General features: G+C 56.4%; 35 protein-coding genes (1 of these 35 cut by a window edge). 19 read left to right on the top strand and 16 right to left on the bottom strand.

The window, feature by feature from the left end; all coding sequences use genetic code 11:
- Window positions 1–76: 76 nt before the first annotated feature.
- Window positions 77–922 carry a sugar phosphate isomerase/epimerase family protein gene (locus tag J2I48_RS10640; RefSeq protein ID WP_207335409.1) on the bottom strand — a complete coding sequence of 282 codons (846 nt, stop codon included), beginning with the start codon at window positions 920–922 and terminating at the stop codon, window positions 77–79.
- A gap of 205 nt (window positions 923–1,127) precedes the next feature.
- Here J2I48_RS10640 and J2I48_RS10635 point away from each other — a divergent pair, with 205 nt between their 5' ends.
- The 6 genes from J2I48_RS10635 to J2I48_RS10610 all read left to right on the top strand — a co-directional run bounded on the left by J2I48_RS10635 (window position 1,128) and on the right by J2I48_RS10610 (window position 10,261).
- Window positions 1,128–1,742 (top strand): RNA polymerase sigma factor, encoded by a 615-nt coding sequence (locus tag J2I48_RS10635; protein ID WP_207335408.1) that lies wholly within the window; start codon window positions 1,128–1,130, stop codon window positions 1,740–1,742.
- A 39-nt stretch (window positions 1,743–1,781) separates the two neighbouring features.
- Window positions 1,782–2,897, top strand: coding sequence for a FecR family protein (locus J2I48_RS10630; RefSeq protein ID WP_207335407.1), 1,116 nt, complete (start codon window positions 1,782–1,784; stop codon window positions 2,895–2,897).
- 69 nt (window positions 2,898–2,966) lie between these two features.
- Window positions 2,967–6,401 (top strand): SusC/RagA family TonB-linked outer membrane protein, encoded by a 3,435-nt coding sequence (locus J2I48_RS10625; protein WP_207335406.1) that lies wholly within the window; start codon window positions 2,967–2,969, stop codon window positions 6,399–6,401.
- Window positions 6,402–6,424: 23 nt separating this feature from the next.
- A complete protein-coding gene (locus J2I48_RS10620; protein WP_207335405.1) occupies window positions 6,425–7,948 on the top strand; it encodes a RagB/SusD family nutrient uptake outer membrane protein in 1,524 nt (507 codons plus the stop codon).
- A gap of 118 nt (window positions 7,949–8,066) precedes the next feature.
- On the top strand, window positions 8,067–9,125 hold the full coding sequence (locus J2I48_RS10615) for a glycoside hydrolase family 43 protein (protein WP_207335404.1): 1,059 nt from the start codon (window positions 8,067–8,069) through the stop codon (window positions 9,123–9,125).
- Window positions 9,126–9,199: 74 nt separating this feature from the next.
- A complete protein-coding gene (locus J2I48_RS10610; RefSeq protein ID WP_207335403.1) occupies window positions 9,200–10,261 on the top strand; it encodes an acyltransferase family protein in 1,062 nt (353 codons plus the stop codon).
- 6 nt (window positions 10,262–10,267) lie between these two features.
- On the opposite strand, the gene J2I48_RS10605 is transcribed toward J2I48_RS10610, so the two are convergent.
- Together J2I48_RS10605 and J2I48_RS10600 are read right to left on the bottom strand one after the other, a co-directional pair.
- A complete protein-coding gene (locus J2I48_RS10605) occupies window positions 10,268–11,176 on the bottom strand; it encodes a cation diffusion facilitator family transporter (RefSeq protein ID WP_207335402.1) in 909 nt (302 codons plus the stop codon).
- 64 nt (window positions 11,177–11,240) lie between these two features.
- The gene (locus J2I48_RS10600; RefSeq protein ID WP_207335401.1) at window positions 11,241–11,960 is read right to left on the bottom strand and encodes a YqjF family protein; all 720 of its coding nucleotides are present in this window, start codon (window positions 11,958–11,960) and stop codon (window positions 11,241–11,243) included.
- 279 nt (window positions 11,961–12,239) lie between these two features.
- On the opposite strand from J2I48_RS10600, the gene J2I48_RS10595 reads away from it, so the two are divergent.
- From J2I48_RS10595 to J2I48_RS10585, 3 genes are all read left to right on the top strand, one after another.
- On the top strand, window positions 12,240–14,024 hold the full coding sequence (locus tag J2I48_RS10595) for a phosphate ABC transporter substrate-binding/OmpA family protein (protein ID WP_207335400.1): 1,785 nt from the start codon (window positions 12,240–12,242) through the stop codon (window positions 14,022–14,024).
- Window positions 14,021–14,800, top strand: a complete 780-nt coding sequence (locus tag J2I48_RS10590; RefSeq protein ID WP_207335399.1) for an ABC transporter permease — start codon at window positions 14,021–14,023, stop codon at window positions 14,798–14,800. Before J2I48_RS10595 ends, J2I48_RS10590 begins: the two co-directional genes overlap by 4 nt.
- 128 nt (window positions 14,801–14,928) lie before the next feature.
- A complete protein-coding gene (locus tag J2I48_RS10585; protein ID WP_207335398.1) occupies window positions 14,929–15,747 on the top strand; it encodes an ATP-binding cassette domain-containing protein in 819 nt (272 codons plus the stop codon).
- A 20-nt stretch (window positions 15,748–15,767) separates the two neighbouring features.
- Here the strand turns inward: J2I48_RS10585 and J2I48_RS10580 are convergent, their stop codons facing one another.
- Entirely contained in the window at window positions 15,768–16,856 is a 1,089-nt protein-coding gene (locus J2I48_RS10580; RefSeq protein ID WP_207335397.1) for an endonuclease/exonuclease/phosphatase family protein, read from the bottom strand.
- A 27-nt stretch (window positions 16,857–16,883) separates the two neighbouring features.
- Complete coding sequence (locus J2I48_RS10575; RefSeq protein WP_207335396.1) at window positions 16,884–17,567, bottom strand: hypothetical protein; 684 nt, start codon at window positions 17,565–17,567, stop codon at window positions 16,884–16,886.
- Window positions 17,568–18,256: 689 nt separating this feature from the next.
- Between J2I48_RS10575 and purE the strand changes: the two genes are divergently transcribed.
- Together purE and J2I48_RS10565 are read left to right on the top strand one after the other, a co-directional pair.
- Window positions 18,257–18,733 (top strand): 5-(carboxyamino)imidazole ribonucleotide mutase, encoded by a 477-nt coding sequence (purE, locus tag J2I48_RS10570; RefSeq protein ID WP_229376087.1) that lies wholly within the window; start codon window positions 18,257–18,259, stop codon window positions 18,731–18,733.
- Between the two features lie 133 nt (window positions 18,734–18,866).
- Complete coding sequence (locus tag J2I48_RS10565) at window positions 18,867–19,601, top strand: LysM peptidoglycan-binding domain-containing protein (protein WP_207335395.1); 735 nt, start codon at window positions 18,867–18,869, stop codon at window positions 19,599–19,601.
- Window positions 19,602–19,713: 112 nt separating this feature from the next.
- Here J2I48_RS10565 and tamL read toward each other — a convergent pair whose 3' ends face one another.
- A complete protein-coding gene (gene tamL, locus J2I48_RS10560) occupies window positions 19,714–22,350 on the bottom strand; it encodes a translocation and assembly module lipoprotein TamL (RefSeq protein WP_207335394.1) in 2,637 nt (878 codons plus the stop codon).
- Window positions 22,351–22,483: 133 nt separating this feature from the next.
- Window positions 22,484–22,816, bottom strand: coding sequence for a hypothetical protein (locus J2I48_RS10555; RefSeq protein WP_207335393.1), 333 nt, complete (start codon window positions 22,814–22,816; stop codon window positions 22,484–22,486).
- A gap of 228 nt (window positions 22,817–23,044) precedes the next feature.
- Here J2I48_RS10555 and J2I48_RS10550 point away from each other — a divergent pair, with 228 nt between their 5' ends.
- The gene (locus J2I48_RS10550; RefSeq protein ID WP_207335392.1) at window positions 23,045–23,842 is read left to right on the top strand and encodes a TrmH family RNA methyltransferase; all 798 of its coding nucleotides are present in this window, start codon (window positions 23,045–23,047) and stop codon (window positions 23,840–23,842) included.
- Here J2I48_RS10550 and J2I48_RS10545 read toward each other — a convergent pair.
- Complete coding sequence (locus J2I48_RS10545; RefSeq protein WP_207335391.1) at window positions 23,835–24,626, bottom strand: queuosine precursor transporter; 792 nt, start codon at window positions 24,624–24,626, stop codon at window positions 23,835–23,837. The two genes, J2I48_RS10550 and J2I48_RS10545, sit on opposite strands and share 8 nt — an antisense overlap.
- A gap of 94 nt (window positions 24,627–24,720) precedes the next feature.
- Between J2I48_RS10545 and J2I48_RS10540 the strand changes: the two genes are divergently transcribed.
- Both J2I48_RS10540 and J2I48_RS10535 read left to right on the top strand, forming a co-directional pair.
- Window positions 24,721–25,281: a Crp/Fnr family transcriptional regulator gene (locus tag J2I48_RS10540; RefSeq protein WP_207335390.1), complete on the top strand. Its 561-nt coding sequence runs from the start codon at window positions 24,721–24,723 to the stop codon at window positions 25,279–25,281.
- Between the two features lie 209 nt (window positions 25,282–25,490).
- Window positions 25,491–26,894, top strand: a complete 1,404-nt coding sequence (locus J2I48_RS10535; protein WP_207335389.1) for a DJ-1/PfpI family protein — start codon at window positions 25,491–25,493, stop codon at window positions 26,892–26,894.
- Between the two features lie 84 nt (window positions 26,895–26,978).
- On the opposite strand, the gene J2I48_RS10530 is transcribed toward J2I48_RS10535, so the two are convergent.
- From J2I48_RS10530 to J2I48_RS10520, 3 genes are read right to left on the bottom strand one after another with little or no spacing between them, the layout of a single operon-like run.
- Window positions 26,979–27,320, bottom strand: coding sequence for a XisI protein (locus tag J2I48_RS10530; RefSeq protein ID WP_207335388.1), 342 nt, complete (start codon window positions 27,318–27,320; stop codon window positions 26,979–26,981).
- Window positions 27,308–27,724 carry an element excision factor XisH family protein gene (locus J2I48_RS10525; protein ID WP_207335387.1) on the bottom strand — a complete coding sequence of 139 codons (417 nt, stop codon included), beginning with the start codon at window positions 27,722–27,724 and terminating at the stop codon, window positions 27,308–27,310. Before J2I48_RS10525 ends, J2I48_RS10530 begins: the two co-directional genes overlap by 13 nt.
- A 40-nt stretch (window positions 27,725–27,764) precedes the next feature.
- On the bottom strand, window positions 27,765–30,278 hold the full coding sequence (locus J2I48_RS10520) for an ABC transporter permease (RefSeq protein ID WP_229376085.1): 2,514 nt from the start codon (window positions 30,276–30,278) through the stop codon (window positions 27,765–27,767).
- 353 nt (window positions 30,279–30,631) lie between these two features.
- On the opposite strand from J2I48_RS10520, the gene J2I48_RS10515 reads away from it, so the two are divergent.
- The 5 genes from J2I48_RS10515 to J2I48_RS10495 all read left to right on the top strand — a co-directional run bounded on the left by J2I48_RS10515 (window position 30,632) and on the right by J2I48_RS10495 (window position 39,208).
- Window positions 30,632–31,279 carry a response regulator transcription factor gene (locus J2I48_RS10515; RefSeq protein WP_207335386.1) on the top strand — a complete coding sequence of 216 codons (648 nt, stop codon included), beginning with the start codon at window positions 30,632–30,634 and terminating at the stop codon, window positions 31,277–31,279.
- A gap of 11 nt (window positions 31,280–31,290) precedes the next feature.
- Window positions 31,291–33,054 (top strand): sensor histidine kinase, encoded by a 1,764-nt coding sequence (locus J2I48_RS10510; RefSeq protein WP_229376083.1) that lies wholly within the window; start codon window positions 31,291–31,293, stop codon window positions 33,052–33,054.
- Window positions 33,055–33,146: 92 nt separating this feature from the next.
- The gene (locus J2I48_RS10505) at window positions 33,147–36,371 is read left to right on the top strand and encodes a SusC/RagA family TonB-linked outer membrane protein (RefSeq protein ID WP_207335384.1); all 3,225 of its coding nucleotides are present in this window, start codon (window positions 33,147–33,149) and stop codon (window positions 36,369–36,371) included.
- A gap of 144 nt (window positions 36,372–36,515) precedes the next feature.
- The gene (locus J2I48_RS10500) at window positions 36,516–38,090 is read left to right on the top strand and encodes a RagB/SusD family nutrient uptake outer membrane protein (RefSeq protein ID WP_207335383.1); all 1,575 of its coding nucleotides are present in this window, start codon (window positions 36,516–36,518) and stop codon (window positions 38,088–38,090) included.
- Window positions 38,091–38,119: 29 nt separating this feature from the next.
- On the top strand, window positions 38,120–39,208 hold the full coding sequence (locus J2I48_RS10495) for an IPT/TIG domain-containing protein (RefSeq protein WP_207335382.1): 1,089 nt from the start codon (window positions 38,120–38,122) through the stop codon (window positions 39,206–39,208).
- Window positions 39,209–39,292: 84 nt separating this feature from the next.
- On the opposite strand, the gene J2I48_RS10490 is transcribed toward J2I48_RS10495, so the two are convergent.
- The 5 genes from J2I48_RS10490 to J2I48_RS10470 all read right to left on the bottom strand — a co-directional run.
- Window positions 39,293–40,456, bottom strand: a complete 1,164-nt coding sequence (locus J2I48_RS10490) for a glycoside hydrolase family 26 protein (RefSeq protein ID WP_207335381.1) — start codon at window positions 40,454–40,456, stop codon at window positions 39,293–39,295.
- A 70-nt stretch (window positions 40,457–40,526) separates the two neighbouring features.
- The gene (locus J2I48_RS10485) at window positions 40,527–43,757 is read right to left on the bottom strand and encodes a PQQ-dependent sugar dehydrogenase (RefSeq protein WP_207335380.1); all 3,231 of its coding nucleotides are present in this window, start codon (window positions 43,755–43,757) and stop codon (window positions 40,527–40,529) included.
- Window positions 43,758–43,777: 20 nt separating this feature from the next.
- Window positions 43,778–45,727, bottom strand: coding sequence for a sialate O-acetylesterase (locus tag J2I48_RS10480; RefSeq protein ID WP_229376081.1), 1,950 nt, complete (start codon window positions 45,725–45,727; stop codon window positions 43,778–43,780).
- 18 nt (window positions 45,728–45,745) lie between these two features.
- Window positions 45,746–47,572: a glycoside hydrolase family 9 protein gene (locus tag J2I48_RS10475; protein ID WP_207335379.1), complete on the bottom strand. Its 1,827-nt coding sequence runs from the start codon at window positions 47,570–47,572 to the stop codon at window positions 45,746–45,748.
- Window positions 47,573–47,658: 86 nt separating this feature from the next.
- On the bottom strand, window positions 47,659–47,915 hold the end of the coding sequence (locus tag J2I48_RS10470; RefSeq protein WP_207335378.1) for an ABC transporter ATP-binding protein. Its footprint extends 430 nt past the window's final position; only the last 257 of its 687 coding nucleotides appear in the window; its start codon lies beyond the right edge, outside the window — the gene reads right to left on this strand; its stop codon occupies window positions 47,659–47,661.

The raw sequence follows: 47,915 nt of genomic DNA, 5'->3' as shown, positions 1-47,915 counted from the left end.
AGGCACCCTTTAGGGCGGGGGGCTACGCCAGCGTCAGCAAAAATCGTAACCGCAGCGGCGGACCGCTCGTAAATCATTACAGTCCCTTCAAATACGCGATGCTCTGCGGCACTTGCTCGGTGGCGGCCTGGCTTTCGTCTTCGATGTAGAGGTGCGTGATGCTCGATTGATTGACGGCCTTCAGGATGGTGGGCCAGTCGAGCTGGCCGGTGCCGAGGATTACTGAATTTTCGTTGGCGAGCTTGCCTTGATCGTTGCCAGGAACGCCCTTGCGAATGTCTTTGAGGTGCATGAGGCGGAACCGCTTGGGGTACTTGGCCAGGAGCGTGGCAGGGTTTTGGCCGGGCAAAAACGTCCAGGCAATATCCATCTCGAAGGAAACGTAGTCGGGGTTGGTCAGGCGCATCAACTCATCGTAAATGGTGCCCTGGCCGTAGGGCGCAAACTCGTAGCCGTGGTTGTGGTAGCAGAACGTAATGCCCTGCTGCCGGGCGAGTTGGCCAAAGGTGTTGAAGACCGCCGCCGCTTTGCGCACCATCGTAGTGTCAAACGCGCCTTCGTGCGGAATCCAGGCCACGCGCACAAACTGCACACCCAGCGTCTTGGCGTTTTGCAGCACCTCGGCGGGTTTTTTCTGAATATCGTCGTAGCTCACCCCGTAGCTGCTGCATTGGATACCCCGCTCGTTGAGCCAGGTGCGGAACTCCGCTGCGGTTTTGCCAAACAGGTTCGATAATTCAAGATCGGTGATGCCCAACTGCCTGATATGGTCAAGGGTGGCGGGTACGTCTTTGGCAAACTCATCGCGGAAGGTATACGACACAATGCCCGGATGCCGACGAACCAGCTTGCCAACCGGTTGGGCCGAGACGGTAAATGCATATGTCAGCAAGAGCGATAACAGAAGTACAAAGCGAACCATAGTGGGGTGATTGTTTCACCTAAAAGAACGGTAGACTACGTACATACCCACTACTTAGAATTTGTACTATAACTGATTGTCTGACAGCTGGTTGTGGTTAGAAAACGACAAAGGCCACTATTTCCATTCATAAGTATTCGTAGTCTGAATTGACTATTTCAAAGCAGAATCAGTTATATTCAGTATACATTTGCTCAACACCTCTATGCTACTTTCCGGCGTGTACAACTACTCTACCGACGCCCTACTGTGGGATGATTTTCTGGCTGGAAATCAGGACGCGTATGCCTGTATGTATGAACGCTACGCCAAGGTGCTCTACAACTATGGCTACAAAATTGCGCAGAACCGGCAGCTTACCGAAGATTGTTTGCAGGACCTGTTTCTAAGCATTCTGGAAACCCGTAATCGCCTGGGTCGCACCGACTCCATCAAGTTTTACCTCATGCGGTCGCTCCGCCGCGAACTGGTCCGCCGCTTGCAGACCGAATCCCGCTTCGACGCCGACCCCGACGCTATCGAGTTCCGGGTCGAATTTCAGTATGAACCAACCTGGCTTGATGCCCAAATCTCGGCCGATCAGTCGGCGGCCTTATTGCGCGAGTTGAACCACCTGCCGCCCCGCCAGAAAGAAGCCCTCTTTCTGAAATATTTCGACAACCTGACCTACGAAGAAATTGCCGGGGTGATGGGTATCGAACAGTCGTCGGCCTATAAGGTGATCTACAAAGCCATCGCCGCCCTCCAAAAACGCGTCGACACGGGTGTGTTGGTGCTGTTACTGATAATGGGGGAAAAAACTTGCATTTGCGGGGGATAAAATTGAACGGCGGTTTCTTCTGTGGGAAAGCACGCCGTTATGCCCCACGATCTACCCACCAACTATGCGCAGTTTACCACCCGCGATTTCGTGCTCGATGAGTCGTTTCGGCGGTGGGTACTTCAGCCCGACGAGGCTACTATGTCGTTTTGGCATACGTATATGCTCCGGTACCCGGCGCAACAGGCCTATATAGATGAGGCTGCTACCCTGTTGCTCCACCTGCGCACCAACTACGACGACCTCACCGAGGCCAGCTACGAGCGCATCTGGACCCTGCTGGAACAGGCCCATACTACCTACTTTGCGACCCCATCGGCTACGCCCGTTAGGGCACTCGACAGTCGCCGTGCCTGGCCCAACTGGCTGACCGGCTGGCGCGTGGCTGCCTCGACGGTAGGCCTGCTGGGCGTATTCACCACCGGTTGGTACTGGCGCGAACAACAGCACAAACATGTAGCCCACACCAACTTCGGCGAAACAACGACCGTTGCCCTGCCCGACGGATCGACCGTGCAACTCAACGGTAATTCCACGCTGACCTACCGCGACGACTGGGCCGACGGACAAGCCCGCGAGGTGTGGCTGGAGGGAGAAGGTTTTTTCACTGTCACAAAAAAGACCATGGCGGCTCAGGAGCAGGCAGATTTACCCTTGAACGCTATACCCTTGAACGCCGTGCCGGTCAAGTTTACGACCCATACCCCCGGCCTCGACGTGCAGGTGTTGGGGACGCAGTTTAACGTGAACACCCGCCGCGGGCAGACCGACGTGACGCTGGTAGAGGGAAAGGTGAAGCTCATCCGGCCCGACAATGCGCAGGCTAAGGTGCTGGAAATGAGGCCCGGACAGGTAGCCACCGCCCGGCCCGGCATTGAGGCTGTAGCCCTTCAGAAAGAGGATCCCCAGCCCCGCACTGCCTGGACACAGCAGCAGTACATCTTTGAGAAAACCCCCCTGCGCGACATTGCCCAGCAGCTGAGCGATGCCCAGGGACTGACGCTTGTTTTTGGCGACGATGCCCTGGCCGACCGCCGGTTTACGGGCAACCTGTCGAGCGAAAACCTGGAAACGCTCCTGACCACCCTGGCCGCCACGTTCGACCTGACGGTTGAGCGGGATAGCAACACCGTGTATTTGAGAAAAAGTAAGTAAAGCGTGCCCCTGCCAGGCAGTTAGCCCGGCGCAGTAAACCCAATACAAACGTTATTAACAACCAAAACCATGAAGAATCAGTACATAGCTGTTTCGGCGGTGGTCATCGGCCTGAGCCTGTATTCGTTGCCCCAGCTGGCGGCGGCGCAGTTGCTCTCCTGGGCCGAAACCCCCGTCCGTCACGAGATGCAGGCGTATGACACCCGCCCCACCAAAACACGGTCGCTGAAAAAGGCCCTGGCGGAAGTGGAGAAAAAATATCGCGTCAATTTTGCTTACGACGACCAACTGATTGAAGGGCGCACGGCTACGCTCGAATTAACCGGCAACGCTCTGGAACAAACGCTTGAGAACCTACTAGGTAGCCAGGGACTGCGCTTTCAGAAAATCAAAGACAACCTGATCGTGATTTCGGCAGCGCAGCCTGCCAAAGCCGCCTCGGCCCCTTTAGCCAACCCCGCCACGAGCCGTTCCGGACGCGGGACCGCCGACGTGGCGGCGCAAGCACAGGAGGCCGTCGTGAAGCGCATAACGGGACAGGTCACTGACGAGAACAACCAGGCCCTGCCTGGGGTAAACGTCATTGAAAAAGGAACGAATACCGGTGCCACCACCGACGGCAGCGGCAACTACCAGATCAACATCAGCGACGCCGCTACCGTGCTGACATTCAGTAGCGTGGGCTATGTAAAGCAGGAAGTAATCATTGGTAGTCAGAGCGTGGTAAACGTGAAAATGGCCGTCGATGACCGCACCCTGAACGAGGTGGTAGTAATTGGCTATCAGACCGTGCGCAAGAAAGATTTGACTGGTGCTACCGACCTCATCAGCCCGGCGCAGTCCAACCGGGTAACGGCCAACTCCCTGGCCGAGTCTATTCAGGGGCTGTCGCCGGGGGTGACGGTGCGCAATTCGGGTTTGCCGGGGCAGGCGGCTTCCATCCAGATTCGGGGGGTGGCCAGCTTCCTCAGCACCGACCCGCTCTATATCATCGACGGCATGATTGCCGATGCCAACCCCACGATCAACACCAACGATATCGAGTCGATTCAGGTGCTGAAAGATGCGTCGGCGGCGGCTATTTATGGGTCGCGGGCGGCCAACGGGGTTGTGATCATTACCACCAAGCAGGGTAAAGAAGGCCCGGTTCGGGTGTCGTTTTCGGCCAAATACGGGGCGCAGAGCCTTTATCGCCGCTGGGATGTGATGGATGCCCCGGCCTTTGCGGCCCTGCAACGGCAGCAGTACCAAAACGCAGGCGTACCCGTACCGGCCAGTGTGGCGGGCAACCCCACGGTAAACACCAACTGGCAGGACGAAGTGCTCCAGACGGGCAGCCTGCAAGACTATAATGTGACGCTGTCTGGCGGCACCACGGCCAGTTCATACCTGATTTCGGGCAGCTTTTTCAACAACACCGGCTACGTAAAAGGCACGGGTTTCGACCGGGCCAGTTTGCGGATCAACACGCGGAACCAGTTGGGCCGGGTTACGGTAGGGGAGAACCTGGTGCTCACCAACTCGAACATTCAGAACCCGCCCACTTTTTTCAACCCGATCTACGACATGGCCTACGCCCTGCCCGTGATTCCCGTGCAGGACCCGCGCTATGTGAGCGCCACCAACCCCGAAGGCTATGGCATTGGCACCAACCCCGACGCCATTTCGTATGCCTACAACCCCGTGGCGGCCCGCAACCTGACGTCGAACAAAAGCACGTTTGCCAAGCTGGTAGGCAATGCCTACCTCGACGTGAAGCTGTTCGAGGGGTTGTCATACCGGTTCAACGCCGGTCTGGAAGCCAGTTTCGACTATACCCAATACCTCCGCAAACTGGGCGTGTATCAGTACAGTGCCGCGCCAGTGCCCAGTTCGGTGAGCGAAGACCGGTCGCGCTACACAAGCACGCTGTTTGAACATACCCTGAATTATAACCGTACGTTTGGCGCGGCGCACAGCCTCAACGGTGTGATCGGTATTAGCCAGCAAAACACTCAACGCGACGTTACGTCGGGTTCGCGCACCGACCTGGGGCAGGCGGGTGGTCAGTATTTCACCACCATCAACGCCGCCACGGGGGTGTCGAACTCGGCGGGCTACACACCCGACAAATACGCCATTCTGGGCTACATTGGCCGTGTTAACTATACTTACCGCGACAAATACCTGCTCACGCTGACGGGCCGCGTGGATCAGGATTCGCGGTTTGGGGCCAACTACCGCACGGGCTTCTTTCCGTCGGGGGCGGTGGCGTGGCGCATCAGCCAGGAAGACTTTTTCAAGGTGGGCTGGATCTCTGACCTGAAGCTGAGCGCCTCCTATGGCAAGCTGGGAATTGTGGTGCCTACCCTGGGTTCGTTTCCCTACACGGCGTTTATCAACAACAACCCCCGCGCCGTGTTTGGCGTTGACCAGACCCCCAACGTGGGTGCTTATCAAGCGCAACTGGCCAACCCCGACCTGCGGTGGGAAGCCCGCACCCAACAGAATATAGGCCTGACGGCCAGTCTGTTCAACAACCGCGTTACGGCCGAAGTAAACGTCTACAACTCGCTCTCGACCGATGCCATCCTGAACCTGCGGGTGCCGGGCTATCTGGGCAACCTGCGCGGCGACCCGTTTGTCAACACGGCCTCTATTCGGAACCGCGGCGTAGAAGTCTCGCTGACTTACCGCCAAAATGCTGGCCCGATCAAGTGGGACGTGTCGGGTAATTTTACCACCATCAGCAACCGTGTGGAGAACGTGGGCAACCAGGGGTTGAACATCAACTACATCCAGAGTGGCAACACGCGGTCGCAGGTGGGTAACCCCGTGGGGCAGTGGTACGTGCTGAAAACCAACGGCTTATTCCAGAGTCAGGCCGAGGTAGATGCCTATGTGAGTAAAGATGGCGGTAAGATTCAGCCCGACGCCAAACCCGGCGACATCCGCTACGTAGACACCAATGGCGATGGCCGCATCAACGTCGACGACCGGCAGTTTGTCTCGTCGCCCTGGCCCAAGTTGCAGGCAGGGGCGCAGGCCAACGTCAGCTACGGCGGGTTCGGTCTGAACGTGCAACTGGTGGGCGTATTTGGTTATACAGTCTACAACAGCATTCGCGGCATCCTGGACGGCTACCAGAACACCAACTTCCGCCGCGACGTCAGCCCCTGGACCCCTACCAACACCGGCACCGCCGACCCCCGCATTGGGTTGCAGGACCGCGATCAGGGGATTGTCAACAACAACCTAGGCTACAGCGACCGCTGGCTGGAAGATGCCTCCTACGTGCGGCTCCGCAATATCGAACTGGGCTACACGCTGCCATCTGACCTGCTAAAGCGGGCGCACGTGCGCAATGCCCGCGTATATGTGAGCGGGCAGAACCTGTTTACAATCACGAAATATACAGGCCTCGACCCCGACGTGACGGGTGCCAATATTCAGGAACGGGGCGTCGACAACGGCCACTACCCGTCACCCCGCGTGCTGTCAGTAGGTATCACCGGCGATTTTTAAGCCTCCTTTTTGGATATACTCATATGAAAACGAACATCATCTCTTTTGCCGTTGGCGTGGGCCTGTTGCTGGTGGGTTGCCAGCAAAACCTCGACATTGTGAACCCTAACCAGGTAACGGCGCAGTCGTTCTGGAAAACTGGCGACGAAGCGCTGGCGGGGGTAAACAGCGTCTACAGCACCTTGCACCGCGAAGGTACCTCGCGCTGGACGCCGTTTTTCTACATCATCCGGTCAGACGAAGGGCGTAGCCAAAGCCCCTATGCGCCTATTCCCAACAACGCCGACCGGTTTCTGATTACTGATACCAACCTAGACTTTGGCTACACGGTCTGGCGCGACAACTTCATTGGCGTGAACCGGGCCAACCAGGTGATTGCCAACGTGCCCAACATTGCGATGGATGCCACGCTGAAGAACCGCTATCTGGGCGAAGCCAAGTTTATGCGGGGCCTATTCTACTACCAGCTCGTGACGCTCTACGGCAGTGTGCCGCTGATTACCAACCCGTCGGTGGTGGGCGATAAACCTTCGTCGGCTCCGCAGACGGCTATTTGGGCGCAGATTGAAAGAGACCTGACCGAGGCTGTAGCCGTATTGCCCACCACCTACGGATCGGCCGATCTGGGGCGGGCTACCAAGGGGGCGGCCTATGCCCTGCTGGCCAAGGCGCAATTTCAGCAGCGCAAATACACCGAGGCCCTGGTGCCTTTGCAATGGCTGGCCGACGGCGACGGTAAAAACGTGTATGGCCTGGTGCCCAACTACCGCGATAACTTCCTGATTACGAGCGAGAACAACAAGGAGTCGGTGTTTGAAATTCAGTTTGCACTCAACCCCGCCGAGTACACCGACGACGACACCGAGACGCCTAACCAGAACTACGGCACCTCAGTAGCGCAGTTTTTTGGCCCCAGCGGCATTGGCTGGTCAGACGGCGAAGCTAGCCGCTGGCCGGTGTATGAGTTCAACGAAAAGACCACGGCCGGTGCCCGCGATCCACGCCTGGAAGCCTCGTTCCTGTTCGACTCGACCGACGTGCGTGGCCCAAATTTTACGCAGATCTACGGGCAGACGTTTACCAAAAGGTATGGCAGCGACAACAAACGCGTGTGGTTCCGCAAGTTTCAGAACGACCACTGGAAAAACGAAGAAGGCTACCGGTCGCCCAACAACTGGCGCTACATTCGCTATGCCGACGTGCTGCTGATGTATGCCGAAGCGCTGAACGCCACGGGAAAAACCACCCAGGCCTACGCCTATGTAGATCAGGTGCGTGCCCGCGCCGGGCTGGCCAAACTATCGGTGGTGAAGCCGGGCCTGACGCAGGATCAGTTCTTGGCGCAGCTCAAGCATGAGCGCGTTACGGAGCTGTCGGGCGAGGGGCACCGCTGGAACGACCTGGCCCGTTGGGGTGACCTGGGGCCTGCCCTGGCCGACCGCGATCCGGGCTTCAAAAACTTCGTGAAAGGCAAACATGAGCTGCTGCCCATTCCCCAGCTAGACCGCGACCTAAACCCCAACCTGGCGCAAAATCCGCAGTATTAGTTTTCAGTTTGGAGTCTACAGTTGCTTCACGCTCTGGGGGCTGACGCCTAGCCCCCAGAGCGTGAAGCAACTGTAGACTCCAAACTGAAAACTAATACTGTAAACCCCTGTCTCAATAATGAAAAACTCCCTCTTTTCCTCCCTCATTTTACTTGTGTTTTTGGGCGGGTATGGGTGCAAGAAAACGCCGGACCCTGTAACGCCCATGCCGCCGGTGGTGGTGGTCGACACGGTTGGAAAATTCAGCAACCCCATTCTGCCCGTTGGTCCCGACCCGTGGGTGGTGGCCAATGGCGGGTTTTACTACGTCATGCACACCACGGGCAACAGCCTGCGGATCTACAAAACTGCCAGTATGAGTCGCCTGAGTGCGGCGCGGCCCGTTACCGTCTGGACACCCCCCGCCACCGGCCCTAACTCGCGGAATATCTGGGCACCGGAACTACATCTGCTGAACGGCAAATGGTATATCTATTACGCCGCCGACGATGGCAACGACAAAAACCACCGGATGTTTGTGCTCGAAAACGCCGCCGCCGACCCCACTACCGGTACCTGGACCGACCGGGGTCAACTGATGCTGGCCGACAACAAATGGGCTATCGACGCCACGGTACTGAACCTGAATAATCAACTGTACTGTGCGTGGTCGGGCTGGGAGAATGATTTGGGTGGCCCGCAGGCGATCTATATCAGCAAGCTCATCAATTCCTACACCGCCGAGGGGCCACGCGTGCGGCTGTCGTTTCCCGATTATGCCTGGGAGAAGCAGGGCTTCGGCGTGAACGAAGGTCCTGAGTTTCTGGTGAATGGGGGCAAGGTATTTCTGGTGTATTCGGCCAGTTTTTGCGGTACCGATTTCTACGCACTGGGCCAGTTAACGGCTTCATCGACAGCTAATTTGACAGATGCCGCCGCCTGGACAAAGTCGGCGAACCCGGTGTTTGGCCCCTATGGTAGTAGCGGTACCTATGGCGTGGGGCACAACAGCTTTTTCCAAACCCCCAACGGCAAGGAAAACTGGATTGTCTACCACGCCAACGCCGCCCCCGGTCAGGGTTGTGGTGATAATCGGTCTGTGCGGATGCAGCCGTTCACATTCAATACCGACGGCACGCCCAACTTTGGCCAACCCGTGCCGCTGTCGCAGGTGCTGAAACGGCCTTCGGGCGAATAAAGGACCATCTAATCAATTGTGTCGCTACTCTATACTTAGCCTAGTAATTTGCTTCCAAATTGCTTTGCCAACAGATGAGAGACAATTACACCACGATTGATTATATCAAAGCACTGCTGGTTGGAGGGATGGTGCTGGGGCACAGTTTTCAGCTACTCGGTACCATCATTCCTGGCAACCGCATCAGTCAATTGTGTTATGCCTACACGGCCTTCGGCAATCTGATTGCTTTTGCGGGGTTCTTTTTTTGCTTCGGCTACGCCTATTGTGCCGCTTATTTCGCCAAATCACGCGCCGCCGTGCAGGGCAAACTAGCTCGCACAGCGGCGGTGCTGTTACTGGCTTACTACGTATCGGCGCTAATGGCTACTATCTTCTTGCCGAGCCGAACAGGTATAGTTAATCCGCTCACCATGAGTCGTATAGTCGATGTGTTGCTCCTGAGCGACATTGCCCTATACTCCGAATTTCTGCTGTCGTTCTTTATCCTGACCCTGGCCACGCTGCTCTTTTTTGAACCCCTCAAGCGCCTGTCTTATTCGCCCTGGGGGATGCGGCTGGCCGGGGCGGGGGCGGTGCTTAGTTCGCTTGTGATTCCCGCCGATTTTTCGCCATCGCCGTGGCTGGCCCTGCTGATTGGCTCACGCGAGGTAACGGCTTTTCCGGTGGTGCAGTACCTGGTTTTCTTCGTGGCGGGTATGTATTTCGCCCGGTTCGGCACCCGCTGGGATAGCCGGGTTGCGCTGGTTTCGGCCTTGGGTTCAGGGGCTTTTGTGGGTTATTACGCCCTTCATCATGAGTTTCCGAGCCGCTTTCCGCCGTCCATTTTCTGGCTTTGCGGCTCGTGGGGATTCCTCTATGCCGTTTACCTCTTGGTCGGCCACTGGATTCGGCGGGGCTGGCAATCCTCGGCGTTGCAACTCATGGCGCGCAATACGCTGGTGTTTCTGGTGCTGAGCAACCCGCTGCTGTTTGCGCTGAGTACCAAGCTAAAGCTACAGCCCCTGCCCAGCGTGATGGTGGGCGTTCTGGTGCTGCTGGGCTGCTTTTTCGTCGTAAAAATCGTGCGGCAACCCGTTAGGGAAACTGTTCAGGTAGAAGAGCATGAGGAAGTAAGCAGCGGGCAGTGGCAATAGCTACTACTACTTCACCGGTGCGGTACCTGGTTCTACAAAAATCTGCTTGATGTCGGGCAGTTCGGTTCGTAAGGTATTGGAAATCCGGTGGATGGCGTAGCTGACTAAGTCGGCGGTTAGGGCGGGGTCGAAAGCTACGCGCTGCATCACCACCACTTCGTTAGGCGACATGTAGATCGTGTGCATGTTCAACACCGACACCACGGCGGGGTCGGCGGTGGTGAGGGCAATAAGTTGGGCCTTAGTGTCGTCGTCGACGCCCTCGCCCATGAGCAGGCTCTTGCTTTCGCGGGCCAGCACCACCGAGATACCCACCAGCAGCAAGCCGATCAGGATAGAGGCTATGCCGTCGAAATAAGGGTTGTTGAACACCTGCCCCAGCACCACCCCAGCCAGCGCAATAAGCAGGCCCAGCACGTCGGCGGCGTCTTCAAACAATACCGTAAACGTGGCTGGGTCTTTACTGTCGATCACCGATTGCCAGAAAGGCCGGTTGCCGCGCTGCTGATTGAAGGCCGTGAGGGCAGTGTAGAGCGAGTAGCCATCCAATACCAGCGCCACACTCAGGACAACGTAGTTCCAGATCGGGTTTTCAATCTGTTCTGGATGCTGCAAATGGGTTACGCCTTCGTAAAACGAGACGCCGCCCCCCACCGCAAAAATGAGCAGCGCCACAATGTAGGACCAGAAAAACAGTTCACGCCCGTAGCCAAACGGCCGTTTTTCATCGGCAGGTTTCTGGCTTCGATAAATGCCCAATAATAACAGCATCTCATTGCCCGAATCGACCAGCGAGTGAATACCCTCTGAGATCATGGCCGAACTGCCGGTCATAGCCGCCGCTACGAATTTGGTGGCCGCAATACCCAGGTTGGCAAAAAGAGCGGTGTAGATAGGGCCTTTAGCAATAGACATAGGTGGTGGAGGTGAATATGTTGTTGCTACTAAAGCTGTGTAGATACCAAATGGTTAGAATTGGTTAGTGAACAACAGCGCCCGATCTGATGGCCACGACTGAGCCGTCGGCGAGGAAAACAGACTGCGGAGCCTGCTCGAAAAAGGGCGCAAACGAGGGGCCGTAGAGTTTAGGCACATCGCAGTTGACGTCGTAGTCGTTGACGGGGTAAATAGTCCACTGCGGATGCACCACTTCATATTCTGAGGTGCGGCCCGGCCCGCGCCCGGTATAACCCCAGTAGTGTTCGGTGATAAATTCTTCGTCGCTGCCCGGCACCAGACTGTGCCCCGTGCGGTCGGCCGATACGCGGATATGGTTCCAGTTGCGGCCTACTTTCCATTCGTAACCAATGTGCTGACTGTCAGCGTCGACCGACAGGCTATGGCGCATGGGGTGGGTAGCGTAGGGTTCACCGTACAATGTTCTGGCCACCACCACAATGGCCCGTTTGGGTACAATCTCTTTCACAAACACTACGCCCCGTTTCCAGCCCGAATCGGTCTTTCGGCGCACGTAAAAGCGCAGGTTGAACTCCTCAAATTCGGTATGCAGCGGCACCGCCACCCGGCCAAACATGCGTACCTTCTGAAAATAAAACCCCACCAGGCTACCGTAGCAAACGCCGTCATACGCATCGAGTTCGGTGCCGTAGGGTACCAGCGGCTCCAGTACCCGGCGGTCAATGGCGTAGTTGGCAAAGATGAGGTTGCGCCACTCGGCGGTCAGAAACGTAATGGTCATCGTGACTAGTATATAGGTAGCTAACGGCCACCACGCCAGATGGTTTGCGCAGGGATCATCAACGGTGGTTATGATGAGGCACCTCTCTGTAATTCAACTCAGGAAAGGAGCCGGTTTTTGCGTAAATAGCCCCATTGCCGATTGGCCCGTCAGGTAGCCATATAGGCCATACGGAAGCCATTTGTACGATTTCACTACCTCAAAACCAAGATCCGGGGTAGTTTTGACCTGTCTTTTACACAAACAAGTGCCATTATCAACTAAACAAACGCCTAAACAATGAATCGTTTAACTGTACCTGGTCGTATTCTGGTCACTGTGCTGATCCTGGCGGGCCTTTGGGGCCTCAAATGGCTGGTGGTCGACAGTGGGTATGTGCTGAAAAAATCCGTCAGCGAATCACAGAGCGTAGCCCGGATCGATCTGCCCGACGCGCCCAAAAACGCCGCCACCGCCGTGCCGCAGGCCGATATGCCGAGCGACAAGGAAGCCGCCCTTACCACACCCGAAATCCGCTGGCAGTGCTGGGCCTGGAATGCCCAGATGGGCCTGTTTTTTGCCAACGGTGGCCCCAAAACCACCGAAGGGTCGCTGATGGCCAAAAACAACGTGAACCTCAACCTCATTCGGCAAGACGACGTGCCGCAGATGCAGGCGTCGCTCATCAAGTTTGCCTCAGAATATAAGAGCAACCCCAAAACCACGGAGGGTGTGCAATTTGTGACCATCATGGGCGACGGTGCCCCCGCGTTTCTGGCCGGGGTGAACCCCGAACTGGAAAAGCTGGGGCCGGAGTACAAAGCCCAGATTGTCTACACCTGCGGGAAGTCGCTGGGCGAAGATAAACTGATGGGGCCTGCCGCCTGGCGCGACAACCCACAATCGGCCAAGGGGGGCCTGTGCGCGGCTTACCTCCGCGACGGCGACTGGAACATTGTGGTGAAATGGTGCGGCGACAACGGCATCAAAGTAAACCCCGATGAGAAGACCTACGACCCTGACGCCATGAACTTCGTAGCGGCCGATTCGTACATCGACGCGGCGCAGAAATACATCTCCGACTATGCCGAAGACCGCCCCGTGGTGGTCAACGGTAAAGCCACCGGCGAGACCAAGCACGTGGCCGTGAACTCGGTAGCTACCTGGACCCCCGGCGACGTGATGATTGCCGAGAAAAAAGGTGGCCTTATCTCGGTCGTGTCTACGAAAGAATACCGGTCACAGATGCCTTGCGTGGTAATCGGCATCAAGAAATGGATGGAAGACAACCGCCCCGTGGTAGAAAACATCATCGACGCCATTGCCAAAGGCGGTGATCAGGTGAAGTCGTATTCGGCGGCGCTGAACAAGGCAGGCGAGATTTCGGCCAAAATTTACAAGGAAGAAACCGGCCCTTACTGGGTGAAGTACTACAACGGCGTGTCGCAGGCCGACAAGCAGGGGCAGGTGGTTGAACTGGGTGGTTCGCGGGTGCATAACCTGGGCGACAACATCGAACTCTTTGGCATGGGGCAGGGCAGCACCAACGTCTATAAGATCGTCTACACGCTCTTCGGCGACGTGGCTAAGCAGCTGTATCCCAAGCTGATGCCCTCGTACCCACCCGCCGACGACGTGATTGACCTGAGCTACCTGAAAGCCGTGGCGGGCCGCACCACCACCAAAGCCGACGCCGACAAGGTGACGTTCAACGACGACGATGCCATCCGGCAGAAGGTGGCCGAGAAAGCCTGGAACATCGAATTCCAGTCGGGCAGTAACAAGCTGACACCAGCCTCGCAGAAGACGCTGCAATCGCTCTTCAACGACCTGGTGGTGGCCTCGAACCTGCGCGTGGAACTCCACGGTCACACCGACAACGTGGGCGACGCGGCCACCAACCGTACCTTGTCTGAGGCCCGCGCCTTTGCCGTGAAGCAGTGGTTGGAGCAAAAATCGCCCACCAACTTCCCCGACGGTCGGCTGAGCGTGATTGCCCACGGTTCCGACAACCCGCTTGTGCCTAACAGCACCCCCACAGGCCGCGCCAAAAACCGCCGCGTCACGGTGGTGATGGGGAAATGACGAACTACACTGAACTCATAAAGCCCAACGGGCGGCCTGATAGGTCGTCGTATGGGGTCATGGTGCTGGCCCAGGTGGTCATTGCGGCCATCATCTGGTTTTTGTCGCAGTCGCCGTTGCTGCCCACACCCGTAGAGATCCTGCGGGCTATGGGGCGACTGGTTCAGAACGACAACCTGATTCAGGAACTCTGGACGAGCATGGCCCTAAGCCTGCAAGCCATGCTGATTGCCACGGTTATTTCGCTGCTTATTGCCTACGCTACGGTGATCCCGTTCTTTAGGCCGCTGGCGTTTCTGATCACGAAATTCAGGTTTCTGACGCTCGTGGGCCTCTCGTTTGTATTCACGCTCATGACCCACAGCGGTCACAGCCTGAAGGTGTCGCTGCTGGTATTTGGCATCACGGTGTTTTTCGTGACCAATATGGTGGGCGTGGTGCAGTCGGTGACGCGCAACGAACTGAACCACGCCCGTACGCTCCGCATGTCGGAATGGCAGGTGGTGTGGGAGGTGGTCATCCTGGGCAAATTCGACCAGGTGTTTGACGTGATCCGGCAGAATTTCGCCATCGCCTGGGCCTTGCTGACGCTCGTAGAGGGCATTTCGCGGGCCGAAGGCGGTGTGGGTACCATGCTGCTGAACCAGAACAAACACTTCCACATCGACGCCGTTTTCGCCATCCAGATCGTGATCCTCCTCGTCGGCATTGCCCTCGACTACGGCATCGGTTTCCTGAAAAAACTCTTCTGTCCCTACGCCACGCTAACGCATTGATTTACGATGTACGATTTACGAATTACGATTGGTTGCTGACGCCGGTCAGCTTACGCAAGAGTAGGCTGACCGGCGTCAGCAACAATCGTAATTCGTAAATCGTACATCGTAAATTCCTTCCTTCCATCATGCAATCACAACGTACCAATATTATCCTCCGCGCCGACAATGTGAACCTCACGTTGGGGGGCAATCCGATCCTCCGCGACTTGTCGGTGGAAGTCCGCGACGTGGTTCGCACGGGCATGACCACCGGGCAGGTGGTGGGGTTCCTGGGGCCGTCGGGGGTGGGGAAAACCAAATTTTTCGAGATCCTGGCCGGACTGCTGCAACCCACGTCGGGCACGGTGCAACTCGGCGACCCGCTGCAACCGGTACGGGCGGGCATGGTGGGCGTAGTGCAACAAAACTACCCGCTCTTCAACCACCGCACCATTGAAGGCAACCTGATGCTGGCGGCCAAAAAACGCTACCCCAACGGCTCGGAAGCCGCCGACCGTATGCGCGACGTGATGGGCCGCCTGCACATGGCCGACAAGCTGGGGCTGTATCCGGCGCAACTGTCGGGCGGGCAGCGGCAGCGCGTGGCCATTGCCCAGCAACTGCTCTGTTCCGACCATTTTCTGCTGCTCGATGAACCCTTCAGCGGACTGGATATTCTGATGATCGAAGAAGTGGCTGAGATGATTCAGGAAATTGCCCACTCGCACGAGCTAAACACGATCATCATCGTCTCGCACGACATCGTGGCTACGGCTTCCGTGTCTGACACCCTCTGGCTCATGGGCCGCGACCGCGACACCAACGGCAATATTATTCCCGGTGCCCGCATCAAACGCACCTACGACCTGGCCGCCATGGACCTCTGCTGGGACAAAACCATCCTCGCCAAACCCGCTTTCCAGACCATGGTGTCGGAGATTCGGGATCAGTTTCACCAGTTGTGACAGAGCGACATGACCAACGGCTAATCATGCTTGGCTCGATGCACAATGTCCTGTGCTTCTTCGAGGTCGTCGCCTTCGGGTTGGGGTGTTTGATTGGCGCGGGTAGGGTCGGGGTGGTAGACGAGCGATACCAATATGGGAAAATGATCGGAGCCGCAATTAGGCAACCGGCGGAGCGTACGCAGGCGAAAATGGTGCGACACAAACACGTGGTCGAGGGGCCAGCGGAGGAAGAAATAGTTGGCGTGAAAGGTGCTGTATAGCCCCCGCCCCACGCGCGGGTCGAGCAGGCCGCTGATGCGCTGAAAAAGCCGCGTCGTGTGCGACCAGGCCACGTCGTTCAGATCACCTGCCACCAGCACGGGTTCGGTTTGCTGCCGGGCTTCGCGACCCACCAGCACCAGTTCGGCATCGCGCTCGGTAGATCGATAATGTTCGGTAGGGCTGGGCGGCTGTGGGTGAATGCCGTAGAAATGCATCACCTGCCCCGACCGCAACGTGAGCTGGGCATAAATGGATGGAATGTCGTCTTCCACCAAAAAACGCAGTTTCTGATCCGCTATGGGCAGTTTTGAATAGAACAAGAGGCCATAAGTGTTTTCCTGCGGGTATAATATCTGGTACGGATAGTCGGCCTCCAGCGGTTTTAGTGCCTGCGCCCATTGTTGACTGGCCTCCAGAATCAGGATCAGGTCGGGCTTGTGTTTACGGGCTAGGGCCAGCACTTTGGGACACTGGGTGTTGGTCATAAGCACGTTGGCGCTCATCAGCCGAACCGTGTTAGGGTCGTTGATGACCTGCTTGCGTAGCCTGCGCGGGCTGCGCTGCCGCATCACCTGCCGGGGGTGCAGGGGGGTGTAGGGCCAGATCAGCCAGCCCTGATACAGCAGTGCAGCCGTCAGCCCAACCGGAGCCAGCCACAGCGGCCAGCTGAAATCCTGTACAAAAGAGAGCCAGCCAAGTACCCCAATGCCCGCCAACACAGTGAGTTGGGTGTGTGGGAAGTCCCAGATACGAATCCACCAGGCATCAATTCGCAGCAGGTGAATGAAGGATAAAAAGGTGATGAGCAGGCAATAGATCAGCCAGCCCAGGTCGGTAGTATGCATGTGAATGGTACGGCAATGATGTTGGCTTTAGGAATTTTCGCGGTAGCCAAGGTTGATTAATTTGTTGGGCTTCAGGTAGATACAGTCGTTCTTTAGATCCAGTATCGTATTAAACCGTTTCAACAAATCATTGCCCAAATAATTGAGCGAGAAACCGTCTGGATTTTTACTGCCGAGCAATGTGGTAGGTACATTGGTCAACTCAAACGTACTGACCCGAATAAGCGGAAGTTGAACTGTTTTCGTTTCGTAAACAAAACCGCGCGGGTCGCTGACTTTTTTTACGTTGAGTAAAGGTAAATTGGTAGGAAATTGCTCATGAGCTGCCCAGGCACTATCGAGAATAACAGCCATGTTGGAGCCGGAATCCAACAAAAAGTTGCCTGAATACAGGTTATTGCCAACGCGTAAATTGGCCGCAATACAAGCGAATGACCGGATAAATAAAAGTGGCGATTTGGTGTAACCGTTTAGTCGGCGTGGCCGCTTTTCGTGAATAATAAGTAGCTGTTTATCGTAATCAATTTCAACAACTTTACCTTCAAACAAATTTGGGCCAAAGCGACCATCCATTTCGTGGGCCGTTAGCCTGGTCACGGTGACAGATGGGTTAGTAAAAACCCGTTTTCCAAGCTGTATAGTCCTTACTTTCTCCATCTTACCAAAATCTGGGGTCGTTTTTCCGGCTACGGCATCGGGTTGGTTGGCCAATAATTTTGTTCTGGTGCGAATACCTTCTCTGGTGAGCCGAAAGTCGAACGAGCCGGTGTCGAAATGTAATTTTACCGTATCACGATTATTGATAAGCGCATTTACGGCAATGGCGTTGTAGGCCGTTAACGTGAAAGGAATGGTATCGGGCGTAGTTTTAATACCTGCCGTTTTTAGGGCGGGCGGTATGGCGCTGACAACGCGGGTATAACAACTATCTTTTTCGTTTAGCAGAATAATAAAATCAACGGATTGGCCCGGCTTTAGCTTGATACGAATGGAGTCAATGTCGGTATAAAATGTAACGTGTTTCGGTTGCCGGGTCCTGTCGGCGGTGTATATATCGGGCCTGGCTTTTGGCGACAGTGTCCAGGCATTTTTGTCCAGATAACCACCGTCATTGATGGCAACGTGGGTTGAGGTAGCCTTGATAATTGGCAAGTTATTTTGGCCAAAAGCGACGGGCGAAACAACAAGGCACGTAAGTAGTAGCGAAGTATTCATGACCAACCCAACTTAATGGTGAAGTTACAATAGTACGGCCAACGGGCGAGGAAAGCGAAATCATCTGTAGTACAGCGCAGGCCAGATGCCTACCTGTACGGCAAACGGCTGCGGATCAGGTTATTTGGATAAAAAGTAGGCGCTGGTCCGGCTAAAGTGGGCCTAAACCCGTTATTTCGCAGGTAATGAAAGTAGGAATCATAATGGGCAGCATCTCCGACCGGCCGGTGATGCAAAAAGCGGCCGATATATTGACGGAATTTGGCGTAGCCTGGGAGATGACCATTGTGTCGGCCCACCGCACGCCCGAAAAAATGGTCGAGTATGGTAAAACGGCCCGTGAGCGTGGCCTGCGCGTGATTGTGGCAGGGGCGGGCGGTGCGGCGCACCTGCCCGGCATGGTGGCCTCGCTTACCACCCTGCCTGTGATCGGGGTGCCCATCCATTCGAGCAACTCCATCGACGGCTGGGACTCGGTGCTGTCAATCCTGCAAATGCCGGGTGGCGTACCCGTGGCGACGGTGGCCCTCGACGGTGCCCTGAACGCCGGTATCCTGGCCGCCCAAATCCTGGCTACGGCCGACGACACCCTGGCCAACCGGCTGGCCACTTATAAAGAAGACCTTAAAGCCAAAGTAGCGGCAATGAATGAACAACTGTAAACTGATTTACGACTTACGATGTACGAATTACGATTTGTTGCTGACGCAGGAGTAGGCTAGAACAAGCGTACTCCTGCGTCAGCAACAAATCGTAATTCGTACATCGTAAGTCGTAAATCTCTTCCCTTTCCTCATGTCTGATTCTACGAAAAATACGCCGCCTGCGGGCAATACGTCGCTGCCGGTGCTGACCCTGCTGGTGCTGATTGGGCTGATTGCGGCCCTGCTCTATATTGGCTACGATAGCCTGTCGGACGATACGGGCAATGCCAGAGAGCTGACCAATGTGCCGCTCGACACCACCGATCAGGCAACGATGGGGCAGGTAGATAACCCCGAAAACGTCATGCCCGACACCTCGTCGCTGCCCGTGCCGGTAGACCTCTCGCAGGCCCCCGCCCCGGAAGACAACGACGTGGCCGACAAGCCCGCCGATAACGCCACTACTGACGATGAAGCGACCGACAACGGCGATAAGTCCGACAAAAAAACCGAAGCTGCCAAACCCGTCGAGGAAGCTGCCAGGCCGGACAAAAAGCCTGATCCACTGAAGGTTAGTGGCCCCACATCGACCTATACCGTGGGCGACGGCGAAACGTTCTACGGCATTGCCAGCCGGATGAACATGAAGGTGAGCACCCTGAAAGCCATGAATCCTGACGTGTCGGAAAACGACGTGAAATCGGGGGTGACCAAGCTACGGGTGAAGGTGAAAGCCATCCACACCGTGGGTGCGGGCGACGTGCTGCGCGTAGTGGCTGAGAAATACGGCGTCTCGAAAGAGGCACTTATGAAAGCCAATCACAAAACCAAAGATCTGGCCGTGCGCGGCGAAAAGCTCATTATTCCGCTAGGGGCGAAAGAGTGAGTGGTGAAAGAGCGAAAGAGTGAATGGCGAAAGAGTGGCTGACCGGCCCACCGATGCTGCAGAAGTACGCATGCGTCAGCAACTCTCACCTCTTGGCTCTCACCTCTTAGCTCTAAAAAGGATAGCCAATGCCGATGTTGAGCACTACGGGGTTGGGGCCGGTGGTGAGGCGGTTAAATGAAAACTGTTTCAATAAAAAGCGCTCGTCTACGGTTTGTCCTTCGGCGTTGATGTACCGCCGGGCGGGGTCGTAGACTTTAATGGCCGCGTCGAGGCGGAGCACCACAATAGAGAAGTCGATGCGCAGGCCCACGCCGGTACCCACGGCAAACTGCTCCAGAAAACTGCCCGTACGAAAAACGGCACTGGTTGGCCCCCCCAGCGGGTTGGCCGGAATGACGGTATTGGGGGCGTTAACCAGGTTGCGCAGGGTCCAGACGTTGCCCACGTCTACGAAGGCTGCGCCGTTAATGTCGGCAAAGAGTTTGAACAACCGCCCGCGCAATTCCGCCGACCCCTCGAGCAGCACATCGCCGGGTTGTTCGAAACTATAATCGAACCGTTCGCCTTCGGAACCCCTGAATACGGGCAAATAGTCGGCAGGAGTGGTGGTAGACCGGGGGTAGGAGGCACCCAGGCCCAGGCGGCGCGGCAGCCAGGCCCGCACGCTATTGGGACCACCGCCAAAGAAGCGCTTTTCGTAAGGAGCCGTTTCGTTGGGGCCGTAGCCAAACAGCAGCCCGGCGTTGGCCCGAAACGCCAGCGTGGTGCGGGGAGCCAGGGGCAGGTAGTGTCGGTAGTCGACGTTGGCCCGCAGGTACTTGTAAAACTCAAGCCCGGTGGCTTCTGTCAGCGACAAAATACCCGTGGTCTTCAGCAGGTTAAGCGTGGTCCCGCCCGACTCGGTCGTGACCCGGAAAAAGTTGGCCCGCTTGTTTTGCCCAACCACGTTGGTGTTGTAGGTGTAGCCAAAGCTGATGCTGGAGAAAAACGCATTCCGAAAGCTTTTGTCAATCGTGCTGCCCTGCTCAACCGCGGTTTTGATAAACTGCCGAAAATCGTCGGAAATAACGTTCGATTGCAGGTAGTTGATGTCGAAGATGCTGGCTGTGAATTGTTTAGCCTGCGATTGCTGCCAGAGGTAGGTCATGGTGCCGCGCAGATTCCGCCGCGAATAGTCGGGCCGGACGCTGGCGTTGTAGCCCACCGAAAACTGGGTGCGCGGGTTGAGGCTGTTGAACCGAAACCGTATTGGCGTGGGAAACAGAATCTGCGGAAACAGCAGCGACGTGGTCACGCCAAACTCCTGGGCCGAATAGAAAACGGGCGATGTCTGCTGCGTCGAGTAGCCGGTCTGGGCTTCGATGCCCAGGCGCAGGGCCACCTCGAAGGTTTCCAGGCCGCCAAACAGGTTGCGGGCGCGGAACGACAGGTTGCCAAACGGACCCGGCAAATTGCCCTGCGCCTGGTAGAGCAAGGTAAAACCACCTTCCAGGCTGTAGTCGTACTTGTCGAGGGGCGTGGCGGCAATGAGCGTTCGCAGCCGTTGCTGGGTGGTGTCGGTGAAGTTGACAGAGGCAAATTTGAACTGGTTGAGCAGAAAAAGTTGCCGCTGAGTGGTGGCGTAATCGGTTTGGCGGTAGAGGGTACCGGGGCGCAGCGATATTTTCGTGTTCAACAGCCGCGTGGAATACATACCCGGTTCCATAAAATACCGAACCCCGTTGGCCACCACGGTGTCGAGCGGAATGGCCGGGTCGCGGAAGATGCGCACGTCGACGTCGCCAATGGTGTAGACCTTGTGTTGGCCGTTGTCGGGGTTGAGCACCCGAATCAGCAGGTCGACGGGTTGTGAGAGGGTATCGGCGGGCTGGTCGAAGGTGGTGTCGCGGGCCACGCGGGGCTTCACGTACTGCCGCGAAAAGCCGTAGTAGCCCTGGTTCCGCAGCAGTTCTTCGATGCGTATTTTCTCGGCGTTGATATTGGCTTCGTCGTATCGCTTCCCCACTTTCAGGGGCGAGTTGGCCAGCGATGTGCCCACCAGCGAGTCGATGCGTTTGTCAGAAATGGCGTAGGCCACCGACGAGACGATGTAGGGCGTTTTTTCCTGAACGAAGTACGTGACCCGCACCCGTCGGTCGACCAGGGTATCGACCCGAAAGGACGCTTTGGCCAGGAAAAAGCCCTTATTTTTCAGGTACAGCTTCATCTTGGCGGCATTGGCCACGGCGTTCTGCTGGTCGAAATAGACGGGCGGTTCGCCCAGGTTGCGCATGCCCCAGTTACCCTTTTCGATGTATCGCTGCCTGCGTCGGGCCTGACGGGTAAATCGCCGGTTAAGCACTTTCAGCGCCTTGGGGTCATTGGCCTGGGCCTGACTTTCCTGCTCGAATTTGGCCGTCAGGGCTTCCAGTTCACGCCGGGCCGAGTCGGGGCGGTAGTTGCCCGAAAAGGCCTGATACAGCCATAAGCCCACCGTAAGGGGCGTTTGCAGCACCCGCTTGTTGGGCCGTTGGGGAATCAGGGCGGTGAGGTCTTCCGTAGAAATAGCCTTGTTGCCTTTCACGGTCTGCGAGTAGAGCAGGTACTTATTGTCAGGAATTCGCCGCGCCGACAAACAGCCCGACAGCCAGCCAGCCACTCCCGCCAGCACCAGTAACCGGAGCCAATAACGAATGGGGTTACCTTGACTGTGGTGCCCTGTTGAACAATGCCTGCTACCCTGAACTCCCTGCTGTTTACCCTGCATACGTGACGCGACAATGAGCGTTGGCCTGAACTGCTGCCTGAAAATCGGTTCCTGAAGGCGTAAAGTTATTCCAGTACGCGCAGTTTCCTGCCGTTAACAACGCGCTTTGCCCCCGCTTGTGTATGCTGCTGGCTTAAACGGTAGCCACACTTACATCGTCGTCGAAATAGTCGACCGAATCGGTCGACGATGGACAGGCCATCATGGGGTCGCCCCAGACAACGCCCCGGCTGTAGGTGCAAATAAAGAAGCAGGCCCCGGCTTTGAAAATAGCCAGCACCGTTTCGCCGTTGGCCGACGAGACGCCCACGGTCTCGTGAATGGCAACACCTTCATGCCAGTAGTGGATGTCGTGGATGCGGCGGCGGCTGAGGGTATAGCCCAGACTGGTAACCCGGTCGGTAATTCGACGGTAGATCCGTTCGGCCTGTAGGCTGCTGCTGGCAAAGGGAAGAAAATAGAGCATGGGTTGCGCAGCGTATAGGCATTGTGCATCGGTGTTGATGACTAAACCAGGGGGCGAGATAACCCGGTGCGGCTGAATTACTCTACTGCAACAGTAGGAGATTGCTATTGTTCAGTAAATAACTATTGTTTCTTTGTTTTCCTGGCTACAACGTCAGTCCGGGCCGTCATTGGTTGTGCGGGCGAAAATGGGGAACTTGCGGCCTTACCTAGCCTTATCGCCAGTTCGATGCCCTCTAAAGCCACGCTCCAGTTTGTACGGTCGCTGCACCAGAAAAAAAACCGTCAGCAGGAAAACCTGTTTCTGGTAGAAGGGGCCAAAAGCGTACAGGAGGTGCTGGCCTCGTCATTCCGGGTCGAGATGCTGTTGGGCACGTCGCAATTTCTGGCCGACCATGCGGGGTTGATTCAGCAGCAACGTTGCCGCCTTGACCCCGCCACCCCCGATGAACTCACGCGCATGGGTACGCTGGAGAGCAATAACGCCGCCATCGCCGTAGTGCACATGCGCCCCAACACGCTCCCTGCCCTGCCCCCCAACGCCTGGACCCTGGTGCTCGACGATATCCGCGACCCCGGCAACCTGGGTACGATCCTGCGCATTGCCGACTGGTACGGTATCGACACCATTTTGTGCTCAGCCACTACTGCCGAGGTATACAATCCCAAAGTGATTTCGGCCAGCAAAGGGTCGTTCACGCGCGTACACTGGTGGTACGGCGACCTGGAGCCAGTACTAAAAACGGCCACCCAGCCCGTTTTTGGGACTTTTCTGGAAGGCGACGACGTGCATCAGGCCGGTTTCGGTACGTCGGGCGGGCTGCTCGTGATGGGCAACGAAGCCAACGGTATCAGCCCGGCCATCGAGGCGCTGGTCACCCGCCGCATCACCATTCCGCGCTACGGACAAGCCGAATCGCTCAACGTAGGTATTGCCACGGCAGTGATCCTGGATAATGTGCGCCGTACACCCCCCCCCCCTGCCCCCTCCTTGGTAAGGAGGGGGCAGGGGGGGGTGATTACATAAACGAACTCATGGACGACTCGTTGGCCAGTTCCTGGGCGTGTTCTTTGCCCAGGTATTTGTCGATGATGTTGTGGGCCAGATAGAGCAGGGGCGTGAGCAGAATGGCCGTGGTGGCCTTGTAGAGGTAATTAATGATGCCTACCGCAAGCACCTGCCCCAGCGACCAGTTGCCGAAGACGTAGAACGCGATGCCCAGCACCACAAACGAGTCGATAAGTTGCGAGACAAGGGTTGACCCCGTGGCACGGAGCCATATTTTCTGGCTGCCCGTGATGCCCCGCAGGTACTGAAACACCGACGCGTCGAGAATCTGCCCGATCAGAAACGCCGTCAGTGACCCGATGATGATGCCCAGCCCCTGCCGGAAAATCATCTGGAAAGCATTGTTGATGTTGATGGAGTTGCCCGCGCCGTCTTTGGCGTTCACGTCGAGCCAAAACTGGGCGGGGGGCAGGGTGGTCACGGCATAGATGATGAGGAAGCTGTAGGCCACAAACCCCGCCGTCAGAAATGAGATGCGCCGCACACCCGCCTTGCCAAAATACTCGTTGATGATGTCGGATGTAATAAACACAAACGGCCAGATCACGGCCCCGGCGGTCAGGTTAAAGTCCAACACAAAATCGCCAAAGAGGTGAATCTGAGCTGGTTTCAATCCCAGCGTGGCCTCGCCCGAAAAGATTTTGACCCCAATGATTTCGGCGATGATGGCGTTGACGAGAAACACCGCGCTCAAGAAAATGTATAGGTTGGTGCGTTTGTTAGTAAATGAGTAGGAGGGCATAGCAGAAGGAGGGGGAGGTGTAGAGACGCATCCTTGCGTCTCACGCGCGTCAACAATATACGCCTCAGGGCCATACAACCCTACATTTGTGCCCATGACACCCCACCCGCTCAGAGTACATCTTGAACAGATTGCGCCCCTAACCGACGGTGAGTTCGACTATATTCTCGGTCACTTTATGCCCAGAGCCTTCCGTCGGCATCAGTTTGTGGTGCAGGAAGGCATGGCCGTGCCTGGTGATTTTTTCGTGGTAAAAGGCTGTCTGCGCGCCTACCACACCGCCAGCGATGGAAAAGAGTCTATTCTTCAGTTTGCCACCGAAAACTGGTGGGTGACAGACTACGATGCCTATTACCGCGAACGGCCTGCCACCATCAGTATCGACTGTATCGAGCCTTGCGAACTGCTCTGCCTCTCGCTGCTGAATCGCGAAAAACTGTGTGCCGAATTGCGGGGCGTTGAACACTTTTTCCGCAAAAAGTCGAATGCGGGTTACGTGGCTCTGCAACAGCGTATTCTGTCGCTACTGACAACCAACGCGGCGGAGCGATACGAGCAGTTTGCCGCTCAATACCCGCACCTCTTACAGCGGCTTCCCAAAACCATGATTGCTGCCTACCTCGGTGTCTCCCGCGAGACACTGAGCAGATTGTAGGCTGTGACCTACCTCACACCGAAATCGTGCGCTACGTCCTGTGTGTCCCTGCTTGCCTGGCTGACCTTTGTCCTGTCAATTCTACAACAGAAACGGCAATGAAACAATCAACCAGACAAGCGGCTGTAAGCCTTGTAGTAATGGCGTTATCTATAACGCAAACTACTCAGGCACAGTCAATTAATCAAGTAAAAAACACGCAGGCGCACATGAAAAAGAACGTGCTGTTTGTGGTCACGAGCCACGACAAAAAAGGATCAACCGGTCAGCCGACGGGCTATTATCTGGCCGAGGTAGCCCACCCCTGGGCGGTGCTCACCAAAGCTGGGTATACCATCCACTTTGTAAGCCCCCAAGGCGGGACACCCCCCGTGGATGGCTACAATCTGAACGACCCCATCAATAAGGCGTTTGTAGACGATGCCACTGCTCAGGCGGGCATCAACGCGTCGCTGACCCCAGCGCAGGTAAACCTCGACCAGTATGCTGCCATATTGTATGCCGGTGGCCACGGCACCATGTGGGATTTTGCTGATAACACCGAACTGGCCCGGATTGCAGCCCGCATCTATGAAAATGGCGGGGCCGTGGCGGCGGTTTGTCATGGCCCCGCTGGGCTGGTCAATATTAAATTAAGCGACGGTCGGTACTTAGTGGATGGTAAGCGGGTCAACGCGTTCACCAACGAGGAGGAAATCGCCGTAAAGCTTGAAACCGTCGTGCCGTTTTTGCTCGAAAGCAAACTCATCGAACGGGGAGCTAAGTTCGAGAAAGCGGGCCTCTGGCAACCAAAAGTCGTGGTTGATGGGCGGCTTGTGACGGGCCAAAACCCCGCTTCGGCAACCAGCGTAGCCGAGGCCTTGCTCCAGGTGCTGCAAATGGCGGATTTGGCCGTCGAAGGCCCCGCTACCGATGTGATGGGGGTTTCAACTGAGCAGCTATTGAACGTCCCCGACGCCCCTAACAAAGCCCTGCGTGACCTATTGGCTGCTCCCGCCGACCCCACTCAACTGGCAGGCAAACGAGTAGCTATCGTCGTGACCGACGGGGTGGAAGAGATTGAGCTTACATTCGTGCGGACCATGTTACAGCGGCGCGGGGCTACGGTACACGTCGTATCGCCCCGAAAACCAAACTATCCGCCCAGGTTTGGGGCACACGTACCCGCTAACCGCGACACCCATATCAGCACGGTGAAATGGATGCAGAATTCGGGCTACCTAAAAATTGACCGCTTCCTGCCCGACACAAAGCCCGCCGATTATGACCTCGTATACATCCCCGGCGGAGCCTGGAACCCCGATGCTCTCCGGGCCGATGCCGACGCGCTGACGTTCATCAAGACAGCTCATACGCTCAACATTCCGGTGGCCTCGCTGTGTCATGGTCCCTGGGTGCTGATCAGTGCCGGGCTGGTGAAAGGGCGGCGCGTAACGGCCTGGTGGAATATGCACGATGACCTGCGGAATGCGGGCGGCACGGTCGTCGATGAGCCGTTGGTCACAGATCGGGGCCTCATCACGGCACGCGGTCCCATCGACCTTGCTCCGTTCGTCAATGCAATCATTACCACATTAGTGGATCAGAAAAAGCCGGTTTCGGCTGGCCGGTAGCCGATTTTTGATGGTCATGTAAACCGAACAAGGTCTGAACGCCCCCGCTTTATGAAGACGAGGTCGTTCAGACCTTGTTCGGTTTTATTCCACCGCGTACTCTTCCATGTACGCTCGACGGCTTGGTGCTTGAAACGCCAACACGATTTCCGATTTTGGGATACCTTCTCTGACGAGCCATTCGGCGATGACCAGGTCAGTACCATCATGTTGTACATACACCTTTCCATCAGGCCGCACGTCGAGATGAACAAAGGGTAAATATTCGCGGTACTTCTTATACCAACCGACCGAAAAAAGCACGTAGTGACCATGTTCGTCATCGGTAATAAGCTGAGTTTCAGCACGTTCATCTGATGGAGTCATCTCGGCTATCTCCGTCACTACCCGGCGAACGATGGCTTTGTGTTGCGTTAGCTTATCCATTGCGTTATAGTCTGTTCGTCTTCATCATACACGATAAGTGACACGTCGAATTGTTGCCTTATACCCTGAAAAAACGAGTCATCGAACAAATCCTTATAAGCATCTACTGGGAGTGCCAGGTAAAGCAGTCTGTCCGGCTCGATACGTTTCAATGCCGTCTTATAAATCAGGAATTGTCCCAAGGCTTCCTCAAATGCATCGAGGTTCGACGGGCGTAAAAAGCTCTTGATCTCAACAGCTATCTTCTGTCCGTCTTTCTCTGCGCCTACCAATCGCTCCGCTGCCAGATCAATAAATCCTTTTTTCTTGCCCAGCATGATCCGGTACGGATCGTCTGTTATCATCCAGGACTCTCGTTCAAGAGCCAGCTTCACAATGTCATGAAATTTGTCTTTAGCAGGCATACGGCAGGCGTTTTTTACTCAAAAATAAGTATTCCGTCTCTTACTCCGCCCGCAGCACTTCCAGTGGGGGGCGGGTGAGTACCTCGCGGCTGTTGAGCAGGCCAATCAGGACAGTAAGGGTCGTGACGATGCCCACCACGGCCAGCAGCGGCCATACGCTGGGGTTGTAGGGCGTCTCGAACACGTAATGCGCTAAGCCCCACGTACCCGCCACCGACAACATAATGCCCGACAGCGATGCCAGCAAACCCAGTAAGCCGTATTCGATGAGGGTGATGTACAAAATCTGTCGCCGATTGGCCCCCAGCGTGCGCAGAAGCACACTTTCCTGCATCCGCTGGTATTTGCTTATAACAACAGAACTGCCCAACACCACCAGCCCCGTCAGGATGCTGAAGAGGGCCATAAACCGAATCACGAACGATATTTTGCTCAAAATATCGTCCAACGTTTTCAGGATCAGCCCCAGATCAATGGCCGACACGTTGGGGAATTTACCCACCAGCGCCCGTTGAAACTGGGCCGACGTTTTGGTGTCGGGTACGCGGGTCATGAGTACGCTAAACTGCGGGGCCTGCTCCAGTACGCCGTTGGGGAACACAACCAGAAAGTTGGTCTGCACTCGGTTCCAGTCTACGGTGCGGGTGCCGCCCACGGTGGTTTCGATGGGGGCACCCTGCACGTTGAAGGTGATTTTGTCGCCAAGTTTCAGGTGCATCTGTTTCATAAAGTCGGCCTCGAACGTCACGGCAGGCAGGCCGTCATTCATGACTTGAACACTGCCTGATTTTATCGTCTCGGAGCTGATGAGCGTATCGCGGTAGGTGACGCGGTATTCGCGGTTGAGCGCCCATTCGGGAATGTGTAGCGACGTGTCTTTGCGAAGTTGCGCCAGGCTGCTCCCGTTGATACCCTCCAGCCTCATAGTCACAATGGGCACCTGCATCATTACAGGCAAACCCGACTGCTGCACCAGCGCCCGTACCCCCGCCGTCTGCTCCCGCTGAATGTCGAACAGGACCATATTGGGTTGTTTGCCGCTGGCCGAAAACTGCACCCGGCCCAGCAAGAGCGTCTGGGTGAGATAGAGCGTGGTGATCAGGAAAGCCCCTAAGCCGATGGAGATCAGCAGGATAAGCGTCTGGTTCTGTGGCCGGTACAAGTTGGCCAGACTCTGCCGCCACACGAAGCTCCAGTTGCGTGGAAAAAACCGCCGCACCGCCGCCATCAGCAATCTGCCCATGCCCGCCAGTACGCCGAAGCTCACGCCAATACCCCCCGCGAAGCCCAGCGCCAGTTTCCAGTCGCGGGTTTGCCAGTAGGCGAAGCCCGTGACAAATAGCACAATCAACACCACCACCACGGCTTGCAACGGGTCGCGTCCTGAAATGTCGGCATCATACGACGAGCGCAACGTTCGTAGCGGCGACACGTTCCGGATGAGCAGCAGGGGCAGGGCCGCGAAGAGCAGCGAGATAAGCAGCCCCGTTACCACGCCTTGCAAAATAGAGGTCCACGACAACACGGTGTTGACAGCTACAGGCAAAAACGAGCCAAACACCAGCGGCAAGGCCCACTGCAACACCGACCCCAGTACCGCCCCCAAAATGGCCCCAAACAAGCCCATCAGTGCCGTTTGCAACAGAAAAATCTGGAACGACTGCCAGCCGCTAGCCCCCAGCGTGCGCAGAATGGCCACCGACGTAATTTTCTCGCGCACATAGAGTTGCACGGCACTGGCCACACCTACGCACCCCAACAGCAGGGCAATAAACGCCACTAGGTTCAGGAACTTGGTGAGGTCGGCGAAGGCGCGGCCCGTTTGTTGCTTGCGGTTGGCCACAGTGTCGGTAGAGAGGCTGGCTTTGTCGAGAGTGGGTTCCAGTTGTTTTACCAGAGTGGCGATGTTGGTTGTTTTGGCAAATTTGTAGTAGTACTTATAATTTACCCGGCTCCCTTTTTGCAACAGCCCCGTGAGGGGTAGATAGGGGCCGTGGATAAACACAGTGGGCGATACGGCGGCGGTGGCGGCAGTGCCGCCGGGCGTTTTCAGCACCCGGCCAGCCACCCGAAACACCAGTTCGCCCACTCGCACCGAGTCGCCCACGTTGGCGCCAAACTGGGTCAGTAGGGCATCGTCTACCAGGGCTACGGGGGCGTTGTTTCTGAATTGCGCAATGGCCGAGGCGGGCTGCACGTCCCAGGCGCCGTAGTAGGGGAAGCCGCCGTCGAGGGCTTTCACCTGCGCCAGCCGTACGCCGCCCGTACGCGGGAAGAGCACCATCGAGGCAAAGGCCGTTTCGGTACTGCGCTCATTGCCCAGACCTTGCAGGATGTTTTTGATTTTTTGCGAGGGCGGTTGCGCCCCCGAAATGGTGAGGTCGGCACCGAGCAGTTCCTGCGCCTGCTCGTCGATGCTGCGGGCCAGGTTGTCGCCGAAGGAGTTGATGGCTACCAGCGCCGCAATGCCCAGCACAATGGCCGAAATAAACAGCAATAGCCGCTGCCGACTGCGCCTGCTGTCGCGCCAGGCCATGTTCAGAATAAATGACATAGGTGTTTATGCCAACAGGCCCTGCGTTTGGGCTGGTTGGATAAACAGACAACGGCTGGGCTTTATAATGAGTTTACCAGCGTACCAATGGCCCTGTATAATCAGCAGGCGGGTAATTCTCTTGTATTTATATAGGGTATTCCCTAATTTTTAGCAGTGTTGGGTTTTCACTATTCTATGAGTTGTGCAATTAGTCCTAGTTTTGCTAAACAAAATTCTATTCACACCGTTGCCACTGGTTAACTAGCCTGCCGGTTGTGTTGCTCGACCTGCTTTGTACAATTGGCCAATGGTCGGGGTGTTTACCTGCCAACAATATATCAACGTTATCTCCTTTATAATGCTGCCCCCCTATGATACGAGTATTGATTGCGGATGACCACAACGTGTTTGTGGAGGGCATCGAGTCGCTGATATCCGGGACGTCCGGGATTGAGGTGACGCAACGCTGTTACACCGTTGCATCGGTAGTGGATTCGCTTCGGAAATCACCCGTCGATGTGGTGCTGCTGGATATCTCGTTTCCGCAGATCGACGATGGGCTGGGGCTTTGCGAACAAATTGCCCGCACGTATCCGCAAACAAAAGTGATTGCGCTCACCATGCACGACGAAGCCAGCCTTATTAAGCGGATGGTGAAAAAAGGCGCCAAGGGCTACCTGCTGAAGAACACCACCCGGAGCGAACTGCTACAGGCGATTCAGACCGTACACGGCGAAAAGCAGTATTTCAACGAGACAATCACCCATATTTTGCTCAACGATACACCCAAGGTGAGGCGAACGCAGCCGGGCATTGGCCTGAAACCGCACCTGACACCCCGCGAGTCGGAAGTGTTGTCGCTGATTGCGCAGGGGTTAACTACTCAGCAGATGGCTAATCAACTGTTTGTCAGCGTTAAAGCGGTCGAGTTTCATCGTAGCAGCCTGCTTATGAAGTTTGGCGTTTCCAACACGGCACTGCTCATCAAATCGGCGATGGACATGCAATGCATCGATTAGCCATCATACCTATGCCACTGACTGCAAAGATTGTACGCCTGTTGCTGCTTTTTTGGGTGTGTCCGCTGGTGGCAGTGGTAGCCGCTGAGGTGCCACCTATTGAAAAAGTTAAGCGAGAGATAAAGCAATGGCAGACAGATAAAAAATATGTGGAAACGGCCAAAGCTTATGAGCGATTGAGTGAGTTATACCATCAACAGTATGGTTATAATAAATATACAATGGAGGCTTATTTTAATGAACTAAAAAACTATAGTATGGCTGGCGATTCGCTGGGTTATTATAACGTACATATTCTTATCGGTAATTATTACAATCAGGATTATTTTATGCATACTTATGCCGAAAAATACCTGAAACAGGCACTAACTTATTTTATGCGTGTACGCAATTATCCAAAAGTGATTGAATGCCGGCTAGGGATTGCTAGTATTCAAGAAAAAAAAGAGACAATTTCGAAAACACTAATAACTGAGCTACGGACAACTGAGAACATGTGTATCCGGTACAAACAACCTAATTTTCAGGCTTATGCCCTGAATTTACTGGCTGACGCGTATTTGCGCTCAAAAAATCCAGACTCGGCCCAATATTTCATTGACCATAGTCTGGTGTTGTCCAAGCAATTAAACGTGAAATGGTTGATTGCGCTAAATTACTTTTTTGCCGGCATTGTCAATCAATTCAACAATCAGCATAAGAGCGCTATTGCTAATTATAGAAAGAGTTATTCGCTGGCGGAAGCAGAAAAAAATTTATCCACCCTGCGTGAATTATCGCGGCATATGGCTAATAGCTACGCTTATCTTAATGAATATGAAAATGCTTATAGGACTTCACTGAAAACTCTGGCTTTTACGAATCAATTTTATTACTCGCAACAAACCAAAAGTATTCGGCTGCAGGAACTGGATAGTCAGATAAAAACACTGGCTGTAGAAAAGCAACTGGCCGAAGAACAAAGCAGCCATCAGCGCATTATCAATACGGTGCTGATCGGTATATTGTTTATCAGCGCCCTGGGTGTACTAGCGTTATTTTTTCTGCGTCGCCAGCAAAAATTAATTGCGCATCAGCAGGCGGTGATCGCTCAGCAACAAATACGGCAACTGGAGCTAAAATCATTGCAGGCCATGATTGAAGGGCAGGAGGGTGAACGCAGCCGGATTGCCCGCGATTTGCACGACGGCCTAGGTATTCAGCTATCGCGAATCAAGCTGTTTGTCGAGGCGCATCAGGAGCAGCTACCCCTGTCGGTGAAAGACCCGCTAAACCAGTTTTTGGACGAGGCCTGCACCGAAACACGCCTCATATCCAACAATTTACGTCCCTATGCGCTGACTACGTTTGGGCTGCTGCCCGCTCTGGAAGACCTGATTCAAAAGCTGAACCTGGTGAATGAAACCAACCTGGTACTGGAACATTATGGCCACATGCCGGAACTGCTCGACGAGGCTTCGGTGATGCTGTATCGGGTGGTGCAGGAGTTGCTCAACAACGCGCTGAAACACGCACAGGCTCGCACCATCAGCGTGCAAATTGTGGTGAATGACGAAGCCCTGCTGGTTAGTGTCGATGACGATGGACGAGGGGGAATCTTTCCCGACGACCCGACCACTGAGCCGTCGAGAGGTAACGGGATCAACAACATCAGATCCCGAATTACCTACCTGGGTGGTCAGGTGATGTGGCAGAGCACGGGCGAAACGGGCACGTCGGTGATGATTTCGCTGCCCATGCAAAAACTAGTTAAACAAAACCTGGCATTGGCCTGACACCGGTAGGTTAAACCGCCTTCCAATCGCTAAAACTGTGATCTCAACTGTTACCTTTAATTCATTTGCTTTTAAAATTAACTCTATTAACTATGCTCAAACATATGCTTTCGGGGGTTGTCATCCTGAGTGGCTGGCTTAGCGTCAGCGCACAGGACCGGGCAACCGCAAGCACTGTCACCAACAAAAATTGGCCGATGCTGGCTTCACTAAACCGGCCGAAAAAAAGCCCAGCCGCCCCGTCCGAAGCCAAAGGCCTCATCAGGGGCACCGTCTCAGACGAGAAAGGCAATGGGTTGCCGGGGGCCACTGTATCGGTGAAGGGAACCCAACTGGGTACCACCACCGACGTGAACGGGGCGTTTTCGATCAATATGCCGGAAGGCAGCAAGCTACTGGTGATTTCATTCATTGGCATGAACACCCAGGAAGTAGACGTGGGTACGCGCACCGTACTGAACATTACGCTCCAAAACATGGGGCAGTCGCTGGACGAGGTGGTGGTCATTGGCTACGGTACGCAGAAACGCGCCGACGTCACGTCCTCAATTACTACGGTGAAGGCCGCTGAGCTGAAAGATATTCCGGCGGCGGGCATCGACCAGTTGTTGCAGGGTAAAGCAGCCGGGGTCACGGTCACCAGCAACGGCGGGCAGCCTGGTGGCGGTGTGTCGGTGAAGGTGCGCGGCGTAACGTCGATCAATAGCAACGACCCCCTGTTTGTCATCGACGGCGTGCCGTTTATAGGGGGCAACACCTCCTCGAATACGGGCTACGCGGGCCTGGGTGGCGGCGATGGCCAAACGGGCAACTCGGTCATGGCCATGCTCAACCCCAACGACATCGAGAGCATCGACGTGCTGAAAGATGCCTCGGCGCAGGCCATTTATGGGTCGCAGGCGGCCAACGGCGTAATTATGATTACGACCAAAAAAGGTAAGCAGGGCGAAGGTAAGATTGCCTACGATGCCTACACGGGCGTGTCGGAGGTGGCGCGGCGGCTGGACCTGATGGACCTCCGTTCGTTTGCCAAATACCAGAACGCGGTGCTGCCCATCATTGGCAACCCCGTGGCCGACGAGTTCAAGAACCCCGACCTGCTGGGTGCCGGTACCGACTGGCAGGACGCCATGTTCCAGCGCGGGGGCATCAACAACCACCAGTTGAGCTTTTCGGGTGGGCGCGAAAAAACGACCTACTACCTGTCGCTCAACTACTTCGACAACAAAGGCATTCTGCTGGGGTCCGATTTCAAACGGTACTCGTCGCGCCTGAGCCTGGACACCCAACTGAAAAGCTGGGCTAAAGTGGGTATCAGCGCCAACGTGTCGCGCAGCATCCAGAACGTATCGCTGGCCGATGCCGCCGAAGGAACCATCTGGTGGGGTGCATCGACCAGCCCGCTCACGCCGGTGAAAAACCTCGACGGCACCTGGGGTGGTGGCCAAACGGTGGGTGGTGTGCAGTACTACGGCTCTAACCTGGTGGGTAACAGCCAGTTCCGGGGCAACACCAAGACGACCAACAACATTTTTGGTAGCCTCTATGCCGAACTGCAATTCACCAAAGGTCTCTCGCTTCGCAACGAGCTGTCATATTCGCTGGGGCAGGACAACAACATTGCTTACCAGAAAGCCGGTAACGTGGGTACTACGTCGTTCCGCAGCAAACTCATCGACGGGCGGTCTGACAGCTACTACTGGTCATTGACCAACTACCTGAACTACAACCTGTATATCGGCAAGCACGGCTTCCAGGCTACGGTGGGTCACCAGTCGCAGAACTCGTATTACCAGGCTATTTCGGGTACCAAAGTCGATTTGCAGGCCAACATTTTCGACCTCAGCACGGGCAGCGCCGACCAGACCACCTGGGGCCTGAACGGCGGCAAAGGGCAGTGGGCCATGGAATCGTACTTTGCGCGGGCCAACTATACCTTCAACGAGAAGTACTCGCTGTCGGCCAGTTTCCGCACCGACGGGTCGTCGAATTTCGGCCCCAACAACCGCTGGGGGTCATTCCCGGGTGTGTCGGCGGGCTGGACGGTGTCGAATGAGCCGTTTATGAAAAGACTTGCCAACGTACTGAGCTACACCAAGTTGCGGGCTGGCTACGGCGTGGTGGGTAACCAGAACTTCCCCAACGGCGCACCCAACCCTGCCTACGTTGGGGCGGTGCAGTTTTTCTCAGGACCGGTGGGTTTTGGTTCGTCAAACATGATCAACGGCATTCCCAACCCGAACCTGAAGTGGGAGTCGGTGAAGACGGCCAACGTGGGTGTTGACCTGGGCTTCTTCGGCGGGCGGCTCGATGCCACCATCGACGTCTACAAGAAGGTAACGTCTGACATGATTATTTTCCTGACAGGCCCCAACCTGATTGGCGTGGGTGACCAGTGGGACGACCTGAAGGCCCCCATCGGCAACGCCGGTCAGATGACCAACACCGGTATCGATTTCAGCATCACGTCGACCAACATCAAGAAGGGCAACTTCAGCTGGAAGACCAGCGCCGTGCTGACCCAGTTTACCAACAGCTACGACAAAGCCGCCAGTGCGGCCTCGGCCCTGGACGGCAAGGTATACTACAACAACTACCTCATCACGCACACCACGCCGGGCCGCCCCGTAGGGTCTTTCTGGGGGCTGGTGACTGACGGCCTCTACCGCACCCAGGCCGAGCTGGACAAAGCGCTGCCGCAGTTTGGCTACAAGGTGAACCCCACCGAAACCTGGCTGGGCGACATCCGCTTCAAGGATATCAACGGCGACGGCAAGATCGACGCGGGCGACTACACCTACATTGGCAGTCCGCTACCCAAGTTTACCTGGGGGTTCACCAACACGGTCAACTACGGTGATTTCGATTTCTCGGTGTTTCTCCAGGGTAGCCAGGGTGCCAAAGCGTTTAACTTCCTGCGCTGGCAGCTGGAAGGCATGAACAATGCCTACACCAACCAGATGAACTCGGTGAATGACCGCTATTCCGATGCCAACCCCAACGGCGCGCTGCCCCGGTTTACGGCCACCAACAAAAATAACACGGCCATGTCTGACCGCTACGTGGAAGATGCCTCGTACGTGCGTATCCAGAACATCGCCATTGGCTACCGCCTGCCAAAGGCCCTGCTAAGCCGGGTGAAAATTCAGAACCTGCGGTTCTACGGGACCATCCAGAACCTGAAAACCTTCACCAAGTACACGGGCTATGACCCTGAGATTGGTTCGTTCAACAACAGCATCAAGCTCACCAACGTCGACACGGGCCACTACCCAAACCCCCGCACGTTTACGGTAGGCATGAATCTACAATTCTAGAACCTAAAGAGCGAAAGAGATAAAGAGTGAAAGAGTGATCTGCTAGCGCAGTCACGCAACGCTCAGACTTAAGTAAGCTGCCGAGTCGGCAATGACCGTAGTCACTCTTTCACTCATTCGCTCTTTCACTCTTTCACATAAGACATGAAACGCAACTCAGTTTATACCCTGCTGGTGTCGGCTTCACTACTCTCGGCTTCGGCCTGTAAGGAAGACTTCATTGATCGGCCTTCGCTGTCGGGTACTACAACCAGCAACTACTACAACAACGCCGCCGAAGTGCGGGGGGCCACCAGTACGCTCTACAGCGGCCTGCCCTGGCGCAACTACGAAAGCCGGGCGCAGGATGCTATCGGCGATGTAATGGCCGGCAATATGTTCACCTATACCGACGTGGAGTACCTCAACTTCTCTGTCTCGTCGGCGTCAGACCGCATTGGGGCGTCGTGGGGGGCATTTTACAAGATCATTGGCTACGCCAACGTGATGATCAAGACGTTTGAAGAAAAGAAAGCGGCCGGGGGTGGTGCTGCCTACCTGGACCCCGCCATTGCCGAATGCCACTTTATCCGGGGCATGATCTATTTCTACATTGCCCGTACCTGGGGTGCCGCGCCCATCATCACCGATCCGGGTGCTACCGCCCTCTCCGGCGATTTCAATATTCCGCGCTACCTCCAGAAAGACGTGCTGCGGTTTGCGCTGGAAGAAGTGAAGCTGGCCGAAGCCGGTTTGCCGGAGTCAGACGATCCGGGCCGGGTGACCAAATACGCTGCCAAAGGCCTGATGTCGAAGATCTATCTCTACTCGAAAGACTACGCTAACGCAAAAGCCAAGGCTGAAGAGGTGATCAACTCAGGTAAGTACATACTGGTGAACGACTACCAGGGCATGTTTACCAAAGCCAGCATGAACAACAACGCCGAGTCGCTTTTCTCGATTCAGCACCAGTTCTCGCAGGACCCCTGGGGTACGGGCAACATCAAAAACCCCGACCGGGGGGCTGGTGCCCTCCGCACGTCGGAAGCCGACGCCTGGGAGATGTACGTGCCCTCGGTGGATATGCTGAAAGAATATGAGTTTGGCGACCTGCGGCGCAAATGGTCGGTGATGGAACAGGGCTGGACCAACCCCAGCTGGAAACCCCAGCGCGCCAACGCTCCGCTCTACAACGCGTTTATGGCCAATGGCTTCAAGTATGATACCCTTCAGCCCACCAACGACGGCGGCAGCCTAAGCCCCACCCGCGCCAACATTGTGAAGTATTTTGCCGGTCCGGGCAAGGGCTTTGGTGGCGAACCGGTGCTGGGCCAGAACTCAGGCAACAACGTAGTGCTGCTGCGCTATGCCGACATCCTGCTGATCTATGCCGAGGCGGTGCTGGCTGGTAACGCCTCGACCACCGATGCCAAAGCGCTCGATGCCCTCAACCAGGTGCGGAAACGGGCGGGGTTGCCAGCCAAGGCCGCCATTACCAACGCCGACATCCTGCACGAGCGCCGGGTTGAGTTTGCCTTTGAAGGCGACTACTGGTACGATATTCAGCGGCAGGGCTATGCCAAAGCAAAGGCCATCATTGAGAAGCAAAACCGGGGCACGGCTACCTACAGCACCTACCTCACCAACTTCAGCGAAGACAAGCTGTTCCTGCCTATTCCGGCGGGTGAAATCGTGCAGGACCCTGAGTTGGGCAAAGACCCGGTTCCCTACTACAAGTAAGTTGTTGACCCTTCAAACAAAGCAATCACATGAACTTTAGACGAATCAATAGGCTTGCGGGCCTCTCGGTCCTGACCGTTATGGCGGGGCTGGTGACGCTCTCCTGCCAGAAAGATACCGACGGTAGCCCGCAGATCGGACCAGGTAACCCACTGGTAACCAAGATCATGCCCGACTCGGCAGCGGGTGGTGCCACCGTGACCATTACGGGCAGCGGCCTGGGCGACATGCGCTCGATCATGTTCGAGAAACTAAGTGTTCCGGCCGGGTTTCAGCCTACGCTCAATACCGACGGTGCCCTTATTTTCCGGGTGCCAACTGATGCCGCAGGCGGAAAGCAGAACGTAACGTTTACCAACAGCGCCGGCCAAACCGTGTCAGTACCCTTCAAAGTGCTGGCCTACCCCACGATCACGAACATTTCGATGTATGATTTCACGAAGGGAACAAAAGTGACCATCACCGGCAACAACTTCGATGACGTTACTTCGGTAGCCGTGGCCGATTCGGTGAAAGGCATTTCCGACGCGGCCACAATTGTGTCAAAGTCGAAGAAGGAACTGGTGATTACCATGCCCGCTTCGTCGCTCAACCGCGCTACGCTGGCCATCACCAACGGTACGGGCCGGATTCGGACCAAGCAGGAATTTGTCAATATCGACAAAGCCTTCCCCGTTTTCACCGACGGCTATGCTAAGGGCTTCCAGGATAATTCCTGGGGCGATGCCGGGGCCGTGTCGACCAAAGAAGCTGCGTTTGGGGTATCGTCGGCTACTAAGACCTACCAGAAGGGCAACTGGCACCTGATGGCGTTTGCCAACTGGACGGGGGTTGCTTATGACCCGACTTACACGTACCTGACGGGCTGGATCAAAGGCGGCTCGGCCGATTATGCGCTTTTCGTTACTACCGATGCCAGCAAAGCCGGTTTTGGCAACTTCGTCGATGCCAACCAGGTCAACGTAAAGGCGGGCGTCTGGAATTACGTCAAGATCAAGCTGGCCGACATGGATTTCTGGACGCCGGGTAGTACTATGAAGCAGCTTGGTTTCCGTATCAAAGGCCCCGACAAGCAGGACGAGGCGTTTTACTTCGACAACATTATGCTGGTCAAGTAACTGGGTGAAACACGATAGCCTCCAGCAAGAAGCGTGCTCCTGTCGAGGCTGTTACCTCGACAGGAGCACGCTTCTTGCTCGATGTTAGTAGTAGAAAAAGAGCAGTTTTTTCCGGCGATACATTTTACCCAGGTCGTTTTCAAACAGCGTGTAGGGGTCCTGGTAAAAGTGCAGGAAGTCGGCTACGCTGGCCTGACCGGGGTAGGGGGCGTAGAAGTGGGTGGGGCTGCGGGCATCATTGCGCCACACCAGCACATAGGCTAGCTTCATCTTTTCGGCCTTGAGCGACCGCAGCAAAGTGTTGGTCCACCAGGTCGTGTCGGGAATCGATTCCAGGCCGGTTTCGGTGAAAGCCGCCAGCTTATGGGCCTTCCGGGCATAGTCCGACACGATTTTGAGCTTGGTAATGCCCGCCTGCACGTTGTAGTTGCCGTTTCGGCCAAAATCTGCGTAGTTGTCTACGCCCACCATGTCTACCCACTCGTTGCCGGGGTAGCGGTCCAGGTACTGCGCTTCGGTCTTGAACAGGCAGTCGGGCGAAAAGGTGTAGATGAAGTTATGCACCTGTAGGCTGTCGCGCAGGTAGGAGACCGTAAACCGCCAGAGCGACGTAAACTCCTCGCGTGAGCAGTGTGGCCTGCCCCACCAGAACCACCCCCCGTCGAACTCGTGGTAGGGCCGAAATAGCATGGGTACGAGCTTACCGTCCCGCCCCCTGATTGAGTTGGCCAGGTCACCCACGGTTTTCAGTATGACCTTATACTGGGCGTGGTGCGACCCACCCGGAATGAGGTTGGCTACTGCCGGGGCCGATACCGAATCGTTCCAGTAGAAGCCCGTTTGGGGTGTTACGGGGTTCGAGAAATGCCAGGCTACGGTGGTCACGCCACCCCGGTTATACGTGTCGGCAATCTGCTGGCGGAGGTTGGCTTTGGTGCGTTCCACCGCCGTTGCGGGCCGACCCGTCAGCCCGCTGAAATCTACGCCGATCACGGCCGGGTGCGACCCGCTCACCGATTTTACATCCGACCGGTTGGCCTCGCCCGTCCAGCCGTGGCCATATTCGGTGGCGTGCTGATGGCCGAAGAGAATATGCTTCTTCGAGAGCTTGCTCAGGTTATGATAAAGCGCCCGCGTTTCGGCCGTGGCGTTGGGGTCGATCAGGTTAAGTTTCGGGGTTGAGTAGCTAACCGTAATCGTCAGCAGGTTGCCTAATAGAATGCCTGCTAGGTGCTTTTTGTTTAACATAAACCACTGATTGCGAATAGGTTGATGTTTTTGCGCAGTTGGATTGGGGCTGCTGAAAGCTACTGCATACTCACCGCCCCGATACGCCCGCCTTAGGCTGCTGTTTAAACAAAATCCAGTCGACAAGGAGCAGGGTTTTGTCATTGATGGCCTCGTTGCGGAACACAAAATAAAGATCAACTACTGCGCTGGTGGGGGTAATGGGGGCCGATACTGGTTGCCAGATTGGCCCGCGCGGGCTACCCGCCGGGGCCGCGATGGGGTTGACCGTAGCCGTGCCCAGCAATGGACCTGTAGGCGACTGCGTATGCACTTCGATGCGCCCGCCCCGCCCGGCTGCTGCTGCTGCGTTGAACGTGAGTTCGCCGATGCCCGTGAGGTCAATGCCGTGGAAGCCAATGAACGACCCGTCTTTGATGTCGCCCACCCAGCTTTGGTTGCTGCCGTCCTGGTGTTTGCGGTCCACGCCCATGCCCTGTTCGTAGGTCTCGGCCTGGAGGCGGGGGTTGTGCAAAATGAGCAGCTTGCGGCCCGTGAGTGGCCCGGTAATGGGGTTGCCCCTGTCGGTATAACTGGCCGAAATCACGTAGCTGCCCGTCTCGTTGTCACCCGTATGCTGCGCGAGGGGGTAGGTGCCCCGCAAGGGTAAGCTCTTGGGGGCCTCATCGGTCAATGACAGGATGTAGCGGACCATCTCGGCGGTTTCTTTTTCGGTATGCTGCGGGTGCGCCGACATCACGTTTTTGCCCCAGTTGCCGTTGCCGCCCGTGATGACTTTCTTCGCCAGCATATCCACCGCCGACTCGCCCGCCGGGTGGTACCGTTTCGAGACCTCCAGCAGCGTGGGTCCAATCGATTTGGCGTTCATTGAGTGGCAGGCTTTACAGTCGCTGTTGGTAAGCAACTCCTTGCCTTGCAGGTGTTTACTGAACCCGTCGCCGTTTTGGTTGGATGTCAGTAGGGCCAGGTCTTTGCCTTCGGCCAGGTAATCCACGGCAAATTTCACCTGCCTGGGCTGGATGCCTTTGTTCAGTGCGCCGTCTTCTTTGTCTTTCACCGACACACTATAGACCAGGGGTGTTTTGTCGAAATAAAAGCTGCGGTTACCCCGGATGGCCACGTCGACCAGTGGCGCATCGTTGCCTACTTTCACGGTCAGTTCAGTAGTGGCTTTCTGCCCGGCCGCGTCTGTAACGGTCAGTTTGGGGTGGTACACGCCGGGTTTGGCATAGGTGAAGGTGGTGGCTACTGCCGTCGATGTCAGCCCCGTGCCCGACTCCCAGCGGTACGTCAGCTTGTCGCCCCGGTCGTAGTCAAATGATTCCTTTGCCGACAGCGTGGCTACCAGCGGTGCCGCGCCAATGGTTTTAGAGGCGTTCACTCTGGCTACTGGGCGGCGGTTACCCTCTGTGAAATCGATGCGGATCAGCTGCGAATCGGGGTTGCGGGCAAAGTAGTTCATGCCGTAGGCGAGTACGTACATGGCTCCGTCCTTACCAAACTTCATGTCGATGGGTTTCGACACAAACGTGGTGGGTAGAAATGATTCGATCTGCCGTAAATCGCCTGAATCCGAATAGGTCAATACCTTGATCCAGTTGCGCGCCCACTCATAAATAAACTGTTTGTTTTGGTAGTAGGCAGGCAGCTTCACGCCCGATTTGTACTCGTTGGCGTAATAGAACGGCCCGGCCATAGCGGAGCGCGATCCCGTACCTAGCATCGGAAACTCGGTCGATTTGTCATACGGGTACCAGATCATGGCTTTCTGGGCGGGGGGCAGCACCTTCGCGCCCGTGTTGTTCGGCGACTCGTTTACGGGCCGCTCCGGGTCATAGTGCGGGCCACTCTTGTTGGTGGCAAAGTCGAAATCGGCGTACGATTTATTGTCGCCCACAAAGTAGGGCCAGCCGAAGTTACCCGGCTTGCGGGCCTGATTCCACTCGTCCTGGCTTTTGGGGCCGCGCTCACTCGCCACGCCCCCGTCAGGCCCAACGTCGCCCCAGTACAAAAAGCCGCGCTTGTCGACCGTGATGCGGTAGGGGTTGCGGGCACCCATCACATAAATTTCGGGCTTCCCCTGCGAGCTGTCTTTGGCAAACAGGTTGCCGTCAGGAATGGTGTAGCTGCCATCGGGTTCGACGTGGATACGCAAAATTTTACCCCGCAGGTCGCTAGCGTTGCCCGACGATTTTTGCGAGTCGAAGGGGGCACGGCCGGGGCGCTCGTCGAGGGGCGAAAAGCCGTCCGATTCTTTCGAGCTGGTATTGTCACCGGTAGAGAGGTAGAGGTTGCCGTCGGGGCCAAAATACACGTTACCCGCTGAATGACAGCAAGTTTCGCGTTGTACGGGCACTTGCATCACCACTTTTTCAGAACTCAGTTGCAGGCTGTCGCCGGTAAATAAAAACCGCGACAGGTTCTGCACCGACTTGCTCCCCACGGGCGAGTAGTACAGGTAGACGTAGTGATTCTGGTCGAATTTGGGGTCGAGTTCCATACCCAGCAGGCCGTCTTCGTAGTTGCCCGTAATGTGCACCGGCAGTTTGTTGATGGCCTTCGTGGCTTTGGCGGCGGGGTCATAGAGTTTGATCACGCCTTTGCGCTCCACAAACAGCACCCGCCCGTCAGACAGCACTTCCATCTCAATGGGTTCGTCCATATACGACTCCAGCACGGTGGTTGTAAACCGGTTTTCTTCCGGCACGCGCAGGCTGTGGGCTTCGCGGTAGTTCAGCGCACCGCCTTCCAGCGTATACCTGACCCCTGCCAGCAGCGACGTCGACAGCTTCTCGTCGGTCAGGCCGTTAGCGCCGGTTGTCATGTAAAAGACCCGGCCCCCGTCGAACGGCTTGCCGATGGAAGCGGGTGTTTGGGCAGGCTGGACCTGCGTAGCCGTCAGCATGTCCTGATACCAGGCCCATTGGTATCTGGTAAACCCAGCCGTGTTGATGAAAGCCATACCCCCGCCTGCCTGTACAAAGCGCTCAAGGTCAGTCTGTTGATTGGTGAATAGCACATCTTCTGAGGTGTTGAGCAGAACAACCGACCGGTAATTTTTCAGCGAATCGTCGGTCAGAAAAGCGGCGTTCGTGGTGGTGTCGGCGTCGATACCGGCTTGCTTGACAAGGCTCAGCAACGTGCCCGCTGCCGCCGCTGCTGCCGGTTGATTATCGACGTTTTTGGCGAAAATGAGCACGGCGGTTGGCTGGCGGCTGGTCCAGCTCATCAGCAGCAGGAGCAGCACCGCACTCAGGGCAGGCACCCTCAGCGAACGGGTATGGTTGACGGAATTATGCATAATGGAATTGGGGAGATGACTTACTCAAACTTAGCACTGATTGTTACGCCGGGCCAGGTATCGGTGCGGAATGAGTTGGCGGGGAGGCCGTCGGTACTGAACAGGTTAGCTTCTTCCGGCGAATCAGCCCAGGCATAGCGTACGGCTACCGGTTTGGCTACGTTGGGGCTTGACACCACCACCGTGTTGCCGTTGATTTGGGCTTGGGCGTAGTGAAAAACTTTATCGGCGCCCGCTAGTTCGAAGCCTTTCAGGTAGCCGTATTTGTCTTTCACCACCAGGCCAACGTCAGCATTCTTAAACGTAACAATGGCCCTGCCGCCCTCAAAAGCCGCTTTGTCGTACATCGGCGAGGCGTAGTTTACGTTCTGCCCGAAGTCTAATTTCAGGGCATTCAGGGCCAGGCGGTGGCCTACGTCCTGCTTGTTGGTGGGATGAATGTCTTTGGCATTACCCACGTCGGTGGTGACGGCCATGCCGGTTTTGGGCAGGCTGAGGGTCATGGTTTGCGCTTCGCGAAGTTCGGCCCAGTTGCTACCCTGGTTGCTGCTCTGGTTGGCCCCGAAGCTCGACAGCTGCACAAAATAAAACGACATGTTTTGCCCGAATCGCTGCCGCCAGTCGGTGATCAGCAAGGGAAACGACTGCCGGTATTGGTACGCCCGTCCGGCGTTGGTTTCGCCCTGATACCACAGCACCCCACGCAGGGCAAACGGCTCCAGTGGGGCAATCATGGCGTTGTAGAGGCTCACGGCCACGTTATTCATAAACCGCTTGTAGGTATGTTTTTCGCCAAAAGCGGGCAGAATGCGCCAGTTGTTGGCCAAGCTAACCCGCTGATCGCCCGCCGATACGTACAGGTCGTCGGCCGTTCCGCGCAGGCCGAGGCCATACCAGGCCGGGTCAGTTACGCCGCCCATTTTCACCAAAATACGATTCTCGCCTGCCCGCCAGGTGCCCGCCGGGATGCTGATTTTTCGGACGCCCTTAACCGCACCTTCCCACGCCAGCTTGCCGTTGATGTACACCTGGTTGGGGCTGTCATTTTCGGCCAGGGCCAGCGTGGTGGGCACGGCCACCAGTTCATCGGGGATGGTCACGGGGCGGGTCATGTAGCCCTGCCCCGTAAACCCGCGCATGTCTTTCCATTCCCACTGGCCCATAGGGTCTGCCTTTCGCCAGCCCGCAAAGTCATAACCAGGCTCCAGGTACCGGGCTTCGTCGGCGGGGGTCAGGTTGGCAGGTACCTTCAGTTGCTGCCGCAATTTCAGGTCGGTAAGGCTGTCGGCGGCGGTCCAGTTGGTAGGCAGATTTTGCACCGTGGGCCGGAGTTCGGCGTTGCTCATCATGCCTTCTTTGCTAATCCAGCCCTCTACCTGCGACCCACCCCACGACGAGTGCAGCAGGCCAATGGGCACGTTTAGTTTCTGGTACAACTCACGGGCAAAGAAAAAGCCCACCGCCGTGAAGTCACCCACCGTTTGGGCCGAGGCCACCTGCCAGTCACCGGCCGTCAGCTCGGTTTGGGGTGTCAGGGCCAGTTCATGTTCTACCCGGAAGTGACGAATCTGGGGGAAGTTGGCGTTTTTCTTTTCGGCGGAAAAATGGTCGGCCTGCTTCACCGACCACTCCATATTCGACTGCCCGGAGCAGAGCCACACCTCGCCAATGAGCACATCGGTAGCCTGCGCACTGCCCGATTTGGCCGTGACTACCAGCGTATGCGGCCCCCCTGCTTCGAGCGGCGCAAACCGCACCAGCCACTCACCGCTGGCATCGGCTTTGGCCTGCTGAGTTTGGCCCGCCAGCGTAACTTTCACGGTTTCGCCGGGTTTAGTCCAGCCCCAAACCGGAATGGGCTGTTGCCGTTGCAGCACTACGTGGTCGGAAAAGAGCCGGGCCATGCGCAGTTGGCCGAAGGTTGATGTGCTGATTAGCAGCAGGATAACGAGGGCGTGAAGTTTAGACATGAGGGAATAAGGAGGAAATCACCGCGCGGTTTTTGCTTCCAACGCTTCAATTGCTGCCACAAAATACACAAGCGGGGCGTTCCAGTTGATGGCAATTTCGTTAGAGGCGTAGGAGCAGTCGGCATCCAGATACACTTCGTCGGCAACGGTGGTGGTGTAGCCGCTACAGTTGTCCTGCCGGGCAGCGTTGGCGTTGGTGCCGCCCGACAGTAGCCCCGGCACCGGTGCCTCAACGCCATCGGCAATAGAGGGGCGGTGGTGGGGGTGCATGGGTGTTTTGTGGCCGAAACCCGTCACGAACGAATAGCCCACGGCATTGCGGCCCAGCAGGTAATCGAGGTTGGCCAGCGCCGCCGCCAGGTACGATTTGTCGTTGGTGAGCCGATAGGCCTGAAGCAGCGCAATGCCCTGGTTCGCTGCCACAGAACTGCTACCCCAGATGTAGTCGCTGGCGGTTTTGCCCATGGGTGTCTGAAATGCCTGGTTGTCAACGTGTTGCTTCAATTTGTCGGCCTCCTGAATGATGCGGGTTTTTACATTGACTGCGTCCTGTTGGGCGCGTGGTGTGAGCTGATCGGCCAGCCGGGCCAGTGAATAGTAGGCCAGCGTACGTACCTGTGGCCAGCTGGGCAGGGGCGTTTTATCGTCGGGGAAGAGGTTCACGGCCGTGTAGTAGGCGTCGTCTCGGGTGGTCAGGTAGAGTTCACCCGCCGCCCAGATCCACTCGTCAGACGCGTTGCGGTCGCCGTAGGTGCCGGTGCTCACGTCGGGGTCGAAGGCCTTATTCATGTCGTCCTGCACATAGAGGGCGTTGGGGTTCTGTTTGGCCCAACCCCACGCCCGCACGGCGGCGGTCTGGCAGGAGTCGGCCAGACCGGGCAGTTCGCGGGGAAACTGGCGGAAAATCCGGGCAGCCTGAGCCATCACGGCGGCGAAATCGAGGGTGGCGGTAACACTTTTCTGCACTACATACCGCTCTTTGGTGGCTTTGTCTGGCATCACCATGCCGTCGAATTTGGCATTGGTAAGCTTGTGGTACACGCCCCCGTCGGTGGGGTCCTGCATGGTGAGCATCCAGCGCAGGTTCCAGAGCGACTCATCGAGCAGATCGGGCAGGCTGTTGTTGCTTTCGGGAATGTTGGTAATCAGCGAGTTGCAAAAATCGGGATAGTCTTCGTAGAGCGACAGCAGCGTGCCCATAGAAATGCCGGAGTTGACAATATACTTGTTGTAGTCACCGGCATCGTACCACCCCCTGGGCGACGAAATAGTGGTACCCGCCGGGCGCGTGGCTGAAGCTGCCGACGGGTGAATGAATATGTGATTGTCGGGGTGCCCGGCCGGGCGGTGCCATCGCCCGGCATATGATTCGGGCAAAGCAACGGATGCCCGCTGGAAATAGAAACCTTTCAGCGCACCCACGGCCATGTCGCGGTGCACCGCCGCACGAATGGCAAACGGGTACGACTGGCCTAGTCCCGGTATGTTTATGACGAACGTGCCGGGGTTGTGGAGGGCCGAAAAATCTGCCGTGCGGGCCAGCTTACCCGAAAAGGCGTTGGGGCGGGCGGGGCTGAGCGTACCGCTGAAGACCACCTTTTTGCCGCTGGTGGTCAGGACCTGAAACGGCTGAGCGGTGGTGTTGCTGCCCGGTTCGCCCACTACAATGGCCACTTTGGCGGCGTCTGGGTAAAAACCGATCTGGTTAAGGCGGATGACTTCTACGGTGGGTTGTCCGGCAGCCTGTAGGGCCAGCAGGAATATAAGCCAGCAGAAACCGATAGATAGGAGCCGGTTGCTATGCGCGTTTCCGACGGCGGCACTCGGCCAAGATAGACGTGTCATTCGATGCCCGGCAAACAAAGGGAGATGGCAACCTGCCATCTGCGTAAAAGTAGGCTTCACCGGCGCGCTGTTTCATAATGAAAACCCTATACGAGGGTTTTTTTTACCACGTCCTCTACCACGTGCCCCCCCCGAATGCGGATCATGCGGCCCGTTTTGGCGGCGAGTTCCAGGTTGTGGGTCACGATCACGAGCGTTGTGCCCGCTTCGCGGTTGAGGTCGAAGAGGAGGTTTTCTACGGTGGCGCTGGTGTCTTCGTCGAGGTTGCCGGTGGGTTCGTCGGCAAAGAGTACGGCCGGCCGGTTGCTGAATGCCCGCGCCAGCGAAACGCGTTGCTGTTCGC

The sequence above is a fragment of the Fibrella aquatilis genome (genome assembly GCF_017353255.1).
GTDB classification, from domain to species: Bacteria; Bacteroidota; Bacteroidia; order Cytophagales; family Spirosomataceae; genus Fibrella; species Fibrella aquatilis.
This window is presented reverse-complemented; position numbering and strand designations above follow the sequence as displayed.

Coding starts and splice junctions, on each gene's coding strand:
- J2I48_RS10640 (WP_207335409.1), bottom strand. CDS start 922: ATGGTTCGCTTTGTACTTCTGTTATCGCTCTTGCTGACATATGCATTT.
- J2I48_RS10635 (WP_207335408.1), top strand. CDS start 1,128: ATGCTACTTTCCGGCGTGTACAACTACTCTACCGACGCCCTACTGTGG.
- J2I48_RS10630 (WP_207335407.1), top strand. CDS start 1,782: ATGCCCCACGATCTACCCACCAACTATGCGCAGTTTACCACCCGCGAT.
- J2I48_RS10625 (WP_207335406.1), top strand. CDS start 2,967: ATGAAGAATCAGTACATAGCTGTTTCGGCGGTGGTCATCGGCCTGAGC.
- J2I48_RS10620 (WP_207335405.1), top strand. CDS start 6,425: ATGAAAACGAACATCATCTCTTTTGCCGTTGGCGTGGGCCTGTTGCTG.
- J2I48_RS10615 (WP_207335404.1), top strand. CDS start 8,067: ATGAAAAACTCCCTCTTTTCCTCCCTCATTTTACTTGTGTTTTTGGGC.
- J2I48_RS10610 (WP_207335403.1), top strand. CDS start 9,200: ATGAGAGACAATTACACCACGATTGATTATATCAAAGCACTGCTGGTT.
- J2I48_RS10605 (WP_207335402.1), bottom strand. CDS start 11,176: ATGTCTATTGCTAAAGGCCCTATCTACACCGCTCTTTTTGCCAACCTG.
- J2I48_RS10600 (WP_207335401.1), bottom strand. CDS start 11,960: ATGACCATTACGTTTCTGACCGCCGAGTGGCGCAACCTCATCTTTGCC.
- J2I48_RS10595 (WP_207335400.1), top strand. CDS start 12,240: ATGAATCGTTTAACTGTACCTGGTCGTATTCTGGTCACTGTGCTGATC.
- J2I48_RS10590 (WP_207335399.1), top strand. CDS start 14,021: ATGACGAACTACACTGAACTCATAAAGCCCAACGGGCGGCCTGATAGG.
- J2I48_RS10585 (WP_207335398.1), top strand. CDS start 14,929: ATGCAATCACAACGTACCAATATTATCCTCCGCGCCGACAATGTGAAC.
- J2I48_RS10580 (WP_207335397.1), bottom strand. CDS start 16,856: ATGCATACTACCGACCTGGGCTGGCTGATCTATTGCCTGCTCATCACC.
- purE (WP_229376087.1), top strand. CDS start 18,257: ATGAAAGTAGGAATCATAATGGGCAGCATCTCCGACCGGCCGGTGATG.
- J2I48_RS10565 (WP_207335395.1), top strand. CDS start 18,867: ATGTCTGATTCTACGAAAAATACGCCGCCTGCGGGCAATACGTCGCTG.
- tamL (WP_207335394.1), bottom strand. CDS start 22,350: ATGCAGGGTAAACAGCAGGGAGTTCAGGGTAGCAGGCATTGTTCAACA.
- J2I48_RS10555 (WP_207335393.1), bottom strand. CDS start 22,816: ATGCTCTATTTTCTTCCCTTTGCCAGCAGCAGCCTACAGGCCGAACGG.
- J2I48_RS10550 (WP_207335392.1), top strand. CDS start 23,045: ATGCCCTCTAAAGCCACGCTCCAGTTTGTACGGTCGCTGCACCAGAAA.
- J2I48_RS10545 (WP_207335391.1), bottom strand. CDS start 24,626: ATGCCCTCCTACTCATTTACTAACAAACGCACCAACCTATACATTTTC.
- J2I48_RS10540 (WP_207335390.1), top strand. CDS start 24,721: ATGACACCCCACCCGCTCAGAGTACATCTTGAACAGATTGCGCCCCTA.
- J2I48_RS10535 (WP_207335389.1), top strand. CDS start 25,491: ATGAAAAAGAACGTGCTGTTTGTGGTCACGAGCCACGACAAAAAAGGA.
- J2I48_RS10530 (WP_207335388.1), bottom strand. CDS start 27,320: ATGGATAAGCTAACGCAACACAAAGCCATCGTTCGCCGGGTAGTGACG.
- J2I48_RS10525 (WP_207335387.1), bottom strand. CDS start 27,724: ATGCCTGCTAAAGACAAATTTCATGACATTGTGAAGCTGGCTCTTGAA.
- J2I48_RS10520 (WP_229376085.1), bottom strand. CDS start 30,278: ATGTCATTTATTCTGAACATGGCCTGGCGCGACAGCAGGCGCAGTCGG.
- J2I48_RS10515 (WP_207335386.1), top strand. CDS start 30,632: ATGATACGAGTATTGATTGCGGATGACCACAACGTGTTTGTGGAGGGC.
- J2I48_RS10510 (WP_229376083.1), top strand. CDS start 31,291: ATGCCACTGACTGCAAAGATTGTACGCCTGTTGCTGCTTTTTTGGGTG.
- J2I48_RS10505 (WP_207335384.1), top strand. CDS start 33,147: ATGCTCAAACATATGCTTTCGGGGGTTGTCATCCTGAGTGGCTGGCTT.
- J2I48_RS10500 (WP_207335383.1), top strand. CDS start 36,516: ATGAAACGCAACTCAGTTTATACCCTGCTGGTGTCGGCTTCACTACTC.
- J2I48_RS10495 (WP_207335382.1), top strand. CDS start 38,120: ATGAACTTTAGACGAATCAATAGGCTTGCGGGCCTCTCGGTCCTGACC.
- J2I48_RS10490 (WP_207335381.1), bottom strand. CDS start 40,456: ATGTTAAACAAAAAGCACCTAGCAGGCATTCTATTAGGCAACCTGCTG.
- J2I48_RS10485 (WP_207335380.1), bottom strand. CDS start 43,757: ATGCATAATTCCGTCAACCATACCCGTTCGCTGAGGGTGCCTGCCCTG.
- J2I48_RS10480 (WP_229376081.1), bottom strand. CDS start 45,727: ATGTCTAAACTTCACGCCCTCGTTATCCTGCTGCTAATCAGCACATCA.
- J2I48_RS10475 (WP_207335379.1), bottom strand. CDS start 47,572: ATGACACGTCTATCTTGGCCGAGTGCCGCCGTCGGAAACGCGCATAGC.